Below are 56,743 nucleotides of genomic sequence, written 5' to 3'. Positions count from 1 at the left end.
AGAGGATCAGCGGCCAGCAGCATGACGGCCACAGCCACGACGACGGCGATCACCATCACCGGAAGGTGATCGGTCATGCCGACAGCGGTGAGGATGGAGTCGATTGAGAAGACCATGTCCAACAGCAATATCTGAAAAATCACCGACCCGAAGCTGATTGCGGCATGGCCCTTTTTGTCGAGCAGGTTTCCGGAAGCCTCGACATCCATATTGTGATGAATTTCCTTCGTCGCTTTCCACAGCAGGAAGAGTCCACCCGCGATCAAGATTAGATCGCGCGCCGAAAAGGCGGTTTCATAGACCGGATGCCCCGTCAGCTTGTCGATGGGCCCGGAAAGGCCGAGGTCGAAGATCGGTGCCGTCAGACCCACGAGCCAGGCAATGCCCGACAACAACGCCAGCCGCAGCACCAGCGCGAGGGCAATCCCCACCCGCCGCGCCTTGCTTTGCTGGTGCGCGGGCAGTTTGTTCGACAAGATGGAAATGAAGATCAGATTGTCGATGCCAAGCACGACTTCCATGACGACAAGGGCTGTCAGGGCGGCCCAGACGGCCGGGTCCGCGAAAATACCAAATATTTCGATCATGGAATTGCATTGCCCAAAGCGCAGGCCGTCCGCAAGTTCCAAATCGCTGCAAGATCAGACCAATGGCGCTCCTGGGCGATCGGCCCTGCGGCCGAATAAAGCCGATTCTGTGATATTCGAGCCACGCTGAAGTAAAATAAGTCGCGCCAATGGTAAAAATCCGCTATACCGAATCCTATGCCGCTTGCTTTTGCGGCGGGTATTGTGTGACTTTCGTCCGTCATACATATCCTAATTTTGGTTTGGACGAAGCGAAAGTGACTAACAGGGCATGAGTTTTGACAGAGGACGCCGCGGCGGTCGCGGCAAGGACAAGCGGGACGGTTTCGGCGACGAAAATTACGGCGGGTATTCGGATCAGGGCGGCGGCGGCCGTTATGGCGGAGGCTTCGGCGGTGATCGTGGCGGTTTTGGCGGTGGCGGTTTCGGTGATCGCGGCGGCTTCGGCGGCGACCGGGGCGGTTTCGGCGGCGGCGATCGAGGCGGTTTCGGCGGGCCTCGAGGCGGTGCTGGTGGTGGCGGTCGCGGAATGCCAGCTCAAGTTGTGGGCGAAGGCAAAGGCGTCGTAAAATTCTTCAACGGCCAGAAAGGTTTTGGGTTCATCGTCCGGGACGATGGCGGCGAGGACGTATTCGTTCACATCAGCGCTGTCGAACAGGCGGGGCTTGCGGGCCTTGCGGAAGGTCAGCCCCTGGAATTCACTCTGGTTGACAGGGGCGGCAAGGTTTCTGCCACCGACCTGAAGATCGAGGGCGAGCCACTGCCGGTGGAAGAGCGCGCTGCTCCAGCCCCGCGAGAACGTGGCGGTTTCGGTGGCCCCGGTGGGGGCGATCGCGGTCCGCAGCGCCAATTGACTGGTGAAAAGGCAAGCGGAACGGTCAAATTCTTCAATGCAATGAAGGGTTTCGGTTTCATTCAGCGCGACGATGGGCAGCCAGATGCATTCGTCCATATCAGCGCTGTGGAACGCGCCGGCATGAGCGCTCTTAATGAAGGTGATCGGCTTGACTTCGAGTTGGAAGTAGATCGGCGCGGCAAATATGCCGCCGTGAATCTGCAGCCAAAGCAGGATTAAGCGCCAAATAAGACGCTTCACCTCGTAAGTGAGATGATAAAGCCGGATCTTATTGATCCGGCTTTATTATTTCCTGGCAAATTTCTCGGCTTTAATAAATATTTACCACGCTTCCCTTATTATGCCGGCCGGTAAGGAGAAGATGGAATGAATGCACCGGGCGTTCTCAAGGTTAATCCCGCCAGAAGTCACCTGCAGAAATTGTCCGGCGAAGCCCTGGACATGCGCGCCAGGCTGTACAATGAAAATGGGGAATTCGAACGCGGCATTCACCTTCTTTGGTCGGAATGTTCCGAAATCATTATGGATTCTGCCAGAGAAATCTGGGCCAAAGAATTTCAAAGCCCCGATCGCATGAACATACCGGCCGAACATTGGCAGATCTGGATCGAAAAAACTTTAGAGACGACTCGCATCAAATTCACCACGCCCATCGACCGCGAATGGGTGAGACAGGTGGGCCGCCCTGCACGGCATTTCTTCAACTTCGGTGTTGCGAGTCCTCTCATTGTGTCGACACTGGCCGATCTGGCGGAACGGATCGGATCGAAGATCCAGCAGAAATATGAAAGCGAACCACAAAAGCGAAACTCGTTAATTCCCGTATTATATCGCCTCACCACCTGCGAGTTGGAAATCATACTGGCCGAACTCACCCAACTCGAAAAGCAGCAGGCCGCAGAAGATCGAGGCAAGGCAGGCGAAATCTTCCGGCGTGACGTTGCCAAGCAACTGGACGTGGCGCTGGACGAATCCGAGAGGCTTCGTCGGGAAACCGCGGCAACCAGCGACGCTGCGCGGGTAACTCTGTCACGCGCGTCTGAAGTGGCGATGGCGGCTCAGCAGTCCTCCCAATCGATGTTGGAAGCTGCAAGGACGGCGGCCCGGATGGCACAATCGATCGCCGATGTTGAGCGCGAGGTTGAAAAGACCAACATCATCTTTGCCGAAGCGGCAACCCAATCGGCACAGGCGGCGCAAAACACCCGGCAACTTTCGGGAGAGGTCCAGTCAATCGAATCGATCCTGGGTTTCATCCGCGATATTGCCGGCCAGACCAATTTGCTGGCCTTGAATGCAACAATCGAAGCCGCCCGTGCGGGCGACGCGGGCAGGGGCTTTGCCGTGGTCGCACAGGAGGTTAAATCGCTGGCCGCTCAAACAGCACGCGCCACGGATGACATTGCAAGCAAGATCATGGCCATCCAGTCGGCCACCCATCAGGCCGTCAGCACGAACGATTCCGTCTGCCAAACTATTCAGGCTGTGGAACAATCGGCACAGAATATTCGCCAATCGATGGAAAAGCAGAACAATACGGTCACCCTAATCGCAGCGTCGGTAGATGAAACAGCGCGGACCGCAGATGGAATTTCCGGCACCATTGCCGCGATCCGGACGGATACCGAGAAAATGACCGAAAGAGTCACCCGCCTGGAAGAAGGCTTTGGTTCGGTGGATCAGCACCTTTCCGAAATGAAGCTCCAAACAGAGCATTTCGTAACCAATCTGGTTGTAGAACAATAAAATTGCATTCAATTTAGCCATTAGCGCTTGATCCCCAAGGATGGGGCACATGGGCCATTTGTATTGGGCACATTACTAGCTATTGCGCTCGTCAGTCCTTGGACCTACCTAGGGAGGGTCTGTTTAGATCAGGAGATGGCGATCGGAAATGCTGCTGACGCGCAACTTCCAGCCATCGGCGGCACTTTCCCCTTTTATTTCGCGCTACAACATATTCTCGTCAGACACCCCTGGTTTCGAACTGAGCGACTTTTCACTGGCGGATTCGGCCGCTCTTTGCCTCACCTGGGGCGATTGGTGGATAGAGGCATCCCCCGGTACATGGCGTAGGTTGCCAGGTATTACCTTCGCGGGTCCGGCTAGCCGGGCTATCCGCATCCACATGAAATCCCCATGCCAGTTGATCGCCATTTCCTTTCGTCCAAGTGGGTGGAAGGCCTTGTTTCAGCGACCCGCCAATGAGTTTGCGGATTCCGTCATGCCATTTGCCGACCTTTGGCCCAAAAGCGCGTCATGTCTGGATGAGGCGATGTTGAATGACAGCGAACCGCGCAAGATCATTCAAACGGTAGAGGACGAGATCATACGCCATCTAAGTGGTATTGGAAGTTGGGAAGCGGACGAGGCCATGCTGATGTTTGAGCACATCGCTCAGATTGACAGCACACGACAGGTCAAGGATGTGGCCGCTCAACTGGGACTGTCGCCTCGACAATTCGAACGTCATTGCCTGGCCCATTTTGGCCACAGCCCGAAATTGGTGCTCCGCCGGAGCCGCTTTCTGGATATGGCGTCGGTGCTGAGGGGTCTGGGCAGCGCGAGCAATGAACAACTGGCGGAATTACGCTATTTTGACCAGTCGCATCGGAACCGTGAATTCAAAAAGTTCATTGGTATGACGCCTCAGCAATTCGTTCAGGCGCCTACTCCATTGTTCACCCCGGCATTGCGAATGCGGCTCCTGCCAAATGCTGAGGCAGAGCGCGTCCGAGGATGAAATGACAGAAGGAGGGTTTCATGTTCGTTGCGGTCTATTGGTGGCGTGTACATCCGGGTAAAGAGGACCAGTTTCGCGCCGCTTGGCGACGCGGAACCGAGGCAATCACCCGTATATACGGCTCTTATGGATCGCGCCTGCATCAGGATACCGATGGCCGCTTCATAGGCTATGCAGAATGGCCGGACGAGGAGACGTGGCAGGCCGCATTTGCGCAGAAGATGGTCTATGACGATGCCGAAGCCAGAGCAATGTTCATCGACGCGGTTTCCGACGCTCCCCCTGATCATGCCCCCATGCTCACTATGACGGTAACCGATGACCTTCTGCTCCGAAATGGAAACAAAGCGCTTGAGCTGTGACTGACAAATCTTACGATTTTTGGTTCGGATATGGATCGCCGCGGATGGGAGCCACCAACCGATGACGTGCGCCCCGCAACGATTGTCAAGCCAGCTTCAGTCATCTGGACAAAGATGAAATAGCCATGTTGAGGGAGCTCCAAACGGTCTGCATTCCACCACGCGAAGTCCTCCACCTTCAAAAGCGCGGCGATAGGAGGCGAGATCGTAGAGGGGAGTATCCATCAGCGAATGGACCAATTCGAACTGCAGCGAGAAGATGGGTAAATCCGCCTTATGCTCACTCCAGGGCTGGACCACGGTGTCGGCGATGAGAAAATGCCGGGCATCGGGAAAAGCTGTCCGAAGCGTCCGTACCACAAGTGATTTATCTTCTGATGTTGCAAACAGATCGTGCATCATAAGGAAGCAGCACACAAGGTCGACCTGCGGGAAAGATCGATCGCTCAGGGCATCGACGATATTTTCGCAATGGATGCTCAGCCGTTCCTCAAGACCAGCTTCGCGAACTCTCTGAACCGCAAGATCGCAAGCTCCCTGGTTGATATCGATCCCGATACCGGTAGCGTTCTCTCGGGAATTGATCAGCCGGATGAGACGCGTGCCATCGCCGCATCCGATATCGGCGGCCTTGGAAAACGCAATTCCCGATATAACCTCCTGTTCAATGGGAAGCATGAGCCCAGTCCCCACCTGCCCGGCTCCCTTTGCGATAAGCGCTCCATTCCTTGGCATGTCCCCTAAGCGATCAGAATGGCCGTTGAGGTCCGCCGAGAACGCATGCAGCAAGGGGCCATAGCCTCCCACGCCCCATATGAAAAAACCAATGTCCTTTACCAACGACTCCCCCGCGTCCGTCAGCTTGGCAACCTGGGCGTCCCAGTTGACATACCCCAGCAAGGCAGCGCTTCGTAAAAGAGCATTCAACTCCCGTTTGGATGTCCCCCGGCGCGCAGCCAAGTCATCCAGACTTTGAGGGGCCTGCTGTAACGCGGACCAGACATCAAGCCTTTCCAATGCCTGGACTATATAAGCACCTGCAAATCCGTTAAAAATCGTCGCGGAGTTCATTGCCGGAAGTGTTGGTACGGGCGTTTCCCAATGTGGTTTATAAGCGTGTTCATCTTGCTCATGGGATTTATGCATTGCTGAAAATCTCCTCATCAAGAGCTTCGCAAAGGCGTTTCATATCGTCTGGAGTTCCAATGGAAATCCGGACATGACCAGGAATTCCAAATGGAGCCAGGTCCCTAATCATGACTCCATGACGTTCGATCAACCGTTTTGCTAAATAGGTGCTGTCGCGATCAACATGAACCATGACAAAGTTGGTGACAGATGGAATATAGTTTAGGTTTCTGCTATCCAAATACGAGTATAATGCCTCTTTAGTGATCCTTATTACGTTTCTGGTAGAATGGAGATATTCGTCATTATCAAGCGCTACAGGAATTAATTTTTGGGCAAACCGGTTAACATTGAATGGTATCGTCCGGCGAAACTCCCATATTCGGCCAATGGCTTTAGGCGAACCGATCACATATCCGGCACGGATCGAGGCAAGTCCCCACGCTTTTGAGAAGGTGCGCATGACCAGAATGTTGCGACCGGTCTGAACATGGCGAAGGGCAGACGACCTCTGATCGTCGGCATAATCCATATAAGCTTCATCAAAGATAGGGATGATTCCTGCGGCCTCCGCGGCGTCCACCATTCTATCGACGTCACCAGAAGAAAGAATGGTGCCGGTAGGATTGTGAGGATTGCATATGAACGCGATATTGGCATTGCTTTTAAACGCTCGGATAATGTCGTTCGCGACCAATCCATGATCCTTGACGGCAACAACTTCTGTTGCAGCGCCAACTACTGCGGCCGAAGACGCATAACCGGGAAAGGTGGACTCAGTCAGTATTACTTTACCCTTTGCTCCGCTGAGACTGAGCGTTGTCAACAAGATCAACTCGTCAATGCCATTCCCAATCGCGACCATTTCCGGCGAAACTCCGACATATTCTGCCAGACGAGTTCTCAGCGCACTACAATCGCTGTCAGGATAGAGCGAAAGATGTCGTTCAAGCTTGCATTCCAGCGCTTGGGATACGGCGGGAGGCAGTGCGAAGGGCGACTCGTTCAGATGCAGCCGGACTATATCGCCGTCCGATAGAGCATTGACGTCATATGAAGTGATCGTTGAATTCCTCATTACGAAGATCGATCCTTATCGAACAAAAACAAACCGAAACAAAAACTCCCGGCCTCCGCTTTCTTCGTAATAAAACGGTGAACTTTTCCTGCCGGAACATAAAGTGCTCCGGGTGACTTCAGGATGACCGTTTCGTCCTCGACCTCCACGGCGATCACCGCTCCGCCAGGACGTGGAGAGAATAGGAGATAAATTTCTGGGACGTCATGAACATGTGCAGCGGCAACCGGGCATTCTATGAGATTACTTATCTCTGCACCGGCGAGTTCCACGGATATGCCACCGAACATTTCCCTTGTAAGAATGAACGGTACAGACTGATGATGTCCAGCCACCACCTTCATGACCGGTAGATCCTGATGGTATTGCACCTTTTCCTTCATAGTCTTTCTCCGCTGTCGAAGATTGGCATCGGATGCAAAAAGTGATCTAGTCAGTTGCGTTGACGAGGCTGGGAATGACTTTAGAACCAAAAAGTTGGTAGGACTGTTCGATGGATCGCCGATCCCGCAGATTTCCGGCAAAGAAACCGACGAAGTTCGTTGCGCCCACTTCGCGCGCCTGAGCCACAATCTGGTCCGCGACATCCGAGGGAGTCCCGGCAATGATATCGTCCGCCACGATGGCCGGCATTTGTTCGCGTGCGGCATACATATGCTCGGTCGCTTCGGTCGCACTCGGCGCAACAAAGACGCAACGGCGAAAGGCTAGCCGCTCCGCATCATAGGGTTGTTCTGCCGCCGCAGCCGCAACACGATAGTTATCGAAAAGCCGCTTTATTTGCGTCGTTGGCAGGAACCCCGTACACAATTTGTAGCCTCGCCGCGCCGCCGCAGTCGCAGATGCTGCACTACGCGCTGTCGCCCAAATAGGAGGAGCCGGCATCTGGATCGGTCTGGGTATGATCGCTACCGGACCAAATGACCAATGCCGCCCCTCATGTAACAAGGTGACGGAACGCCATCCTTTATCCAGGATGTCGAGCGCTTCCTCAAACATAGCGGGGACATCATCTTCAGCGATTCCGATCGCCTTTGCTTCCTTCACATGTGATCCGCGCGCAACACCAACTTCCACACGGCCCTGACTGAGGTGATCCAGCACCGCGATCTCTTCCAGGAGGCGCCACGGTTGCGACATTGGCAGAACCCAGCCAAGCACCCCCACGCGCAATGTCGTTGTCCGGCTTGCCACCGCTGCGGCCAGGAGACTGGGTGAGGGGCAGGCGCGCACGCCAGCAAAATGGTGTTCGCTAAAGAATATTCCGTAGAAGCCCAAAGCTTCGGCTCGGGTACCCAGATCGATCCGCCATGCATATTCTTTTCTGCAAACATCTATGTCGAACGACGAAGGATCTTCATCAGTAGAAATATTCATCTGTTCGAAGACCCACGCTTTTATCATTGTAATTCAGCTATCCGCCAATTGCGATTCTAATGACAAGTGAGATTATTTTTCAAAATAAATATATTTCTGCACTATAATAATGTTAAATTAGTTTATTAATACCATCGACCTAACCGATTTGGATTATTATTGGGAGTGGGTGGGATTGACAAAATACCATTGAATTGGCGTGCCTAGATGTTCAGATTCTCTTGCGATGGGGTCGCGGTGGCCCACTTTCCTGGGCAGTGTGAATCAATCAGCGAGCCGGCTGTGGACACTCGGATCAGCAAAAAATTCTGCATTTAACAGGCTCTAAAGCGCCTGAGCGAAGGGACAGACCGGTTCACCGTTCCCAACTGGACGCCGTAATGAACATATTGTTGCTGCAAAAAGCTGCGCCTACCTATCCGATCGGGTAGACTGGCTACTTAACCTGGCAAAAAAGGGGCTATTCACATGACCGGCAAGACCCGGACGGGAACTAGGTGCTACGAACTTCGTTGGAACGGCGTTTTCTCAGGGGGTCGCTTCCAATGCGCTTAACTATGATTGGTTCGGGCTATGTTGGCCTGGTTTCTGGAGCCTGCTTTGCCGATTTTGGCCATGATATCGTGTGTGTCGACAAGGACGAGGCAAAGATTGCCGCGCTTCTTGACGGACGCATGCCGATCTATGAGCCGGGGCTTGACCATTTGGTGGCCACCAATGTCGCGGCAGGACGGTTGCGCTTCACCACCGACCTTGCTGAAGGCGTCAAGGATGCCGATGCGGTGTTCATCGCGGTGGGAACCCCTTCGCGGCGGGGCGATGGCCATGCTGACCTTAGCTATGTTCATGCCGCGGCCGAAGAAATTGCTCGCGCCGTGACGGGCTTTACCGTCATCGTCACTAAATCCACCGTGCCGGTAGGGACGGGCGACGATGTCGAACGGATCGTGCGTGAGGCGAACCCTTCTGCCGATGTCGCGGTGGTTTCGAATCCCGAATTCCTGCGCGAAGGTGCGGCGATCGACGATTTCAAGCGGCCTGATCGCATAGTGATCGGATCGGGCGATGAACGTGCAACTGAGGTGATGCGGGCGATCTACCGACCCTTATATCTCAACAAGTCCCCGCTGATGGTCATGACCCGTCGCGGCGCAGAGTTGACAAAATATGCGGCTAATGCGTTCCTTGCGACGAAAATCACTTTCATCAATGAGATCGCGGACCTGTGTGAGAAGGTAGGCGCGGACGTTCAGGACGTAGCCCGCGGCATCGGCCTCGACAATCGGATCGGGTCCAAATTCCTGCATGCAGGGCCGGGCTATGGCGGATCCTGCTTCCCTAAGGATACCCTTGCGCTTCTGAAGACCAGCCAGGACTTCGACGCGCCGCAGCGGATCGTCGAAGCTGTCGTCGCCGTCAACGACAATCGCAAACGCGCCATGGGGCGCAAGGTGATTGCCGCCATGGGCGGGGATGTGCGCGGCAAGACTATTGCATTGCTCGGCCTTACCTTCAAACCCAATACCGACGACATGCGGGATTCCCCGGCTATTGCGGTAGTCCGTACGCTTCAGGACGCCGGCGCCAAGGTCCGGGCCTTCGATCCGGAAGGGATGGACCAGGCCAGGCTGGTGCTTGAAAACGTCACCTATTGCAATGGTCCCTATGAGGCGATGGAAGGGGCCGACGGCCTGGCCATCGCCACGGAATGGGACGCGTTTCGCGCGCTCGATCTCACTCGCGTCAAGTCGCTGCTGGGCCAGCCTGTACTGGTAGACTTGCGCAATATCTATCCACGAGCCGACGTTGAAAAGGCTGGGCTCACTTATCACGGCGTGGGTAGATGATGGAGACTTCGGCCCTTTCCCTCCCCAGCAGGACCTGTCGGTCAAGCCAGGAGTGCGAGGGCCGAAAGCATGATCGCGCCACCCGCGGTCAACGCGGTCCCCATGGCGAGCAGCAACGCTCCGCGGTCATGCCAGCGTGGGGTGCGGCGGTGATAGAAGCTGGCGAACGGATCTACCGATGCCGAATGCCCCGACAAGTTAAAAGATACATCCATGACGATCTCCTGCCCATGAACTGGGCCTGCCGACGCCATGGCCTATGATGCAGGCGACCGGCCGATCCCGTATAAGGGAAGCGAGGTTGTGAATTGATTAAGAGTGGGCGTGCCCAATGGACTCGGGACGTGTGCCGGCCGGAAAGACGCGGCTTTGGCACGCCCCGACGAAGCGGGCTTGTTGCAGCGCACCAGAAGCGGGCAGGTTGGCGACTCGAGGACGAGATACGCCGCCGCGCCGTCATATGGGCATTCGAGTACCGTTGATGCGTGGGGCTGAAAACATGAATCCGTTTTGCATGACCAATATCAAGGAGGGCCTCATCCCATGGGCTTTGACTGGAATGGGAGGGCCAGAATGATGGACGCACGCACACATGGTCCGATCGACCGGCCTGCCCGGCCCCCAAGCCCGGTGGACGAAGGCGCGCTCATCGACCTGCACCATATAGCCGGAATTATCCGGCGGAGGATCTGGGTCATCCTGAGCGTCAGCGCGATAATGTTGATCGCCACGGCCGCCGCCTACCTGCTTGCAGAGCCCCGCTATCTGGCAACTGGCAGAGTGGCGCTTGAGCGTTCACGCGAACAGGTCCTTCAGGTGCAGCAGGTGGTGCCGGACGTACCGCCGGATTCTGCGGCCGTGGATACGGAGGTGCAGATCCTTAAGTCACCGCAACTTGCGGCACGGGTGGTGGATAAGCTGAAGCTGATCGACGATCCTGAATTCAATCCCGCCCTGAAGGAAGGCTTCACCATAGAGGCTGATGAGGCGCGAAAAACGGCGGTAACCATACTCCTTTCCCGGCTGGAAGTGGTAAGGGAGGGCTTTTCTTACGCCATAACAATCAATTTTGAGTCCATCTCACCGACGACCGCGGCTCGCGTGGTGAATGCGCTGTCGGAAATTTATGTCTCGGCGCAGGTCGAAGAGAAATCGGGCGCAACCGACCGAGCCACGAAGTTCCTGGAGGCGCAGCTTAGTCAACTCCGTGCGCAGGTACAGACGGCGGAGGCAACCGTGGCGCAATATCGTGCGGCCAATGGCCTGTTCGATGCATCAGCCGGCAGCAGTGTCACTCAGGAAGAGTTGTCGGGTCTTAATAGCCAAGTAGCCCAGGCCCGCGCGTCCCAAGCGGAGGCGGAAGCAAGGCTGTCGACCGCCAGGGCGCAGCTTGCCCAAGGCAGCACTGGAGAAGAATTAGGCGAAGCCCTGGATTCTCCCGTGGTGAGCGCCCTCCGGTCTCAACGGGCGCAAGTGAGCGCCAAAGTAGCCTCGCTGCGTCAGCGCTATGGCCCCGGCTATCCCGAACTGCGCAACGCCCAGGAAGAGCTTCGCGATCTTGACGATCAGATCAACAGCGAGGTGAAGCGCATCATTTCCAATGTCAGTATTCAGGCCAATGCAGCCCGCCAGCGTACATCGTCTCTGGCCGGATCGCTGGCGGCTACTGAGGGCACTCTTGCCGCCAACAACAAGGCGTCAGTGCGGCTGGCGGAATTGGAACGCAACGCTGAATCCGCGCGTGTGCTTTATCTGGCGTTCCTCGACCGCTACAAACAGACACGCGCCCAAAAGGGCCTGGAACGCAGTAATTCCTACATCATCGCGCGTGCCGGTGTTCCGACATTCCCGACCACGCCCAACCTGATGATCTTCATCGCAGCGGGCATCGTTTCCGCCCTCGCGGCATCGTCGATTGCCGTCGCTATCCTCCAGTTGCTGGAACGCGGTATCGAGACAAGTGACGGCATTGAAAAGATGCTGGGCGTGGCATCGCTGGGATCCGTCCCGGATACGGCGCGGCTACCCGAACTCAGCAAGGAAGAAGCAGGGATCCCGGCGACCCAGATCATCGTGGACAAGCCGCAGTCCGCATTTGCGGAGGCGTTCCGGCGATTGCGCACGTCGATCCACTTCGCTTTGCCTGAGGCAAGATCGGCTGTCGTGGCGGTCACCTCTTCCCTGCCCGGAGAAGGCAAAACCACGACCGCAATCTGCCTCGCCCGATCGGCTGCTCTGGCCGGTGTAAAGGTCGTGCTTGTCGATTGCGACATACGGCGCCGTTCCTCCAGCCTTCAGTTCAGCCCGCTGCGGTCGATAGGGCTAGCCAAGCTGCTGGCCGGAAAGGGTACATTGGACGAAGCGCTGTTCGTGGACGAAGCCACTGGCGCTTATGTTCTGGCGCAACGTCCGGATGACAGCACCAATATCTCGCTTTCGGACAGCCCCGCCTTCGCTGCGTTGCTTGCTGAATTGCGCGTGCGCTTCGACCTTGTCGTGCTGGATACTCCGCCCGTGCTGCCGGTCGACGACAGCCGCGTCGTTTCCGCCATGGCCGACGGCGTCGTCATGCTCGTCCGCTGGCGCAAGACGCCGGGCAAGGCCGCCGAGCTTGCCTTGCGCCAGCTTGACGAAGTAGGCGCCCATGTCATCGGCGCCAGCCTTACGCTGGTCGACATGGTTCAACAGACCCGCGTCGGCTATGGCGACGTCGGCTATTATTACAGCGCCTACAAAAGCTATTATGCCTGACGGAGCACTTGCCGAATGAACGGAGGCGTCGCTTCTCAGATCCCGTCTTTCGGGCTGCATATCTTGGCGCCGGTGACGCTGGTGCTGCTGATTGCGACGATCTTCGCTGCCAGAAAGATGCACAGCTGGCCTGGGCGGTTCGTGCTCTTTGCGTTATGGGCGCGTTATCTCTTCGGCGCTTATCATGTGTTTATGTTCAAGCCGTTGGCGGCCGGCCTGTCAGGCAACGCATTCGCATCAATTACCTTTGCGGGTCTCGGCCTGTTGGTCATAAGATTGCGGCATTTAATGCTGACCGCGCTATTGCCTATTTATTTGCTCATATCGCTGGTTCTGCTGAGCGGCATTTTGAACAATGACATGACCGGGGCGTTCGGTGTTGCCATTAAATATGCCTATCTGACGGTAGTCATCGTCGCCACCTTCGAGGCATTGAGACAGGATGAAGAGGGTAAGGTGATGCCTTGGCTCCTTTGGGCCTTCGCACCACTGCTGTTGTTCCAATGGCTATCCCTCGCGATGAACATGCCGAAGGGTTCGGAGGAAGGAACCGGTCTTGTGTGGATCGGCGGCTTTAACCATGAGGCTGCATTCTCCCTCGCCCTTGCCACCGCTTTCATGGCGGGATGCCTGGCGAGAAAGCTTCATCCGGGCCTTCGCATCGGCTTCATGATCGCGACGCTCGTCGGCATTTTCCTGGCAGGCTATCGCACGGCGATCTTCGCCGTTGGGCCACTCGCCTTTATGGCGGCCTGGGGGGTGCTCACAGACTATGTCAAGCCGGAGCAGCGCCGTGCGGTCGGGACTGTCGCATTGGTGGTGGTGATGGCCGCAGCGGCCGCCGTCGCCGTTGCTTATCACGAAAAGTTCGTCGATCTCGCGACTTTCCTTTCCGATCCTGGCTCGCTCATCAAGCAACCACGCGAATTCACCCAATTAGACCGGCAGATCATGTCGGGCCGGCCGCTGATCTGGAGTCAGTATCTATACGCCTATGCCGACGGTACGCCCGTCCAACATCTGTTCGGTTTCGGAGCGGAATCCTGGACCGACACATTCAACGTCTATCCCCACAATACGTTGGTCGGCACATTATACGAGCTGGGGATGTTCGGCGTGGGCGCAATGCTGATCCTGTGGTTCAGCATGTTGCTGCTGGCCGTTGGCGTACGCCGCACGGAACGGATGACGCTTATTGCCGCGCATCTAAGCTTCATCATCATGAATTTCGCCACCATGCCCTTCTGGCAGGTGGAGGGATTGGCCTTTTACGGATTGCTTTGCGGCTATACGCTCTTCAGCGCTCGGGCCGCGGCACTCAGCCGAGGCGCCGCAAGATCGGGTTCAAGCCGGGCTCCATATGGAAATCGGCGTGTCCGGCCAGGAATTCGTCAACCGCAGTCCGACATCCCGCATAGTCGTTATAGTCATCAATAACGATGACGCCGCCGGGTGTAAGACGGCAGGCGGTTTCCTCCAGGCAGTAGCGCACGGGATCATACCAATCGCAGTCGACATGGGCGAATGCGATCTGATCTAAAGCCAGTGTCGGAAGCGTCTCTTCGAACAACCCCTTCACAAGGTTGATGCGCTCACCGTCCACCGGCCTGCCAAAGCGGGCGAGCTGTGCCGCGACATGTTCATACAGGTCATTGCGATAGCCATAATAGGCATCGTCGCCAAAGCCGGTCGCCTGCCCCGAAGCTATGGTTTCGTAGCGTTCTTTTGATTTGGCGTCGTCCTTTTCGGATGTGGGCGGCGGGATCATGGCGAAGACATCCAAGCCGAAAAAGCGCCTGCCCTGCCCTGCCGCCTGTGCAAGCAATATGGCCGATCCGCCCAGCGCCACGCCAAATTCCACAATATCACCGGCCACATTGTTCTTCTGTATTTCGGAGAGCGCCGCTTCAATGCGCACCAGCTTGCGTACCGGCAAATAGGTGAGCCGCTCCGCCTTGATCCGCCGCGCGGTCTCACTAAGCCGCATTTGATCGATCCAGTGGCTGGTGCGGCGTTTCAACGTGGTGAGCATGTCATCTCCGTCCAATGATCTGCAAAGCTAGAGCGAATGCGTCGGCGCGGGAGGTGGCGAGATGAAAACCTTCATATCCGCGCGTCCATTCGGCGGCGAAACCGCTTACCTTGCCATAATTATTGTCCAGCACGACCTGGGGAATGTCGAGAAGCAGCGACAAGATGTGAGCATGCAACCGGTCGGTAACCACGACCCGCCCCTGCGACAGCATGGCCAGGCCACGCCGAAGCCGCCAGGTCGCGAGCATGCGGTATCGCCGCAACCGCTTGCCCTGTGTCGTAGCCGCCATGAGAGAATCGATCTTGATCCTGGCGCGCATCAGGTTCCGTTCGCCCGCGCTTTCCTCCAGCCAGTCGTCAACGATGGTGTCAGGCGGGGGGATCGCGCTGTCCGCCACTCGCTCATGATCGGTCCGGAGCAGCGCCAATATATCGGCCTTAGGAAAGGCTTTCTGAAAGCGGCCAAGATAGAGCGCCGCGTCCGGGCAAAGGTGAATGTCGCACTCAAAATGGTTCCGCGCGAATTCCAACGAGCGCTCATCCCGGACGAGCAGAGTGAACGCGCCATGCGTGCGGATCGCATCCGCCATTTCCCGCGCGCTGGCTTCATCCTCATAATGAATGGACTGGGGGAGCTGTATGACCGGCCGCCCGCGAAATTGGCGTAGCAAGTGCAGCCGCAGCGCTTCATGCTTGGGCCAGATGGTGCCGAAATTGCCGCCGCCGTGGATCAGAATCGGCCCTTCAGGTACATGTTGGACCAGCTCTCCGGCCGCAAAATTGTTGAGCGCCGCCGAATAGACAGGCGTGCGGCCCATATCGTCCAGCCAAGCCATTTCGCCCAGCCAGATGGCAGAATCTCCGACATTGGAGTGATCGGGGAAATCCACGAGGGCAACCGGTCCTGAGGGAATGGTTCGCGCGAATAGGTCACCGACCTTGGCTTGAAGCTCGCCCACCAGCTGGTTGGCCGAAATACGTTCTTCGATGAGCAGCGCCGTCATCGCCGCACCTGCTTCAGGGTCCGGAAGAAAAGCGCGCGCCACAGCGGAGATATGGCCATTAAAGTCAAACCGTACACCAGCGTTCCTGCCACGACGACCAGCAACAGCCGGGCCCATGGATTAGGGATCAAAATGCCCATTTCAGGCAGCGAAACATAGAGCGCCACCGCCATGACGGTCGATGCCGCCAGCGGTTGCCAGATCGCTGCCCAGCTATGACCGAGGCCGATGCCCGAAGCTCTTTTCAGCGCAATGATCTGCAGCGGCAACGTCAAATATGCGCGCGCAACATAGGCCCACGCAACCGCGAACAGGCCAAAGGGTGCCGCGAAAGAGGTAAAGAGCGCAGTGAGGCCAAGCTGGGCAATGGCGATAAGAAGCAAGCTGCGGCTTGCCCCCACTGCGCCTAGTGAGGGCGAGGCAAACTGGTTGAGAGTGAAGGGCAGAACCATGAATGCGAATATCTGCGCCAACTCCCCCGCTTGCCCCCATTTAGGGCCGAAGACCGTTGGAACAGCCAGGGGAGCTACGACCGCAAAACCCACGAGCGCCGGAAAGGAGATAACCGCAGCCTTGGAGATCATCCATTCATAGGCGCGGCCAAGTTCGGCCTTGTCATCCTTCACTCGTGCCAGCGTCTGCATCGCCACCGTCGTGAATGGGCGGATAGCGCCGTTGGAAATCAGCTCCACCGTTCGCCAGGCGGTGCGATAAACGCCCACGGCCACCATCCCGATGACATTGCCGATCACTAGTTCCTGCAGTCGCAGGGTGAAGATAAAGACCAGCTGCGTGGCGGTGAGGCTGCCGTTCAAACCAAGTTTATGCCGGAAGATCGTCCAGCGGAACTTCCAACCGGGCTTCCATCTATAGGAGGCACGGGAAAGAATGACGCTGATCAATTCCGTCACCAGCCGCTGAATGACCAGGGCCCAAAGGCCAAATCCCGCGAAAGCGGCGGCCACCGCCGCGCCGCCTCCCACTACCCCGCTCACCACGGACCGAAGCGCCGTCGTTTTGTGACCGAATTGACGCAGCCGCAACGCCATGTGGGTTTGACCCAGCGCAGATATCGGCAGGACCATGCTCAACACCTGCAGGGGAGCGGCGATCTGCGGCGCATCCATGAAATCGGCGAAAGGATAAGCGAAAAGAACGATGACGGCGCAGGCAATAAGGCTGAAACCCAGATTGCCGCGATAAACCGTATCGGTGAATTCCTCAGTGAGGTTCGGCTCCCGCGCGACGATCTGGACCAAGCCGGCGGTGCTGACGGTTCGGAAAATTTCCGAGACAATGGCGATAATGGCGAAGGCGCCGATGTCGGCACGGGTCAGCAGGCGCGCGAGTAGAACGAATACGACAAATGAAAAAAACTGGTCCGACATGAATCGGACCACTGTCCACCCTATCGAATGCTTGCTTTGCCGCCGCAGGTCCTTGTCAAATCGCGCGCCCACCGTGGACGCATAAGGGTCAGCCGCCACTCAGCATGCTCAATTTCATCGCGCGGATTTTTTGCCGATCGATCCAGCGGGAGATGCGCTGGCGTGGGGAATAGAAAGCGGGGCTCCGGTAGGATTGAAAGCGGGAAGCGCCGATGCCGGATTCAACGAACTCTTCAATGACGGGCGCTGGAAAGACGGCGAGATTGCGTATGCCATGCTCCCAACTGCGATCCATCTGATCGTCAATAGGGCGCTGGATGATGGCGCAGGCCTCAATAAACGCCTTTGCCCCGCTTTGGGTTATGGCATAGGCCTGCGTCCCGTAAGCATGACCGACATATTCCACTACGCTGCGGGAATGCTGAATGAAATCGCGCTCGACGGTTCGGCAAAAGGCGGGCTGCTTCGCGTAAAGGCGGAGATATGGCATGTCCAACGCCGCAAGGTCGGTCGCCGCTAACGCGGAAAGAAAGGCCCAGTCCACGATCGTGTCATCCTCCAGCACGATGCATTGAGGAATAGCCCGCAACACCATTTCCTGCCAGACCGAATAGTGACTGGAATAGCAGCCTATCTCGCCTGATGTAAGCTGCCGGCCCTTGTTCCGCTCCGCAGACTCCCCGTCGTAAACAAGACCATCAGCAAGGTCGGTACAGGCGTTGAAAAAGCGCCAAGGCACCCTCGCCCGCTGCGCACGGGCGGCGAAAGCTTTACGGCGTGTCGTCGCATTGGCCATGGACACCACGACCACCGGACAAGAGGAATCTACGTCTGCCATATGCCTACGCCGATGCTGCTAACCCTTTATCGTTATACCACGACCGTATGCACCGATTGCGACCCGTGCGATCCAAGTGATAGAAAAGAAACCGGATTTTGCAGCGCAGCGCAAGCGCAAAGCCGATATGGGTAAGCTTAATGCGGTATGATGAGAGATTAAGGCGATGGGTGAAGTGCCTCGCGGGCATCTGTAACGACTTGACCAATCCGGCCACCGGCTCGTCCGGACCGGTAGGGGTGGCTGCTTGACGGGCGGAGGGAGCTGCGCGAGCCTTACTGCAACGCAACAATGCGCTGGGTGAATAGTTATAGGCTTCATATGCTCGACCCGATTATCAGTGTTATCATTCCGGTTTGGAACAGCCCCGGCCTCCTCCGTCGCTGCCTGGATGCTTTGGAGGGACAAAATCTGGGGCGCGATACCTTCGAAATCATCGTCGTGGACAATGGTTCCACCGACAATACGGCGGAGGTAGCGCGGTCGGTTCCTGGAGTTATCCTCCTGAAGGAAACGCGGCCGGGCTCCTACGCTGCCCGTAACCGTGGATTGCAGCATGCCCGCGGCGTGTATGTCGCCTTCACCGATGCCGATTGCCTGCCAGCGCCGGATTGGCTGGAAAAGGCGCTTGACGCCGCCGGTCGCCACCCGGACGCCGGGGTGCTGGCAGGGCGGATCGAGCTATTTGAGGAAGGAGAGACGGAAGGCCCTGTCTTCACCGACTATGAGCGGCTTTTCAGCTTTCCCCAATCGCATGCCGCGCGTGGCAATTGCGCAACGGCAAACTGGTTCAGTCGAAAGACAGTCTTCGAGGAACTGGGCGGGTTTGACGAGCGATTGAAATCGGGCGGGGATCGGCAGATGGCCCTCCGCATCAGGGAAGCGGGCCTGCCCCTGATCCATGCGCCCGAAATGCTAGTGCTTCATCCGGTTCGCGCGTCCCGGGGCAGCCTTGTCCAGAAGCGCCGACGGTTGAGCGGCGGTCGCTGGGATAGGACCGGCACGCCAGGACGTCTTCTGCGCGTCATGCTGGTCACGCTTTATGATACCGGCCGCCGGCTCCGCAGGGCGGCGCTGGCTCCCGGCCTTTCCTTAGGGCGGCGGCTGGCCGTCATGCGATTGACGCTGGAACTTTCCATCGTTGCAACACTCGAATTTTGGCGCCTCTTTCGCGGGCAGGCGGCAATAAGGGACTAGGATATCTATACATGAAGCCGCCGCAGTTTTCGGTCATAATGCCGCTCTATAACAAGGCGCCGCATGTCGCCGAATCGATAGCATCGGTTCTTGGCCAGACGCTTTCGCCAAAGGAACTCGTCATCATTGACGACTGCTCCACCGATGGCGGGCGAGAGATTGTTGCGGCCATTGACGATCCCCGCGTGCGGCTGCTCGACCGGCACGTGCCAGGGCCCGGCGGATATGCGGCGCGCAATCTGGGCATAAGGGAAGCCCGGGGCGATTGGATCGCATTTCTAGATGCCGATGATTTGTGGAGCGCCAACCATCTGGAGGTACTGGCGCAAGCCATAGCCGACGCGCCCAATGCAGGAGCGGCCGCCACCCGCTTTGACCATATTTTTGAGAACCGGCGTCAGCCGCAACGCATTGCGCGGCGGCTCGAACAAGGCGGCGTGCTGAATTTCCGGCAATTTCTTGAAGCCTGGCTGGAGGTACGGGAATGCCCCCTCTGGACAGGCGCAATAGCCTTCCGCCAGGAGCTGCTGATTGAAGCAGGCCTCTTCCCCGATGGCCGGGCCGTCCGCGGTGGCGACAAGGACCTTTGGCTACGCACCATGCGCCTCACCCGGCTGGCTTATACCCCAGTAAAAACCGCTGAATTCAGTCGCGAGTCGGTCAACAAGGTCAGCAACGCCACCAAAACGCTTTCACCGCCTTGCCTGGTGGACTCTGCCCATGCCCTGATGAAGGACGCCTCGGCTGAGGAGCGAAAATTGCTGAGACGGCTGATTAATCAGGAAATCAGTCATTATGCCCGCTATTCGATGAAGGGCACCGAGCGGATCAATATCCCGTTGCGGCAAGTCGCCATGCCCGAGGGCATCGGAACCCTCGCGCTGCTGATGGCCGCAAAATGGCTACCCGCCACCTTTCGACAGGCAGGTCACGGCTTCACACGGAAACATATGCGCCGGCAGGTGGCCACGCCATAAGGAAGGGCTTTCAGACCGCCGGGGATATCGGCAATGGGGGCACGCCGTCAAAAGCGCCTGCACAACGCTTCATCAGATCATTGGGCACCAGCCGATTGATATAACCGTCCGAACCCGCGTTCGACAGAAGCTTCGCGGGGATTCCCCCTACCACGCCCATTTCGGGGACATCCTTGGTGACCACTGCATTCGCCCCCACCGCGCAATCATTGCCAAGGTGAATTCGACCGATCACCTTGCAACCCGATGCAAGGAATACCCTGTCTCCCAATATGGGCGATCCGGCCCGTTCTCCCCGGTTGGACTGACCCAACATGATCCCGTGGGTAAGGTTGGCGTTCGCCCCGATCACCGCATCCCCATTGATGTAGATGCCGCCGAAGCGATTGATGAACAGGCCCGCTCCAATCACCGTATATTCCGGAATGGCAAAGCCGAATTTGTAACGCAGTCGCAGCAGCCAGAGCTTGAACAGGGGATAAAGGCCAAAAGCCTGGAATCGGCGCGTGCGCAAATATCCGCAAGTCCGCATCACAACGGTATATTTATAGCCGGGGGTGAAAAGAAAATGCCGCCAGAAGGAGGCAAAACTGATCCGTCCTTCATAGCGATAGAGATCGGCCTGAAGCAGCGCCACGAGACCTCGCAGGGTACGAGCGCAGCCGCGGCTATGCGGCTTTCCCATTTCCTGGACAATAGGTGTCATCTTGTTCAGAAACGTTGCTCCCTGATTTTATGTTTGGCCGCCGGCGGGGCCACTGATCGCGGCTCGGTTTCAACCGGGGGAAGCGCCGCTTCGATAGTTTTCCAATAGCGTTCGGCGGTGCGTTCAACGCTGAACTGTCGCGATAGTTCTAGCGCCGCCGCTCCCCGTCCATTGCGACCGCCGGGCTGAAATACGGTTTTCAACGCCTCGGCGAACGCATCTGGATCGTTCTGCGGCACCACCGCCCCAGCTGGCCCATGAACGATGCCGTCGACCTCCTCACGTGCCTTGCCCAACAAGATCTCCGATGGGCCGGAAGCACAATTGGCCGCGACTATGGGCAGGCCGCATGCCATGGCTTCGACCATGCCATTGGGGAACCCTTCCGCGTTGGAGGGCAGAGCGAACAAGGAAGCCCTCCGCAAGACGGCAAATGGATTCTCCAGAAAGCCGGGCATCAGCACCCGGCCCGCCAGCCCCAATTCCTCCACCTGCTGTTCTAGAGCGCCCCGAAGCGGCCCCTCGCCCAGAATAACGAGGGATGCAGGCAGTTGTGCGCGCGCAAAAGCGTCAATCAACATTGAAAAATTCTTGTTGGGAACCAGCCGCCCAGCAGCGGCAATATATTCGCCCTCCAGGGCAACTCCGGAGGGAGCTTCCGACATGGTAGCGATGCGGTCATGATGTACCGGATTGGCGATGACCGAAATCCGATCCGCCCTAACGTGGAAATTCTGTTCCAGATCGGAAGCCACACCCTGCGACACCGCAATGACGCGATCAGCACGAGGATAGGTCAGACGCACCAACGTCCGGGCCGCCAGTCCTCCAAGTCCGTGGTTCAAATGGGCCGAGGCGTTCACGCGCTCGCTAATGAGGCAAGCGGTAGGATAGCCCGCCGTTGCCAGGATATTCGCTGCATTCGATCGGGTCAAAAAACTGATCGTCACGTCCGGCTGCAAGCGGGATACCAGTTGCCGCGCCGCCCAGAGGCTCGCCAGAAATCGTCCGCCGCAATCCAGCCGGTAGGTCTTTATCCATGATGGCGGATTATAGGCCGCCTCTTCACGGTCAAGCAGCGCAAGACCGATATCGAACCGGTCCCGCCAGGGTGACGACCCTTCAAGCAGGGTTGTCATCACTCGTTCCGCCCCGCCACCTGCGAGCGAATTGATGATGAACAGGGCTTTCCTTCGCACGCCGGCTGTCACTCGCCTATTCTACCAGCCCGGTGCCTATCCGTTTATGGCGCACGGCTACGGGCGATGCCGGCCGGAAGCTATGGTACAACTTGGCGGTCGTATCCGCCGACTTGTCCCAATCGAACTTGCGCTGGACCATCTGCGCCTCGGCCTCGAAAGGATCATACCCCTTCTCAAGCATATGGGCGAGCCTGGCCTTATCACCTACGGGGAAATACCGCTCGGCACTGAGACCAAGGTCAAGATTGGCCGGGATATCGCTGAGGATCATGGGCGCCACGCATGACGCTGCCTCAAGCGCCGCAATCGGCAACCCTTCATGATAAGACGGCATGGCGAACAAAGTGCAATTATCGTACAGGCATTTGAGCACCGCACGTGGCTGACGCCCGACAAATATCACGCGGTCGCATGCCTTGGCCCTCAGGGCGCGGACATAGTCCGTCTCGTGGTCCGCACCGCCCGCTATCACCAGCTTGCGTCCCTCAGGTTGGTTGCTGGCGCGGAAGGCTTCGATCAGATCGTCAAACCCCTTTTCGGGGACCAGTCTGCCCACAGCCAGGACATAGTCTTTCGGCTTAAGGCCCAGTTCCTTCAAAATATTGATGGGATCGCTCTCGCCGCGAGGCAGTCTCGGCGTTCCGTTTGGAATATAGACCACCTTGTAAGCCTGGGAAGGAAAGACCGCCTTCAGGCTGTTCGCCAGCGATGGCGAAACGGCAATGACGCGGTGAGCCCAGATGAGAGCCGATCGTTCCCCGAGTCGCAAAGCCAATTTGGCAAAGCGGCCCCATTTGGCCCGCTCATAATCGGCGCCATGGTGGGTAACGACCACATGCAAACCTAGCAATCGAGCGAGCGGGGCCATCAGCCCCGGTCCGATGGCATGAATATGCACGACATCAGCCCGCCGGAACCAGGCATAGATAATGGCGATGAAGGTCGCAACGATAGCCTCGAGCGACTTTGATCGGGGTGAGGGCAATGGTTCCAGAACCAGCCCGCGATAATTGCGCACGCCCTCTCCTACATAAGGCGCGCGGCATAAAATAGTGATATCCAGATCGGCATTACGGGCCTTGATGCGGGGAAGCAGTTCCTCGCAATGGCTTTCGACGCCGCCCATCACGCCGGGAATACCGCGGAGTCCCGTGACATGAATCTTCATGGCGTACGATTCCCTTATGCTATATTTTTTCAGAACCGGCGCAGGACACAAAAAGTAATGCGCCGCCAACCGGAACCGGCCTTCAGGACATCCCAAATTTTTTTGCGACCTTCGAACGGGCCACCGCGATCATAACGCGGCTATGCCAGGACTTGAACTTTCGATGTAAGCCGCTTTCGTCCCCTCATCGGATTTTCGGCTCCGCATATCGCGCTGCCTCCCATCCGCCCTCTCGCTTTGGCTTTTCTTAACGAATTCAACATTAGTGGAAGCACTTAGTTGAGAGCCAGTGGGAAAACGGCTATGAGTCTTTTGGGGGATTGAGGGGAACTTGTGATAAGCCGCCTGGGCGCGGCCGAGAAGCATCTCTGAATTCAACGTCTTGTGGGGAATATTAGATTTTGGTTCGTGCTGTAACGGGCATGAAGCTGATGGTTTCTAAACTACTGTGCACTCGGGGGAGAGCAGAAGCGACATGATTGCGAAGGATTCAGGCTCCGTTGCGCAAACTCGCCAGGCGGCAGGAACTGCCAAGGCAGGCATTGCAGTTGAGGCCGTGCACCTTGCTGGTTCTGCTCTCGTGACCGGTGGTCTGGCGGTGGTGCTGACGGCAATCGCCGTTCCGGTTTCGGTGGGCATGGGCGTGACATGGGGTGTCCGGACGCTCGCCAAGAAGCTCCGGGGCAACGATCAATAACCCATTGGTATTATTACCGATCGTACGCACCCGCCTTTACTCGACAAGCCTCTATCCCGCGCTCGCGACCCCTTCCACATCGATTTGATCTTCTGCAGCCATCACGCCGACGATCCGGACCTGCTTTGCTACATGATCGATTGGGACCCTATGGAGGTTCAGCCTCCAATTGACCCCATGATGGCATTTCAGAAGGAACCCCGCGCCGTCGCGCAGAAGCGTTCCGCTTGCTTCAATCCTTTCGCCAATGTGGGGCATTCATATCTTCCTGATGCTCAGGCAAGCGCCTCTGCCTGCGCCACATAACGATGACCAAGCTCACGCGCTACGGGTTCGCAGGTTATCTTGCCATCCCATATGTTGAGGCCGTTCAGAAGGTGCCTGTCCTGCCGCATTGCTTCTTTCCACCCTAGATCGGCAATTCGCAGCGCATGAGGCAGCGTGACATTGTTGAGCGCATAGGTACTCGTCCGCGCCACGGCGCCGGGCATGTTGGCCACGCAATAATGAACGATGCCATCGACGATATAGGTGGGGTCATCATGGGTGGTCGGCACCGATGTTTCAAAGCAGCCGCCCTGATCTATGGCCACATCCACCAGAACCGCGCCCCGCCGCAACGTCTTCAGCATGGCGCGGGAAACCAGCTTGGGCGCGGCCGCGCCGGGGATCAGCACGGCGCCGATGATCAGATCGGCCTGCTCCAGGCTGTCGGCAATATTGGCCCGGTTCGAAAATCGAGTCTTCGCCCGCGCCTCAAAATAGGTTCCCAGCCGTTCCAGCACCTCCGGATTGCGATCCAATATGGTAACGTCCGCGCCCAGTCCGGCGGCCATTTGGGCAGCATTGAATCCCACCACACCGCCGCCGATCACCACCACCTTGGCTGGCATCACCCCCGGCACTCCGCCGAGCAAGACGCCACGCCCGCCATGCACTTTTTCCAGCGCCGTCGCGCCGGCCTGAATGGACATTCGGCCCGCAACTTGGCTCATCGGCTTTAAAAGCGGCAGGCCGCCATTGGCATCTGTCACCGTTTCATAAGCGACGGCGACCACGCCGGATGCAAGAAGATCTCTCGTCTGTTCGGGATCCGGGGCGAGATGAAGATAAGTGAACAGGACCTGCCCTTCCCGCAAAAGCGCTCGCTCTCCCTCCTGCGGTTCCTTTACCTTGACGATCAACTCTGCCTGGTCGAAGACAGCGGCCGCTTCCTCCACTATCTCCGCACCCGCCTTGCGATACTCATGGTTACTGGCGCCTATCCCCAGCCCCGCCCCGGTTTCCACCAGCACCTGATGGCCATGAGCTGTAAGTTCGTGAACGCTTTCCGGCGTTAGCCCCACACGATATTCATTGTTCTTGATCTCGCGGACCGTGCCGACAATCATCGAACTCCTCCTGTACGCCAGAGCTGGCTCTTGGGTTTCAGGAATATAGGATCGGCAGCCTTTGCTTGCCAGCATTGCCCAATTGCGCAGCGGACACGCCTTTTATGAACTGCCTGCTTGCGAAAAGCCGGGAGGCGCGATAGTGAGCCGCCTTCCAGAGCATGCGGAGCGGTGGCCGAGTGGTCGAAGGCGCTCGCCTGGAAAGTGAGTATACGTCAAAAGCGTATCGAGGGTTCGAATCCCTCCCGCTCCGCCATTATTCCTTGATTTTATTGATATTTTTCCAAATAAAGGGCGATGTTCCCATAACCGATAGTGCGTTTGCTTCAAGCCGGACGCCACTGGACAAATCGGGTTCCAAAGCAGCGGGCATGTGCGCCAACCGCTCACAAATCCGGATCGAATGACTGCGCAATTCCCGCGATCCAGTTCGGGCCGCATTCCCGGTCCGACCCCACACCCTACGCGACAAATCGCAGCCCCAAAGCCAGCAAATCCGCGTGTTTCGGCAAATGGCAGCTTCTCCGTCAAATCTGACTTGGGGAGGCTGCACCAAAGCCATTTGCGAGTCAGAGCGGATAAAAGCATTGATTCGGTTCACAAAATTTCCCGCCGCTGAGCCGTTGAATGGCATCAACGATTTGCGCGCTCGTACTTGTCGGCACTCCGGCACTGGCGGCTGAATATGTGCTGGACGTGACTGCGAAGGCTGAGCAAACCTCGCGTTTTGAAGATGGCCGCGAAGCCATAGATGACGCGTCGCCAGCAAGTTCAGTGCGTATCTTGGAGCCTCGGCAACAGACTCCCAAGCAAGGTGGCTTCAGGATTTATGTCCTGAACAACAGCGAAAAGCCTTTCAATTTTGGACCTGAATGCATCACGGTCAAAATGCCGGACGGCACGTCCGTTGCGATGCTTACCTATCAGGACCTACTCAAACAAGAAAGGCGGCGGGCGGCATGGCAGGCGCTTGCGGTCGGACTGGCCGCCGCTGGGCGGAACATGCAGGCCAGCCAAGCAGGCAATAGCTACGGCACGGCGACGTACTCCGGCAATTCCTACGGGACTATTGGTTCAACGCCATACACGGCGAACAGCTTCGGAACCGCTACCTATTCGGGCTATAACGCTGGCGCTGCATTTGCCGCGCAAGCTATCGCTAACGAGCAAAACAAGCGCGACATGCAAGCGATGCAATTGAACCAAGCCGCGAAAAGAGAGGATTTGGCTCAACTCATGAAAACAACCACCGTTGATCCTGGGCAGGCATTCGGCGGTATCGTCCAGTATATGATCCCATCGGCGGTGCGATCCAGCAAGACACCCATTCCGATCACAATCGAGGTGCGGACAGGTGACGAGGTGCACACCTTCCAAGCGACATTGGCCAAATACAAAGGCTAAGCATCCGGCAACGTCTACGCCGTCGATAATCTTCCTTACAAGGGAGCGACTACTCAGAAAATCGCATCGGACCTGTCGTGTCCGATGGATATTCAGCATCAAACTTGATCGGAACGCCCCCGGTTTCGGAATAGGTGCCTACCTCGCACCAAAAGCCCACATTGGAAAATGGCTGCCTCCCTTCGGCTTTGGCCGATGCTTCCAGATTAGCATTGAGAATCCTGGCCGCCATCTGACAATTGCCAAGGTTGTAGTCCGCTCCGTCCGCTGCGTTGAAAGTTGCCCAATGAACGCGGACCTCGTTCGATAGCGGAGAGTTGCGATAAAATCGAGACGCGATCCAGGCGTCAGAAAGGGGCTTTGCCGCCGAGCTGGACGAAGTCAGGCAGCCCATGCTGCTTTGCTTTGTCGCGTTCGCACCAATCAACGCCGGCTATTCTTTATCGACGAGCCCCAATTCTGCCATCATCGTTTGTCGTATCTCGAACTTCTGGACTTTTCCGGTCACGGTCATGGGAAATGAGCTCACGAACCGGAGATGGCGCGGCACTTTGTAATGTGCGAGTTTCTCCCTGCAATACAGCTCGATCTCCTCTAGCGTAGCTGATAGACCCGCGCGGATCTTGATCCAAGCACAGATCTCTTCCCCCAGCCTGGCGTCGGGAACGCCGACGACGTGCACATCTTCTACCTTTGAGTGACGGCCGATGACTTCTTCTATTTCTCTGGGGTAGATATTCTCGCCCCCCCGGATCACCATGTCCTTTATGCGACCGACGATCCTTGCATATCCGTCCTCGTCGATGACTGCGAGATCACCCGTGTGCATCCAACCTTCATGGATCGCTTCAGCCGTCTTGGCAGGATCTTCCCAATAGCCAAGCATGACCGAATAGCCTCTGGTGCATAATTCCCCCACCTCTCCCCGTTGCACCGTTTCGCCGGTGGCGGTGTCGATGATCTTGACCTCCAGATGGGGCTGAACGCGCCCGAGCGTCGAGACGCGGCGTTCGATGGTGTCGTCTATGGCGGTTTGGAAGCTGACGGGACTGGTTTCCGTTATGCCGTAGGCGATCCCGACATCGGACATATTCATCCGGTCCATCACCTTGCCCATGATCTCAATGGAACAGGGTGCGCCCCCCATCAGACCACCGCGCAGGGAGGAAAGGTCGAACTGCCCGAAGTCAGGATGTTCGAGCATGTCGATGAACATTGTCGGCACCCCATGTATCATGGTGCACCGCTCGGTTTCGATCGCCCGGAGGGCCGTCGTTCGATCGAACGCTGGCGACGGATAGATCATCGTCGCGCCATGGACGAGACAGGCCAGGTTGCCCACGACCATGCCAAAACAGTGATAAAGCGGAAGCGGGATGCAGAGGCGGTCGCCATGCTTCAATCCCGCAGCGCCACCTGACAAGTAACCATTGTTCAGGATATTATGGTGCGACAAGGTTGCCGCCTTCGGCAATCCGGTGGTGCCACTTGTGAATTGTATGTTAATCGGATCGTCACCATCCAGGGAGGCAGCGATAGGCGCAATTCTTTGGCGCTCTTCCTCGGATGCGAGGTCGCTGACGGCGGCAAAGTCCAGCCAAGCTGACCGTGCAGGTCCGCCGATCTTGATCAGATACCGCAGCATCGGCAGCGTCGCCGATGCCATCGGGCTGCTGCCGAGGTCGTCTTCCGACAACAGCGATTCGGTCATTGCGAGATAATCGCTCGTCTTGAAGCGGTCTGCGCAGATCAGGGCCTTTACCCCTACGCTGCGCAGCGTGTGCTGCAGCTCGTTGACCCGATAGGCCGGATTTATGTTGACCTGGATGATGCCGATCCGCGCGGTAGCGAACTGGACAATAGTCCATTCGACGCAGTTCGATGCCCAAAGCCCAACACGATCGCCCGGTTGCAGACCGAGCGCCAGCAATCCGGCGGCGAAACGGTCCACTTTTTCGGCCAAGTCAGCCCAGGTGAGCCGTACCCCTTGATGGACGGAAACCAGCGCTTCGTCGCCGCCCCATTTCTCCACCGCCAGTTCCAGTGCCCGACCGATGGTGTGTTTCAAAAGCGGTGGATGGCCCGCTCCTATAACGTGGCTAAGATGTTCCATCGATCACATACTCTCCGCGTGCGCGGCCTGGGCCGTTTAGCCAAAGCCACTGCCGCATCTTGGAACATTCCCGGACGCATGCTATTTGAACAACTGCGCCCGGGAGCAATGCTCGTTAGAATGACTTGGATACAGCGAAAGTGACAGCACGTGGCGGTGAAAAAATACGCAAACCTAAACCTTGGAAACTAATATGGTGGACCGAATATTTTTCATTAAGCAAATTGGTCCCGGTCAAGGATAATTTCAGGCCGTTCGACGATTCCCAGGCCGCAAATGCTCCAAGAACGCCGTAGCTCTTCTGAAGACTTGCAGCATCGTTCGCAGGATTATAGTAAAAGGCATCCTGAAAGTCATAGTTTGCACGAACAGTAGCGGTTCCAGATCCGACAGGCTGGGATAGTTCTACAAATGTACTCCACTTTATCTTCGGCGCTCGCGACAATCTATTTCCATCATAAGGCAGTGTCGCGCCCGAAAAGAACGGGTTCGACGTGAACTTCGCGTCCTGATAGCTGAAATTGAAACCAGAGTTGAAGTTGCGTGTTGGCGCAATGACCGCCTGAACCTCTACCCCCTTTACCGTCGCGTCGGCGTTGGCGAGGACGAAATTGAGCGTCTGGCCAAACTCGAAGACCTGAAGATCCTGATACTTCAGGTAGAATGCATCGGCATTCAGCCGCAAACTGTTGTCCAGCCACTGCGTTTTAAAGCCGAGATCGAAGCTGTCCAGCTTCTCCGGCTTGACGAGAAAACCCGCCTGCACCGCATTCTGCGCCTGGCTCGTAAATGTCCCGGACTTGTATCCCCGGTCATAGCTCAGATAAATATGTTTGCCAGGAGCCGGTTCAGCCGCAAGGGTGACGCGCCAGGTAGGCTTCGTGAAGCTGGCCTTCGCGGGAACGGCATAAGGAGACCCCGGGAAAAAGGGGAAACCGACACCGCTACCCGCCGGGCCGTTATGTACGAGCGTCTGGAAAACTTCCTTCTTGTCGTGCGTCAAACGCCCGCCCAGGGTCAGTTCGAATATCTCCGCAAAAGGCAAGGTCGCCTGGGCGAAGGCGGCATAGCTGGTAGTCTGGGCAGCCTGGCTGCCCGTATTGTCCCCGCCAAGCACTGCAGGTATTGGCGCGTTTGCCGTCACGACAAACTGTTCCACGCGATCGACGTCATCCTTATAATAGAAAAGGCCAGCCACCCACTGGATCTTCGAAGTCGAAGGCGAGTTAAGCCTCAATTCCTGCGTCACCTGGTGAGACGATTCCTGGATGCGATCGTCGACGCGCAGAGGAAACGCATCCCGGAGACCCGAATAGTCGGCTCGCAGGGAATATTCGTTATTCCGGTAGGCCGAGACCGAAGTTATGGTCGACCATCCCGCATCATATTCGATCCGGCCGACAATTCCATAATTGCGCCGCTTCTGGAACGTGCCGGGAAAACCGGAACTCTTCCACACGTCTCCGGCATAAGGTGCCTGAATCGCGTTAGCCACCGCAAGCAGGCCGGGAGACGATTCAGACGATCCAACGACATAGCGCGAGTCTCCGGTCAGATCGTCCTTCGAATAATCGCCGCTGATCAAGAATACCCAGGCCCCGGTTTCCGCCTGCAGTTGCAAGCGGCCCGCGTAGCGCTCCCCTCCTTGCAGGCGCTCGCCGGTTGCGATGTTCTTGGCATAACCGTCGCTGTGCGAATATTGGCCCGCAGCGCGCAAGGCAAAGCCTTCCGCTACCGGCGTGTTTATGATCGCCTTGGCCCCATAGGTATCGAAACTACCATAGGAACCTTCCACATAGCCGCTAAAGCTGTCCTCCGGGCGATTGGCATAGAAGCTTATCGTGCCGGCCGATGCATTGCGGCCGTACAACGTTCCCTGCGGCCCACGAAGCACCTCAATCCGGCTGACATCGAGAAAGGCGACTGACGGCGCACCACCTCTTCCAATCGGCACATCGTCCACGGATACTGTGACAGAGGATTCCGAGGCGGCCGAATCCGTTTGAGAGCCGACGCCGCGAACGTAAGTTTGGGGCTCACCGACATTGAACTGCGTCATCGTCACATTCGGCGTAACCTTCGCAATGTCGAGCACCGAGGTAATTCCGCCTTTTTCGAGCGCTGCCCCACCAAGCGCCGTCACGGCGATCGGCACATCCTGCAGGTTTTCTGCGCGACGCCGGGCAGTTACGACTATGTCGACCATGCCGCTTAGCGCTTCGTCCGTCGTCGTCACTGGCGCAACTTCCTCCTGCGCAAAGGCAGACCCTCCGGCCAGCAGTGCAACGGACGCAGCCGAAAGGTAGAACACGGATTTAAGCTGGTTTTTCGAAATCGTCATACAATCCTCTCCTGATCTCATACCGCAAGCATTGCAGCTCTTGTCAGCCGAGCCTTCTCGAAGCACCCACACCGATATTAGTTCGACATCGGCTACCTGACGGCTGTTACCCATCTCTTATCTAATTAGGCGTATACGCACTCATATCCGCTGTCAACGACGTTCAACTGGTAAAACGCTGTATCTCTGGGGATCAATGCAGGTCAGACGGACACGAATAGACCTTCGCGCTTGCCAAGGCCACGCTTCATTGCTCTTCAGCGACCGATCAAAGTTCGGTTACACTCCCCGATGGTGACCAGCTCGCCTGAGCCGCCGCCGCCCAATCCGTTGGACGCCCATCGAGGCGCTGCATACGGTGGCCTTCCCGCGCTTCGACCAATCCCGGATCGAGAGGCGTGGTGAAGACGTTGTCGATCAGTGTATATTCGGCAGCCAAGCGTCCGACAGGCCCAAGCGCTGCCGTGTCAATCCGCCCACCTCCCAGGTACAGATCGTCTCGGATGTGGTACCTGACGATGCGGCCCCAGACGACATGATCGTTATAATCACCGACGGTGAATTCGCGTTCAAGAATACATTCCATCGCGATCGGCGCCAACGCCACCCGCGGCGCGCGGACCATCACGCTGGGGGCTTTGGCGAGGCCGGTTGCCTCGAACTCGTCGGTCCCCGATGGGAATTCGAAAGCCGAGTTGTGCAGCTCGGATGCGAGAGCCAAGGTTGCGATGTTGGCGACGAACTCTTTGGTGTCACAGATATTTACGTAAGTGTCCTTGTCCGTCACCCCGTCCGATTTGCGCTGGATGCTGATGGAAAGAACCGGCGGTTTGCGCCCGACGACCGTGAAGAACGAGAATGGGGCCAGATTGGCAACCCCTTCTTTGGTAACCGTGCTGATCCAGCCAATGGGCCGCGGTACGATAGTTCCGATAAGCAATTTGTACGTCTGCGTTGCGTCGAGGTCGTCAGCGTTGATAATCATGGAATGAGCTCCAGTGTCTTGGGCAAGTCCGATTGAGCCATAAAATAGCTCAAAAAGTCGTCCTGCTGCTTCAGACTCTCGCCAAGGGTGGCAGAGAACTTCATTGCCGCGGCCAAAGGGCGATGATGGATCGCCACCTGGGCGATTTGACCCGCTTCATTCCTGCTTATGATCGTGATACCGCTGATCGATATCCCGCCAAATGCTTTTGCCCGCCATTGCAGATATTGGTTGCGGCCCTCTGACGCTTGATCCGTGAATTCCAGGAACTCATATATCTTGCTGGCCGCCTCCATCACCTGCTGGACCCTTTCGCGACCACGGACCGGCCGATACAAAGCCACCGCCTCAAGCACGACATCATCCGCCAGCGCCATTCCGAAAGCCTGCGCCGAACGCTCGGAAAAGGCGGCCTTCCAGTCGCTCCCGGCGGCCGGCCGTTGTAACAATTCCATAATAGTCCGGGCGACCAGCTCCGGCTGTTCCACATGCAGCCAATGTCCACCGGAATCGACCACAATATTCTCCACGTTCGAGAAGCGGTCGGAGATCTGCTGCGCCATCTGTTCCGTGACGAACGGGTCGAGCGAGCCACGGAGGATGGCGACTGGCTTTGCAAACGCACTGGCGTCCACGCCGGCCGGATGCCCTTGATTCCAGATATCGACCAGCCTGGGGACGTTGCCGGGCTTGACTGGAGCACCGAATCGATCCAGCCGGTCAAGTTCAGGCGCAGACAGAGCCGGTGACAGCGAAGTCCTCGCCTTGCGCTGCGCAGCCGGATCGCCACCAAGAGCCTTGAACGATGCCACCGCCTCTTCGGGAGCATGCACGCCAGCCAGAGGAACAGGCGTGATGAGCACCAATCCGGCAATGGCATCGGGGTTTGCCAGCGCTGCCAGTTCCACGACCTGTGCGCCCATGCTCTGACCCACGAGTATCACCGGCCCTGCCGCGCGACGAACCACCGCAGAAACAATATCCGCATAACGATCCAGGCTGAGGACGCCGTCATCGTCGCTGGCAGCGCCCATTCCCGGCAGATCGACCGAAATCTTGTTGAGATCGTCAGGAACATGTTCGACGACACCATTCCAGACATCTGCGGCATCCAGAAATCCGTGGACAAAAACGATGGTCCCACGAACTTGGACTGAATCGGCCGGAGCGCCGCTCCCATCAGTTGCTATCACCAGGCTCTCCTCTCGGCGTCCTTCTCACGCACCATTTTTGTCCATGCCATATTATTGAGCGCCTACATATAAACGCGCATATACACATAAATGCAAGCGAAAGTTATGCGGCAGGAAGTACAAGCTAAGGCTTGTGGGGATTCATCGCGAGTTGATGACGGCGGCGGCGAGATAGATCATTGCCTCGAAGCTCTGATCGGTTTTGCAGGCAGGAAGACGGACTGACGCGAAATGCGCTCGACGGTGGTGCTGAAACGGGAGGTAATGAGACTAGGTCTAGAAGCCCTTCACAGCACGGGCAGATCCCCAGAGGGCCCCTGGATTCACTCGATTGGGATAAAGGGCAAGCATCGCCCGGTAGAGTTCGGATGTTGACGCCGTCTCATCGACCAGACGGTCGAAATCACGCAGATACTGTCGCGTTTCTTCGATAGTCTCCGGTCCGTCGCCATTCTCTGGCCGCTTGTGCCCTGCGATCACGACCTTCGGCTTCAGTGCATCGATAGTGTCAAGCGCCGCGATCCACTCCAGGCGCTTTTCGCGGGTCGTCGACTCGCTCAGATATTGGTGAACGTCGTTGTAGACGACATCTCCAGCTACGACGAGGTCGAGCGAGGGGACGTACAGACAGGTCGTGTCGTCGGTATCCGAATGGCCGGTTGGCACCACCCGTAGCTCGTGCCCTTCAAGAAAAAAGCTGGTCTCGGCGAGCGGATCGGCGATCACGATATTATCGGGGATCAGGCCGGGAAAGCGCTTGTTCCACATCCCCTCCATCATAGCAGGCGCGATCTGATCGCGCATGCGGTCGACGACGTCGGAGGCCGCGATCGCACGTGCATCGGGAAAGCGCTCCTGAACCGTCCCCGTCCCGAAGAAATGGTCGCCATGGCCATGAGTGATATAGATCGTGGTCAGATTCTTGCCGCTGGCCACTACCCAGTCTGTGACAGCCGTCGCCTGCGCAACAGTTGTCGGCGTGTCGATCAGGACTGCGTCCTTGTCACCGTAGATCAGAATCGAGGTGATCGGCGACCACCAGCGAGCCGTCTCGCCCGGAGGGATGTCGTCGGACACTGTCGGCACACCCGGCGTGACAAAGGTCTGCCAGCCGAGCTTGGTCGTGGGTGCATGGGCCGCAGCCGGGGTGGTCGTGTTTGAGTCCTGCATGTCAAATCGCTCCATGGAGAAGGGCTGATCGGTCGTGCTGAACGGCGCCGATTAGTTCAGACCGATCGACCCGCCAACCACGAGATGCCGCGTGAACCAGTCGCGGGCCTCGTTGCTCGTCAGGGCGAATTCCGGCCCATAAGGATCGAAATGATTGCCAGGAAGCAGCACCAGCTTCTTGGGCTCGAGCGCGGTTGCATATGCGGCGAGTGCAAGATCCGGCGGTGCCAGTTCGTCGTTCAGTGCAACGATCATCAGCAACGGCGTCGGCGAGATATGCGGCAGGAACTTGGCATTATCGACTACTCGGTAAAGGTCGAGCGACCGCAGCGTCATCTCATTGCGCCAGCGCGGCGCGATCTGCCCCTGCTCCGAGAAATAGTCGAACGAGGCCCGGCCCGCCATCGCGCATGGTTCCGTCGGATCGTCTGACACCGCCTTGATCATAGCGGGCGGATTGCCGAGGTAGCGCTGTTTGCGATCCTCATCCTGAGCAGCAAGAATGGCCGGCCGCATGTCCGCGCGGATCGCACGTTTGAAGGCTTCCTGGCCACTCATCGCCGGAATCTGCGAGACGACGCACTTCACGCGGCGATCGTGCGCCGCAACCTCGAGGACATGACCACCTGCATAGCTGGTGCCGAAAATGCCCAGACGGGTTTCATCCACGTCGTCACGCAGGCTGACGAAAGTGAGCGCGTCGCGGTAGCCGCGCCGCTGCAACACCGGATCGACTTCCTGACGCGGTTCGCCGCCGGACTCGCCGAAATAGATATTGTCGTAGGCAAGAACAGCAAAACCCCCACTCGCGAAGTAGGAGGCATATTGCATGATCGAGCCTTCCTTCACTCCCGACATACCCGGCGCCATGACGATCGTCGGAAACGGACCGCTTCCGCCCTTGGGCGTCAGGAACAAGCCTCGTAAAGTCTCGCCGCACGACGAGAATGAAACTTCGATCTGGTTGAATGGATCGTTACGATCATTGTGAACGATATTGCCTGTGCGAATCGCTTTGTTTCTTTCGGTCATTCTTTTCCTCGTTAAGCAATTGGGGCATTTGTGAAGGTCTGGAATCCGATGAATCATTGACAAACAGCTACGCTGTTGCAACATAGGTGTGTAGTCACTCTTTTCATCGATCCGGACAGTCTCCTATGACAAACAAGCCCAGGACCACGCCCGCTGAGATGGTATGTAATTTTTCGACGATCCGGCACGCGTCGCGTCACATGACGCGCTACTTCGATGCCTGCATCGCTCACCTGGGCCTCAAAACGAACCAGTACGCCATCCTGCGCTTGATCTATCGTAACGCGGACATCAGCATCAATGCGCTTGCCGCTCTCACTGTCATGGATCGCACGACGGTCGGGCGTGCGATTCGGCCGCTGGAACGCGATGGGCTGCTCACCGTTACCGTAGATCCCACCGACAAGCGCTCCCGCCTGCTGAACCTCACGAAGGCCGGAATCGACGTCGTCGAAAAGGGACATCTGGTCTGGATCGAGGCGCAGCGCGTATTCGAGGCGAAATTTGGCGTCGGCGAAGCGAAAGCCATGCGCTCGGCGATGCAGCAGGTCGTCGCTACCGAACTCGCCTGACGTCCAGCCCTTCGCCCGATATTTGCCGCAGGGCCGTGCGTGCCTCACCTGCTTGTTGTTGTCACGACCTCTGATCGGGCGATACAGGACAACGGCCTCGAGCTGCACATTCTCGGTAAAGGGGTCAGCGAAAACGCTCGCAGACCACTTTTTGAACACCTCCTGCCCGTCGGCGTCGCCGGAGTAGGCGGCAATAGCCTTGATCGCGTCGGCGAACGGGGGGATCTGCGGCAGGTCGAGACTTGTCGAGCTTATGGTGGATTGTTCGAGCAATGCGATTACGTCATCCCAGATCGCTCCTGAATCCGGACACCCATGAACGAAGATGGCGGAATCAGCGGCAGCTGTACCGTTAGTACCCATCGTCACTTCAAGAGTCCTCCAACAGATCCGATTTTCTGGCCCGATTCGATCGGCTCGGCATCGGGTTCTCATATAAAAGGGCATATGCACTTAATTGCAAGAGGAATATCGCAGACTTGGGAAAGCCTGTGCAGACTTCATCAAAGCGAGGGCCGCAGATTTCATCCGGTCCAAGCACATGTGCGACACCGCCAATTCACTGGGAATCGGGCTCGGCCTCCAAGCGTCGGCACATCCCATTGGTCAATGTTCGCTTTTTGCCAGTTGCGCTGGTCGACTTTCGCTTATAAAAGCGCATATGCACATAGTTAGCCGTGCTAGCGAACACACCAGCTATGTGCGGCATCAACAGAAATGGAGTTCGGACGTTGTCGCAAGCGGCGTTAAACATTCAGAATCAGATAGCGGTCATGACCCTTAACAACGGTCCGCAGAACCGGCTTTCAATCGAAATGCTCTTGGAAATGGAAATCCTTCTCGGCGAGGTCCAGAACAGCGATGCCCGTGTCCTGGTCGTGCGGGCAGATGGCTCTGACTTCTGTTTCGGAGGCGATATCGTCCCTTGGGTCGACATGGCCCCCAATGAATTGAGAGGGCTTTTCGAGCGCTACATGCGCACCTTCAATCAGTTCGAGCAGCTTTCGATTCCAACGATCGTCGCAGCCCAAGGCAAGTGCTTTGGTGGGGGCTTTGAACTCGCGTTGCGTGCCGATGTGATTTTCGCGGGCCAGTCGGCGATTTTTGGTCATCCAGAGCAATCGCTGGCGATCGTGACAGTGCTCGGCGGCGTATATCGTGCGGCCGAGCGCGCCGGCCGGGCGAAGGCAATCGAGTGGGCGATGACATCCGACCCTATTTCGGCAGAAGAAATGGCGCAGCGCGGAGTCGTGAACCGCGTTATGTCTGATGAAACATTGTGGTCCGATACGTTGGCGTTCGCGGAAAAGCTGGCGAAGGGTCCGACTCGGGCCCACGCGGCGCATAAGGCGCTGTTGCGCATATGGGCGACAAGCGGCGTTGCAGCCGCCGATCAGGCGATGTTCGACATCGCGATGCCGCTGTTTGAAACGAACGACGTAAAGATGGCGCTTCCAGCCTCGGCCAAGGCGTTCATCGAACAGAAGCCCCGGCCGGATTTTCCCTTCACAGGCAGTTGAGGGGATACGGCGACTCCGCTGAACCAGGAGTCGCGTCAAAAATGAACGGGAGAGCGATGAGTGGATACAGCATTGTGGGACTTGGATGGCCGAACAGCGCTAGTGACAGGCGCGTCGAGCGGGCTCGGTGCGCATTTCGCAAAGGTGCTCGCATCCTCCGGCGCACACGTCATCATGGCTGCGCGACGGCCAGCGGAACTCAATGCGCAGGCAGACGAGGTTCGCGACGCTGGCGGCAAATGTTCCACTCTCAGACTGGACGTATCGGATAGTTCCAGCATCGCGGCCGCTGGCGAGTTGCTGTCCAGTGTCGACATCCTCGTTAACAACGCCGGCCTGGTTCGCGAGGGCGGGGCGCTTGATCAGTCCGAGCCGGATTGGGATCTCGTTCTCGATACGAACCTCAAGGGCGCATTCCTGCTATCGCAGGCGGTTGCCCAAGCGATGCTTGCGAGAGGGGCCAGCGGCTCGATCATCAACATCGCCTCGATCCTCGGACTTCGCCAGAGCGCGGGCGTTCTACCCTACGCGGTCTCGAAATCGGGCGTGATCCAGTTGACGAAGACGATGGCTTTGGAACTAGCGCGCTTTGGCGTGCGCGTGAACGCCCTGGCACCTGGATATTTCGCGACAGAACTCAACGAGGATTTCTGGAAGAGCCCGCCTGGCGAAGCGATGATCAGGCGCATGCCGTTGAGGCGTCTTGGCCAACTCGAAGAACTGAACGGACCTCTTCTTCTTCTGGCGTCCGATGCTTCGCGCTTCATGACCGGCTCGGTGGTCACGGTCGATGGCGGACACATGGTTTCCGGACTTTAGGACCGACAATGAAAAGCAAGCTTTTCGCTAGCGCGCCCGAAGCCCTGGCCGAACTCCTCCATGACGGGATGACGATCGCATCCGGCGGTTTCGGTCTTTGCGGAATTCCCGAGACCTTGAACAATGCGATTTGCACGAACGGCGTGCGTGACCTCACGATCATCTCCAACAATGCCGGCGTTGACGACTTCGGGCTGGGACGATTGCTGCGTGAAATCGCGCCCGGCGTCGGCGGCGCGCAGGTTCGCGACCTGACCGAGGCCCACTACGAGGAGTGACCAAGATGCAAGCTGCCCATGCGAGCGATCGCGCCACGGCGATGGCGGCCAAGGTCGAGGCCTTTGTGCGCAGTGTAGTCGTGCCCTATGAACGCGATCCGCGCTGCGGCCCGCATGGCCCCTCAGAGGATCTCGTCCTCGAGTTGCGCGCAAAGGCCCGAGAAGCCGGAGTGCTGACGCCGCATATCCCAACCGATGGGACGCATATGAGCCAGCGCGAGACCGCCGTCGTGCTCAAGCCTTCTGGCCTGTCGCCACTCGGCCCGGTCGCCGTTAACACCATGGCTCCGGACGAGGGCAATATGTACCTGCTCGGCCGGGTCGGCACCGACGAACAGAAATCTCGGTTTCTTACGCCGCTGATCGCGGGCCAAGCCCGGTCCGCTTTTTTCATGACCGAGCCCGCCGAAGATGGTGGGGCAGGTTCGGATCCATCGATGATGCAGACCACAGCGGTGCTCGACGGCAATCATTGGGTGATCAACGGCCGCAAAGCCTTCATTACCGGTGCGCAAGGCGCGAGCGTGGGCATCATCATGGCAAAGTCGGGCGACGGCGCCTGCATGTTCCTCGTCGACCTTCCCGACCCGGCAATCCGGATCGATCGAATCCTCGACACGATCGACAGTTCGATGCCCGGCGGGCATTCGATCGTGACCATCGACAATCTGCGCGTGCCGGCCGACCAGATGCTGGGGCAGAGCGGCGAGGGCTTCAAATATGCCCAGGTCCGCCTCAGTCCGGCCCGCCTGTCGCATTGCATGCGCTGGTTCGGCAGCGCGACCCGCGCGCAGGAGATCGCATCGGACTATGCGTGCCGCCGCCATGCTTTCGGCAAGCCGCTCGTCGACCATGAGGGCGTTGGCTTCATGCTCGCCGAGAATATGATCGATCTAAAGCAATCCGAACTCATGATCGACTGGTGCGCCGATGTGCTCGACAGCGGATCGCTTGGCACGGTCGAAAGCTCAATGACGAAGGTCGCGGTCTCTGAGGCGCTGATGCGGGTCGCTGATCGCTGCGTGCAGGTAATGGGGGGCACGGGTGTCTCGGGCGACACCATCGTCGAACAGGTGTTCCGCGAGATCCGCGCCTTCCGCATTTACGACGGCCCGACCGAGGTCCACAAATGGTCGCTCGCCAAGAAGATCAAGCGCGACCATGGCAAGGCTCAAACGGCATGAGTGCGGTCGTCGATGCCAATGTCGGCACCACCGCCGTGCGTGAGGAGTTACGTTTCGACGAAGCCGCCCTCGACGCCTGGATGGTCGCCAATGTGAATGGTTATGCCGGACCGCTGACTATTGAGCAGTTTAAGGGCGGCCAATCCAACCCGACCTACAAACTCGTCACGCCGGGCATGAGCTATGTGCTGCGCCGCAAGCCGCCAGGGGAACTCCTAAAAGGCGCGCACGCGATCGAACGCGAAGCCAGGGTCCTCTCGGCGCTGGCGACTGTCGGCTTTCCGGTCGCGCGCATCTATGGCTTATGCACCGACGATTCCGTGATCGGAACCTGGTTCTATGTGATGGAAATGGTCGAGGGGCGCATCTTCTGGAATGCGACCTTGCCCGAGATCGATCTGGCGGACCGCCCGGCTTATTTCGACGCGATGAACGCGACGATCGCGCAGTTGCACCGCGTTGATCATGAGGCGATCGGCCTTGGCGACTATGGCCGTTCCGGCAATTACTTTGAGCGGCAGATAGCGCGATGGTCGCAGCAATACCGCGATGATCACGAGGCGGGCCGCGACCCTAACATGGACAAGGTCATCGAATGGCTTAGTAGCCATATCCCCGCGGGCGAAGATGTCTCGATCGTCCATGGCGATTTCCGCATCGACAATATGATTTTCCATCCGACCGAGCCGCGTGTGCTCGCCGTGTTGGACTGGGAACTGTCCACGCTCGGTCATCCGCTGGCGGACTTCGCCTATCACGCAATGATGTATCACATGCCGCCGCGTATCGTTGCGGGATTGGCGGGCGCCGATCTGGCCGCGCTGAATATCCCTCGGGAAGACGCCTATGTCGGTGCCTATTGTCAGCGGGTCGGTCGCGGCGGAATATCGGACTATTCCTTCTATCTCGCCTTCAACTTCTTCAGACTCGCGGCGATATTCCACGGGATCAAGGGCCGCGTTTTACGGGGAACAGCGTCATCAGCCCAGGCCGCGGAACGGGCCGAGGCCTTTCCCGAATTGGCGCGGATCGCATTGAAGCTGACTGGAATTAGACCTGAGTTTCCCTGATGAAGTGATAGGCATTGCCGCCTGTGATCGCACCAACACCCGCGCTGAGCTCGCCGCTGCAGGAGCAGTTTGGTGGCTGCAAACACTCGTGGTCAACGATCCTGACTGATTCGGACCGCCCAGTGGTGTCCGGTCTTGGAACGGGAAGTCTGAAAGGTTTGCCGAAGCGGGGCGTCGTCTGCCGACGCGTTGACAGTCCATCGATGCGGCGGATGAGGGCGCTCAAGCCACTGCCAAAGAAGGGACGTCAGCCCGCGATCACGAAGCTGGCTGCCGGCAACGGCGTCGCCTCTCTGGCGCATTCTGGCGGCGCGGATGAAGCTGATCCTTGATCGCAAGGACGAGGAAGCATTCGAGCATCTGGTGCCGCTCTCGCGTCAGGCCATCGCGGTCTTGCGGGCGATGCGCAGACTGCCGTAGCCGACGACCAGCCCGTCATTGCTGGTCACATTGTGTTTTGCGGCATCGACCGCGACAATCCGGCGGCCCAGTAGCATAACAATCCCCCGTTCATCCCAGAACGAAGGCGGTCGGATGAGGATGCGCTCAAACGTCTTTTGGCAAGTCGAGATAGTCCTTTGAGAGCGGCGGACGCTCATAGGGGAGTTCCGGCTCGTCGCCGATCATTGCGATCGTGCCAGCGAACCCGTTTTGCCGGAGCGCGATCGCCGCCTGCGCACCGCCCTGCCCAGCTCCAACGATCACGACGTCGTATCTGTGTACCATGCTACTCTCCGTCCCCGCCCGTCTCTACCTCGTCGGCTGAAGCGCGTGCCGGTTATGCTGACATGTCATCTGTCTGTCGGCGGGAGCGGGTGCCTGATCTCTGGGAAGCGAAGTCATCCCGTCGCTTCGCAGCGCTGTTGATCTTTCAACCATTCGCCTTCCTTCGGAACGTCTCGGAGATGTAGCCCGCCAGATCAGCCTTGATAAGCAAAGCGAGGCGTTGCGAACCAGGCCGCATCTGATTTATGCCGCCGCCATTGAACCACAAACCACGTTGCCCGGTCTGTCCCCACATGCTCGCCCATTCCCCTTCGGGATCGAGCCGCGCGATTTCCCCGACACGATCGCCTATGTCCTGACCGAACACACTCGCCACTTCCGACTTGCGGCTTTGATAGCCGGTGGCGAGGACGATGATGTCGCCCTGGACGATGGAGCCGTCATCGAGCTCCACGCCTGCGGGTACGAACTCGACAATCCGCTTGAACTGCTCGATTTTGATCTTCCCTGCGGCAATGAGCTCCGAGGTGCCTGTGTTCAGGTAATAGCCGCCACCCGTCCGTAAGAAGAGATCCAGCCAGCCCTGGCCATCAACGCCATCACCCAACTCGAGTCCGGCAGCCTTCAGCCCATCAAGCAACTCGCGATCAATATCTTGCGCCATTGTGTGATAGGCCCGACTGGCGCTTTCGCGGAGCGGATTGATGAGGCCGATGCCGTAGCGAAGATCGACAAGCTCCGTCGGGATCGCCGGGTCTAGATATCCGGCATAGGCGAGATTGGCCGTATCAACATTGTTCACGACGACAGGGCCGCGCTGGAACATTGTGACCTCGACGCCGCCGTCATGCAGGTTACGGGCGATATCGTGTGCGCTCGTAGCCACGCCGATGATGATCGCCTTCTTGATCCCGTAGTCCGCCGCGCCGGTGTATTGAGACGAGTGCATAACCTTCCCGGCGAACGCCTCGATACCGTCCCAGGTCGGAACGAATGGCTTGCCGCCGATGCCACCGGTCGCCCAGACGATGTGGCGGGGATGCAACTCGCGTTCCGTTCCGTCGGACGACCGCACCACCGCATCCCAGCGGTCTGCACTCGCGTCGTACGTGGCGCTTACAAATTCTGTCCCGGTCCACACGGTCAGGTCCATGTAGCGGGCGTAGATGTCGAGCCAATCCCCGATCAGGTCTTTCGGCAAATACTGGGGATAGTGTGGCGGGAAGGGCAGGAACGGAAAGCCGTTCATCTCGATGGGATTGTGCAGGTAAAGAGCATCGTAGCGCTTGTTCCAACTGTCGCCCACATGATCGTACCGGTCGATATTGAGTACGTCCACGCCTAGCCGCCGCAAGCACGCTGCGGTAGTCAGCCCCGCCTGTCCGGCGCCGACGACGACGACCTCCGGTTCCCTGTCCAGATATTGCCGGGCGGCGTCACGGTGCTGCTTCCAGGTCTGGCCTGGATGCGCGGATACATAGCCACGTCCAGCGGGATGACGCGCCAGGGGCTCCGTACCATGAAGATCTTCCAAACGCGTGAAGATCGCGCGGGCTCTCAATCTTGAAGACGCACCGTCGCGAACCGCATTCAGCACCAGAACGCCCTTGCCGAATTTTGTGTCGAAGTCGAAGAAGGCTTCAAAAATCTCGTTGCCTCCGTGGTCCTGCAGGTTGGGCGCGGGCCAATCGCTCGAGATACGGAAGCGATGCGGCTGAATCTCGCCAGCCAGACCGACCAAGGTCGAGACGACGACATCTCGCCCATGGAACTGCCGATAATCCCAGGTTAGAGCGCCATTGTCCCGGAAATAGGCGGGGTCGCTGAACAGATCCTTCAACTTGGCAGCATCTCGTGAACCGATTGCGTCATCGAATGCCGAAACCCACTCGACCGCTTCGGTCTCGACTTGAAGATCATTCATGAACGCATCCTATTCCTGACTCGACACCGGGGCGCTTCGGACATGATGAGGCCAAGCGGCCTCCAGGGGAGGCCCGGCCGCAGGCTCAGCGCGACGTGCTTTGTTGCGGCGTAAATGCTGCTTATTGCCTTCGCAATCACGAATGATTGGATCGTTCGCTGCGTGAACATTACTGGTCAGCCACTGCGACCTACAGCAAACGCCGCCACTTTTGGTGCCATTGAGTTCGCCAGGCAAATCGTTGATCGGACAGCTTGCGCAAACTGGCAACGGCAGTTCGCCCGGAGAACAGATTAGGAATACTCGTTGCCCTGTGCACGACGGCGCCTGTAATAGCTGCGCTATGTGCCAGCGGGACTGCGCCCATTGGCCTGGGACAAATCCATCGCACGAGCCGCGACGAATGAGGGAAAAAGACTCCATGGACAATATCACGTACCCAAGCCTTCGCGGAAAAGTCGGTTGGGTTTCGGGCGGCTCAAGCGGCATCGGACGGGCGATCGCCCTGTCGCTTGCTGCCAGCGGCGTGAAAGTGCTGATTGCCGATGTCGATGAGGACGCAGCGGCTCAGGCTATCGCGAATATAAAGAGTTGCGACGGCGAGGCCGCGTTTTGCCGGGTCGACGTGTTAGACGACCTGTCTGCGAGGTCGAGCCTGGGTGCTGCGGTCGATCGATTTGGCAGGCTCGACATCGTCGTGAACTCCGCGGGAAAGACCTCCACGGATGAATATGACGATTTCGAACGTAACGTCGATATGTTCCTGCTCGGCACCTGGCGCGTGATGCGGGCCGCGCTGCCTCTATTGCAGAAATTTGGCGGCGGATCGTTGATCAATATCGCGTCGATCGCGGGCGTAACCGGATCGATCGGCCCCGCCGGCTATGGTCCGGCAAAGCACGGCGTCGTCGGCGCGACGAAGGACGCTGCGCTCAAGCACGCGAAGGACGGAATTCGGGTCAACGTGGTATGTCCTGGATACATCGAAACGCCAATGACCGCGAAATTCGCGCCGACACCGGCCGAAAGTGACGCGCTCATCAACGGTACACTGCGCGTCCCGATGGGTCGTTGGGGCCGTCCGGAAGAAATCGCCGCGGTCGTCGCTTTCCTTGCGTCCGAACAGGCTTCCTTTATCACCGGGCAGGCCATCATTGTGGATGGAGGGCTCACCGCACGCTGATGTCGGGGAGCGACTGCTAATTTCATTTCTGCATTTGATCCATCGAGGTGTTGCCAGCTACGATGCGCTCTTCCTCTCCGCGAAGTCTTGCAGCGACTGTTCAATCTTCGAAACGCATTCTTGTAGCTTAGGCAGGTAGCGCTGTGCCGCCTGTTCGGTGGTCATCACACTGCGGAAGAAGATGATGTTGACAGCACCGGCGACACGGCCGTGAGGCGCCATCACGGGAAGTGCGATCGCGCTGATCTTGCTTTCCGTCTGTCCCGCCGAGCTTGCATAGCCGCGCGCGCGTACCGCTTCACTCAGACGCCGGACAGTTTCGCGATCTCGCACGTCGTCCGCCGCCGGTCCGCCCAGCGCCTCAATGATTGCAAGGGAAGCTTCGAACTCCTCTTGGGTCATAGCGGCCAGGATTGCCAATCCTAGTGCCGAGCGGGTCAAATGACGCTCTTTGCCGACCATTGCGCGGTGGATCGACATCGGGCTGATCTTGTGGGTCGAGATGCGGATCAGGACCTTACCGCTTTCAAAGCTGGCGAAATCGCACGGCCACAGGATGTCCTTGCTCAGGTCGAAAAGTGGCGGCCAGGCGAACTGTGTGACGACGTCGTCGTCCTTCAGGGCATCAGCAAGATACGCAAACTTTGGAGTGAGCCCGATCGCGCCGTCATCATCGCGGCGCGACACATAACCGAGTTGAGACAGCGTCTTGACCAGCCGATACGCTGAAGAGCGTTCGATGCCGGCCCTTTCGCTTAGTTCGCCCATCTTGATCGGACCGAGCTCGCTGAGCACCTCTATGATCTGCAGGCCTCGTACAAGCGATCGTACATCCTTGTAGGGGCTTCGCTCCACTTCACTCATCGGGACCCTCTGTTCACTTGGGGAACAGTTCTGGAAATGATGTTGCAAGCCGTCAAGCGTTTATCGATGGTTTCCTCCAACAACCGCACGGATCAGGCACACGGTGCGGAAAGGCTAAAGGACAATTGCATGATCGTCGGCGCCATGTGCCTTTCGCACAGTCCGTTGAAAGACCAAAATCGGCCGGATACTGCAGTTGAGGCCAAATTTGATGCCGCGGTATCGAAAGCTGCGAAACTGGTCGCCGAGCAGCAGCCCGACATTACCGTCATATTCTATCCCGATCATATAAATGGCTTTTTCTATGGTCTTCTCCCGTCTTTCTGCATTGCGATGGAGGCTACGTCGATCGGAGACTATGGCACCGCGGCCGGCAAGCTGAATGTCCCCGAAGCGCGAGCAGCCGATCTCGCGCGCTCGGCGCTCAATTCCGGAGTTGATGCCGCGATCTCTTACAACATGCAGGTGGACCACGGCGCCATGCAGCCCATCGAGTGGCTGTCAGCTCATTATCCGCTGTCCCGCGTCATACCGATCTTTGTCAACTGCGCCGCCCCGCCCCTGCCTACGTTCGACCGTGCACGTGCTCTGGGAAGGACGGTGGGCACTTGGGCGCGCGCCGTACCCGAGCGTGTGCTGATCGTCGGCTCGGGCGGACTATCGCACGACCCACCGATGGCCGATCTCGCAACAGCGCCCCCTGAGATGCGTCACCGTCTAATATCGGGCGCGCCGCTCGATCATTCCGCGCGGTTTGCGCGCCAAAGCCGTGCCCGGAGTGAGGGCAATAGCATGGCCGCCGGGATATCGACGCTGTTACGCGCGAACCCCGAGTGGGACAGAATGCTGCTCAACGCGTTCGCGTCGGGCGACTTGTCCGTGCTCGACGATTGGTCCGATGTCGCGATCAGCCAGACCGGTGGGCGCGGCGGACATGAGGCGCGCACTTGGATCGCCGCCCTGTCTGCTCTCGGCAACAGCTATTTCTCGACCGAACTATATTATGCGGCGATCGACGAATGGATCACCGGAATGGGCATTCTCTGGAGTACTCCGACCCAAATGCCTGAGTAAACCGCACCCACTGACATCATTTTGAGAGAGGCATATGTCTGAGTTTTACAATTCAATTTGGTCAGACCTGAGCAAGGCTTCCTTCGCGCAAGGCTATATCGACGCCGACGGGATCAGAACGCGGTTCATATCGTCCGGTTCGACTGAGAAGCCGCTCCTCATCCTGCTTCATGGCACCGGCGGACACGCAGAAGCTTACAGCCGAAACTTCGCGGCACATGGCGAATTTTTCTGGACGGTCGCGATTGATCTGATTGGGCATGGCTGGACCGACAAGCCCGAGAGCGGATATGAGATCCCAGACTATGGCAGACACGCGCTGGCGGTGCTGAAGGCGCTCGGCCGCGACAAGGCGCATTTCTCAGGAGAATCGCTTGGCGGTTGGGTCGCGGCCTGGATCGCCTTGCATCATCCTGAAAAAGTCGATCGGCTGGTGCTGAACACTTCAGGGGGATGGACTGCGCATCCCGAAGTGATGGAGCGCATCAAGCGCCTGTCGATGGAGGCCACCCGAGATCCGACGCCTGAGCGTATCCGTAGTCGGCTTGAGTTCTTGATGCATGACACATCCAAGGTGAACGACGACCTCGTCGAGACCAGGCGCGCGATCTACGCCCAGCCCGGCTTCCCTGAAGTGATGGAGAAGGTGTTGTGCATGCAGGAGATGGATATCCGGCGGCGCAACATGTTCTCGGATGACGAGACGAGGCGAATCGCATCCCCTACCCTCGTTCTGTGGACGTCGCACGACCCAACGGCGTCTCCCGAGGAGGGCAAGCGGATTGCGGACCTATTGCCTGACTCTCGCTACGAGGTAATGAACGGGTGCGGTCACTGGCCGCAATTCGAGGATGCCGATCGGTTCAATGCCATTCACATCGACTTCCTTCTTGGCAGGTGACGGAATTGAGCGTCCGCGATCATTTTCGTTCTGCAAAACCGCCCGTGTCGCATTCAAGTGGAGCCGGGAGCCCTTGTGTGTGTCATATCCGCTCCAGGTTGATGCTCTCCTCGACGGTAAGCCCTAGGAAATAAAAGATGATGTCAGGAGATCACGAGGGCCCCATAGACGTCGATGTCGCAATTGTCGGCGCTGGACCGGTCGGCCTCACCATCGCGAACTATCTCGGGAGCATGGGGGTCAAGACCCTGATCCTCGAACAGCGCGAAAAATTGATCGACTATCCGCGCGGCGTCGGAATGGACGACGAGTGTTTGCGCAGCTTCCAGTCGATCGGACTTGGCGACGCGGTCGCGGCGCACACGACCCCGGGCCAGAAAATGCGGTTCCTCACTGCGACTGGCAAGACGTTCGCGCTGATCGCGGCACCGGTACAGCCTCTTGAGCTAATGCTGGCGCGGCAAGTGCTATGCCCAACGAAACGAGCGATCCCCCAAGGTACCGCGATTTGTTCAGTTCGATCATTTTTCCTCCCCAGGAATTAAGGATGCGTCTGTGTTCAGACCGCGATTGTATTTAGAGAGAGGCGTGTGGCGTGATACTCATCGATCGCGGAACACGCCTCGGCGGAAAGGCGGCGTACAAAGTCTTGACGCCTTCGCATTCTCTCCGCGTAGATATCGCGTGCCCGTGTCGCAACTGAAATGATAGATTTGTTCTCAGTACGAACACTTTCGCGCGAGGCTTCGAGTTTTGGAGAGCAGCCCAGCCCCCGCCCCCCCCCCCCGCGCGTTATCCCGGAATATATCCATCGAGCAGCGCGTTGGTGCGGGTCTCTATCCCCTCCCGGGGCGCGGGATGGGTCATGCAGTAAAGGCGGTTGGCTTTGATCGCAGCAACAACCATCGGGCCGACTTCGGATGGCTCGATACCCCGCGTCACGTCACCTGCCCCGATCAGATTGACTGCACCGCCAGCCGACGACGAGGGATCACCTTTCGGCGCTTCGCCACGTTCCTCGGCGTAACTTACGTACGAGCGAAGTTCGGCGTCGCGTGCCTGTTCCTCGGCGGAGCGCAACCGGCCGCTCTTCGATACGTTGGTGAGGATATGGCCTGGATACAGGATCGTGACTCCAATGTTGTCGGCCTCGAGTTCCTCGCGAATGATCTCCGACAACCCGTCGACCGCGAATTTCGTCATCGTGTACGTCGCGTTGCCGGGGACCTTCAATAGTGTGGAGATCGACGATGTATTGACGATGTGTTTTTCGCCGGGGATAGCCCGCATGCGCGGCACGAAGACTTCGATCCCATGGATTACGCCCCAGATGTTGACGCCGACCATCCACTCGAAGTCGGCATGGCTCGTGTCCCAAATGGCTCGGAATGGGCGGAATGCCACGCCGGCATTGTTCACCAGAATGTGAATGTCGCCGAAGGCCTGGTAGGCAGCATCGGCAAGCGCCTCGACGTCGGCCAGTTTGGCAACGTCCGTTCGAACTCCGATCGCTCGGCCCCCCGCCGCAATGATTTCCGCTGCCACGGCCTCGGCGTTATGCAACTCGATATCCGCGACCGCCACGGCGACGCCGGCGCTCGCGAGTGAATGAGCGATCGCCCTGCCGATACCGCTTCCCGCTCCGGTGACGACTGCGGCCTTTCCGTTAAGCTCTTTCATTTCTACGTTTCCAATCTTCTGTCGCCTGAAGCCAGTCGTGCGCCGCCGACCCCCAAACCCGAGGATCGACGATCCGAGCGCGCAGCGTTTTACAATGCCTTCGCCTCGGCCGTTTGCGGGGTAAACAGTACGGGCATGTATTTGAGCCCACTGCCGTTGGTGGACCCAAGCCAACTTCCCGGGCCATCGAGGTCGATATCCGGAAGGCGGGTAAGAATTTCGTCAAGCAGCAGCTTCATTTCCAACCGAGCCAAATTGCGGCCCAGGCAGAAATGGTCGCCCTTCGAAGTACCGAAGGTAAGATGGGGGTTGGGGGCCCGCTTGATGTCGAAGCTTTGCGGGTTCTCGAATACCGTCTCGTCACGATTGGCCGATACGAGCCATGCGACCACCCAATCACCCTCCTTCAGCTGCTTCCCTCCGAACTCGATGTCTTTCGCGACAACGCGGAACCGATGCTTCGCAGGGCAACCATAGCGCAAACCCTCCTCGACGGCCTTGTCGAGAAGCGAGCGATCGGCGAGAAGCAACTCGAATTGCTCGCGATTCTCCAATAGTGCCTGCATGGTAAGAGAGAAGCCATTCCGCGTGGTATCCAGCCCGGCCGCCACCATCGTCCAGCACCACCAGCCGACATCGCGATCGTCCCATGGCGTCCCGTCGGTCGCCATGTTCGCGATCAGCGTGGTCAAATCGTCCTTCGGATCCGACCGGCGCTGTAGGGCGAGATCGAGAAGATAGTCGAACATCTCCTTTTGCGCATGAAGCCGGCTTTCGCTCGCCGTCATCCCCTTCACGCGGTGATCGGGATCCTGCGACCCGAGGAAGACGGAGGTATATCGACGCATCCGGCCCATGTCCTCGGGAGGCACGCCCATGAGCTTGCAGACGAAGCGAGAAGGAAGCTCGGCCGACACATCCTCCACTAGGTCGCATTTTCCGCGTGGCAGAACCTCGTCGATAATTTCGCGGCAAAGCTCACGGACCCCTGTCGTCAGCTTGGCGACGACCGGCGTGGTGAAGTGACGGTTGAACGGCCGCCGATACTGCATATGCCGGGGTGCATCCGTATAGGTCGGAAGGGAATTGTAGCCAGCGGCGTACTGATCAACCTTAAAAACTTCCTCGGGATCAGGGGGCAGATGGCCGCCGAGACGCGAGCTGAACGTATCAACGTCGTGTAGAACCTGCGTTACATCGGCATGGCGGGTGATCGACCAGAATGGCCTGCCGTAAACGCCGTCTGTCCAATGGACAGGATCTTCCTTGCGCAAAATCTCGAAGTCTGCATGGAAATCGCGGCCCGCGAAATAGGCGGACGTCGTGATATTGCGGTCGATTTCTTTGTAATCAGTCATGCGCGCGCCATGCGCCTCCCTTTGAATGCCTCTCCCTTCAATTAGACATATCCGTGACCGATACGCTCACGGAGACTGTCGAAAACATCAGATTTTTGTCGAAATCTCCCCTGGCACACCGGTCATCGACCCTCGAGGAGCAGGTCGAGAGCAGTTTTGGCATTATATCCAACGGGCGCTTCCGTAAGCAGCCGAGACGCGAGCGCAAGCCGATACGGGAATGAGTGGTCGGCGAGTTCGTGACCTATGAATGCGCCGGTCACCTTGATTGCCGATGCCTGCCAGCACCGAGAACGCGGATAGTGGAAGCGGGAGAGAGCCATGAGCCGAATTTCCAGGATAGATTTCGCTGGGTGGGATCCTCATCTGCGTTGCATGATCTAGACCGACCGGATGCCTGAGATCGCCCGTGGGTTGCTTGACGTGTGCCGGGCGCAGCACGCCCGATCCCGGCAAAGCTTGCTCGCGAGATGAAAAACTCAGCAGCGAAGGTTTGGCACGTCCGTGATGCGTCGCGTGCAAGAACCCATTGGCGCCGCGCTGTCCCGCCACCACAGCTATGTCGCCGATTTCAGAGGTTCGACTGAGGTATACCAATGACGATGCCGTCCAATGGCAGATCAATCATGATTTGGCAGCTCAGGCGGCTGTTGGGCCGAAACTCCTCGACCATTTGCAGTAGTTCGCTCTCAGCGAAATCAGGCGGCGCGAGCCTGTCGGTCCAGCCATCCTCGACATGGACATGACAGGTCGCACAGGTCAACGCACCGCCGCATTCAGCCTCTATGCCCGCCAGTCCGTTCTCGACGGCAGCACGCATCACGCTGTTGCCGGCGGAGGCATCGACTGTCCGCACTTCACCGTTCGGATAACGAAATTTCACTTGCGGCACTTCACGCCTCTTTCAAAATTCAAGCCGCCAGCGAGCGCTTCTGGGTAAAGCGTACGGGCAACTTCGTGAGTGAGCTAGTGTTGTCGGATACCAGCCAGGAAACTTCGCCCGCCAGTTCCAGATCGGGCATGTGCTGGACGACCGCCGATAGCATGAGCTGCATCTCCATGCGAGTGAGATGACGACCGAGACAATTATGGGTGCCGATGCTGAAGCCCAGATGGGGGTTGGGAGAACGCGTGATGTCCAGCTTGTTCGGGTTCTCGAAAATGGTTTCGTCGCGATTGGCCGAAGCCAGCCACGGCACCACCCAGTCCCCCTTGCGAATCAGCTTGCCGTGCAACTCATAGTCTCGGGTGGCGACCCTGAACTTATGCTTCGACGGACTTACCCAGCGCACGACTTCTTCCGCTGCTTGCGGGGCAAGCGAGGATTCCGAGCGTAGCAGGGCGGCTTGCTCGGGATTCTCGATGAGCCCAAGGAAGCCCACGGACAAAGCACCGCGCGTGGTTTCCAAACCGGCCACAACCAGCGAAAAACACCACCAGCCGACGTCGCGTTCGCTCATGCGTTCGCCATTGGCCAACACCATATTGCTGACCAGGCTGGTAAAATCGTCAGTGGGCTTGGCGCGCCGCTGCATGGCAAGATCGAACATATAGTCGAACAGCGCCTTGATCATCGTGCGCTGAGTTTTCACCCTGTCTCCGTCGATCTGGTTCTCCGGATCCTGCGCGCCCATAAAGGCGGTGCAATAATAGCGTACCTTGTCCCAGTCTTCGCGTGGGATACCCATCATCTCACACACGACTAGCGCTGGCAGCGGGCCGGCAATGTCGTCAACCAAGTCGCACTCTCCCCTCGGCAATACGTCCGAGAGGAGCTGGTCGACAATGCTCTGCACTGCATTGCGCAAGCGTGCGATGGCCGGCACCGAGAAATGCTTGTTGAAGGGTTGCCGCAGTGGCAGGTGGCGCGGCGGATCGAGGAAGGTCGCCATGCTATCGAAACCCAGCGCCTCGCGCTGCTCCGGCGTCGGCTCTTCGGCCGTCAGCGGCATGATGCCGCCATATTCGGAACTGAAGGCGTGGGGATCTTCGAGCACCGTTACGCAATCGGCGTAGCGGGTGATCGACCAGAAGGGCTTAACCCCGTTGCAGCCGTTCGTCCAGTGAACCGGGTCCTCGCTCCGCAGGCGGCGGAAGTCTTCGTAGAACTTGCCCGTCGTGAAATATGCAGAGGTTGTCAGGTTATCGTCGAGCTCTTGCCACTGCGCCATCGCGCACTCTCCTCTTATCGGGTCTCGCGGGTTCACACACCTGCCACCCTGTGAGTAATGCCAAACATGCCTATCAGTGTCAAGTTGACATCACATGCCAAATTCCTGTGGTTTGCGTCTCGGAAGGGCATCCAATCGACGCCTGAGTCAGCCTTGGAACCAAGGTCAGGCATGAAACCGATGGTTCAGAGAAACCCTCGGTCTTGTGATACTTCCCTGCCGCGACCAGTGCTTATAATCGTAGCGCTGCTTGTGACCGGAGGTAGACACTGCCACCAATGTGAAGGGGCATCCACTCGAACAGCGCCATGAACTTCTTCATCGCTCGTCTCCTATCGACTGGTCGGCAGCGCATACGCCATGACATAATCGCCGGTCTTGCTGCGCAGAGTGTCGTTTCCGCCGGCCGCAATCACGACGAACTGGCGGCCGCTCCCGGAGAGGTAGGTCATCGGCGTCGCCTGGCCACCGGCGGGTAGCCGCCTCTGCCACAATAAGCGGCCGGTTCGTGTCTCCAACGCGCGTAGATAGCGGTCCTGCGTCGCGCCGATGATCGTCAGTCCGCTACGCGTGATGAGCGAGCCGCCGGTATTCGGGACACCCATGGTGAAGGGCAGATGTGATTCGAGGCCAAGCGGTCCGCTATCATGTGCAGAGCCAAACGGATGACTCCACAACAGCTTGCGCGTTTTCATGTCGATGCCCGAAATCATCCCATAGGGTGGTTGATTGCACGGCACGTTGAGCGGCGACATGAAGGGCACGATGCGGACCGCGAAGGGGGTGCCGGCTTGTGCGGACGTACCGCCCACGTCGCCGTGGACGTTAGTCGCGATAGGCTTGATACCCAGCGCGTCGGCCTCCACGCGAGGGATCAGGGTAGCGCGCATAGCGACGCGGTTGGAATTGCCGATCAGGATATCGCGATCCTTGTCGATCGAGATGCCGCCCCAGTCGCTACCGCCGACATAGCCGGGGAAGATAATGGTTGGCCTGCTCACGGTCGCTGGGGTCATGGTGCCGTTGTAGTTCGACCTGCGGAATGCCAGCCGGCACCACGCCTGGTCGATCGGCGTCAGACCCCACATCATTGCTTCGGTCAGCGTCGGGCCGCCGAAGCTGGGCATACCGATCGAGAAGGGCTGAGTGGGAGCCGCGCGCTCGCCCGGCACGTCCGAGCGCGGCACCTGACGCTCCTGGACCGGCGTCAGAGGTTTGCCGGTGCGACGGTCGAGCACGAAAATCTCGCCACGCTTGGTCGGCTGGATCAGAGCTGGCACCCGGCCGCTGCCGACCGGCAGGTCGTAGAGCGTCGGCTGCGAAGCGACGTCGTAATCCCACAGATCGTGATGCGTGGTCTGGAACGACCAGCGCACCGCCCCGGTCTCAGCGTCAAGCGCGACCACCGAACTCGAATATTTGTCGTCAAACGGCCGCCGCTTGCCGCCGTACCAGTCGGGCACGGCGTTGCCCATCGGGAGAAATACGAGACCCAGCCCCTCGTCTGCGCTGATCGGCGCCCAACTGTTGGGCGTATCGGCCGTGTAGCTCGTACCAGGCTCAGGTCGGCCATGCTGGTCCGGCCGGCCGACGTCGAACGCCCAGGCGAACTGGCCGGTGACTGCGTCATACGCGCGTATCACACCCGAGGGCTCGCCGAGATGCTGGTTGTCGGATACCCAGCCGCCGAAAACGATCTTGCCGCGGATGATCTGCGGCGCGGAAGTGACGTAGTAATAACCTTTGTCGACTCTGCCCATGCCGTCGCGCAAATCGACCGCGCCGGACTGACCAAAGGCCGGGCAGGAACGCCCTGTCTGTGCGTCGATGGCGAGCAATCGCGCGTCGATCGTCGCAGTATAGATGCGTTCGGCACAAACGCCGGCGACCGCGTTGGGCACGCGGTAGTAGGCGACACCGCGGCACGCCGAGAAGCCGACGCGCTTCTCGTCGCTGCGGGCCTGGAAGCGCCAGCGGACCTTGCCAGTCTCCGCCTCGAGCGCGACCACGTCGTTGGCGGGCGTGCAGAGGAAGAGGAGATCGCCGATCTTGAGCGGAGTCGCCTCGAACGGTGCAGGCCGACCCTTCTGCTTGAACCCGGTTCGATAGGTCCAGGCAACCTCCAATCTACCGACGTTGCCCGGTGTGATCTGGGTCAGCGGCGAAAAGCGCGTCCCCGCTGCATCACGTCCCCAAACCGGCCAATCGCCGTCCTCGGCAGAGCCGCTCGCCGGGAAAGCCGCAGCCGGAGTCGCCGAGACGCGGCCGTAGGAAAAGGCAAGCCCCGCCGCCAACGGCAGTGCGACTAGGACGACGACGGCGGCGCCCATCGCCGCACGGCCGATCCGCCGATCCGGCGAGCGTGGCAAGCGAGTGTAGGCGAAAGGAGTGAGGAGCCATAATGCCAGCACGCTTGGCCCGATCAGCCGCGGTGCCAGCGCCCAGCCATCGAATCCCGCCTCCCAAAGCGCCCAGCCGTAGGTGCCCGCGAGCATCAGCCAATACAGCCATGCCCCCCGCCGATCGTCGCGCCACAGCAGCACTCCAGCGGCGAACGTCAATGCGCCTGCTATGATGTAGTAGGGTGAGCCGCCGACGGCGAGTAGCCGTCCGCCCAGCCATACTAGCATCGCGCCGACCACCACCAGCAGCAATGCGTAGGCGCGTTGTGCAATCACCGTGCCTCGCCCGGATTCTCGAAGTGCCATCACGCCTCCTCCAGCCTCGGAACGAGAGCTGCGTCTTGTCCAGCCCGTCACTGCCGCGTGCGAAAACGGAAGCCGCTGGGAGTTTCGCCTTGAAGCTTGCGAAATGCGGAGGAGAAGGTGCTGGATACAGCGAAGCCCAGCCGGAAGCTGATTTCCTTCAGCGGAAGATCGGTCTCGGACAACAGCGCCTTGGCTTTGGTGAGCCGAACCCTTTCGACATAGTCGTGGATGGTGTGACCGGTCGAATTCTTAAACGCTCGACGCAGGTGAGCGGGGCTAACATCGCAGCTCGCGGCGATCTCCTCGATCGTCGGGCAGCGCTGAATAGTCGCTTCGATGAATTCCATCACGCGGTTCAGGTGCGACGGCTGAAGCTTGCCATCGCGGGTGCGTACTCGCAGTTGCTCGTCCGGCTGGCTGAAATGGCGCGCGATCTCGACCGCTACCGCCGAGGCAAGCGATTCGATCAGCAGCGTGCTTGCTAGCCCAGGCGCCGCCACCTCGTTGCCCATCCATTGAATAGCCTGGTCGATACGGCTGTTCCGGACGTCGCAGCAGCGTGTGAGGTTGCCACTATCCCACTCACCGGGAATGTTCGCCATGGCGGAAAACCAGTCGCGGTCGAAGCGACATGTGATCGTCTGGACATACTCGTCGTTCGCGGCCGCGTTCGTGCAGAAGGGCACATGCGCGGGAAAGAACATCAGTCGGCCGAAAGGCTGTTCCGAATTGTCCACCATAGCAGACACGCCGAGCTGCGTTGGGTTGCTTCGGCGGCGCAGCAGATGATGCGGCTCCTCCTCCACAATCTCCGCGCCCCGATGCCAACGATAATCGATCATCTGGACGCAGACGCCGGGAAGGTCGATCCGGGAATTAATTTTGCCTTGCAACGACATGCCACCCCCTCCGACCGGCCCACATACTGGGCACTGGCTCATCGACAGCACTTGGCGTCGATACGCGGAAGGGACGTCTGCCGCGCCCTGCCCGCCCTAGAGTGGTGCACTGCGTTAGATTTGGCGCGTCATGTCCACCACTGCGCCTTTAGAGCAACGAGCCATTAATCTGCAACATACCCAGCGTGTTTGAGATAATTCCAGCATTCGTCTGAGGAGTAGAGTTCGCAGATTGAGCCGACA

The 56,743-nt window shown here is 58.4% G+C and carries 50 protein-coding genes, 1 tRNA gene and 2 pseudogenes (1 of these 53 cut by a window edge); 22 read left to right on the top strand and 31 right to left on the bottom strand.

Annotated features, from left to right (window positions below; genetic code table 11):
• Positions 1–587: the 5' portion of a TerC family protein gene (locus tag HNQ99_RS02500; protein ID WP_184474084.1), read on the bottom strand. Its footprint begins 223 nt before the window's first position; 587 of the gene's 810 nt are visible here — the first part of the coding sequence; it begins with the start codon at positions 585–587; its stop codon lies beyond the left edge, outside the window.
• Between the two features lie 271 nt (positions 588–858).
• Here HNQ99_RS02500 and HNQ99_RS16745 point away from each other — a divergent pair, with 271 nt between their 5' ends.
• The 4 genes from HNQ99_RS16745 (at position 859) to HNQ99_RS02480 (ending at position 4,548) form a co-directional block, all read left to right on the top strand.
• Positions 859–1,662: a cold-shock protein gene (locus tag HNQ99_RS16745; protein WP_184474083.1), complete on the top strand. Its 804-nt coding sequence runs from the start codon at positions 859–861 to the stop codon at positions 1,660–1,662.
• A 147-nt stretch (positions 1,663–1,809) separates the two neighbouring features.
• Complete coding sequence (locus tag HNQ99_RS02490) at positions 1,810–3,189, top strand: methyl-accepting chemotaxis protein (RefSeq protein ID WP_184474082.1); 1,380 nt, start codon at positions 1,810–1,812, stop codon at positions 3,187–3,189.
• A 148-nt stretch (positions 3,190–3,337) separates the two neighbouring features.
• Positions 3,338–4,186: a helix-turn-helix domain-containing protein gene (locus tag HNQ99_RS02485; protein WP_184474081.1), complete on the top strand. Its 849-nt coding sequence runs from the start codon at positions 3,338–3,340 to the stop codon at positions 4,184–4,186.
• A gap of 20 nt (positions 4,187–4,206) precedes the next feature.
• Positions 4,207–4,548 (top strand): antibiotic biosynthesis monooxygenase family protein, encoded by a 342-nt coding sequence (locus tag HNQ99_RS02480; RefSeq protein ID WP_184474080.1) that lies wholly within the window; start codon positions 4,207–4,209, stop codon positions 4,546–4,548.
• A gap of 96 nt (positions 4,549–4,644) precedes the next feature.
• On the opposite strand, the gene HNQ99_RS02475 is transcribed toward HNQ99_RS02480, so the two are convergent.
• From HNQ99_RS02475 to HNQ99_RS02460, 4 genes are read right to left on the bottom strand one after another with little or no spacing between them, the layout of a single operon-like run.
• Positions 4,645–5,712 (bottom strand): class I SAM-dependent methyltransferase, encoded by a 1,068-nt coding sequence (locus HNQ99_RS02475; RefSeq protein ID WP_246414438.1) that lies wholly within the window; start codon positions 5,710–5,712, stop codon positions 4,645–4,647.
• Positions 5,687–6,754 (bottom strand): pyridoxal phosphate-dependent aminotransferase, encoded by a 1,068-nt coding sequence (locus tag HNQ99_RS02470; RefSeq protein ID WP_184474078.1) that lies wholly within the window; start codon positions 6,752–6,754, stop codon positions 5,687–5,689. Before HNQ99_RS02470 ends, HNQ99_RS02475 begins: the two co-directional genes overlap by 26 nt.
• Positions 6,754–7,137: a cupin domain-containing protein gene (locus tag HNQ99_RS02465; protein WP_184474077.1), complete on the bottom strand. Its 384-nt coding sequence runs from the start codon at positions 7,135–7,137 to the stop codon at positions 6,754–6,756. Before HNQ99_RS02465 ends, HNQ99_RS02470 begins: the two co-directional genes overlap by 1 nt.
• 46 nt (positions 7,138–7,183) lie before the next feature.
• Positions 7,184–8,158, bottom strand: a complete 975-nt coding sequence (locus HNQ99_RS02460; protein ID WP_184474076.1) for an LLM class flavin-dependent oxidoreductase — start codon at positions 8,156–8,158, stop codon at positions 7,184–7,186.
• Between the two features lie 518 nt (positions 8,159–8,676).
• On the opposite strand from HNQ99_RS02460, the gene HNQ99_RS02455 reads away from it, so the two are divergent.
• Positions 8,677–9,978 carry a UDP-glucose dehydrogenase family protein gene (locus tag HNQ99_RS02455; RefSeq protein WP_184474075.1) on the top strand — a complete coding sequence of 434 codons (1,302 nt, stop codon included), beginning with the start codon at positions 8,677–8,679 and terminating at the stop codon, positions 9,976–9,978.
• 41 nt (positions 9,979–10,019) lie between these two features.
• Here HNQ99_RS02455 and HNQ99_RS02450 read toward each other — a convergent pair whose 3' ends face one another.
• Positions 10,020–10,193: a hypothetical protein gene (locus HNQ99_RS02450; RefSeq protein WP_184474074.1), complete on the bottom strand. Its 174-nt coding sequence runs from the start codon at positions 10,191–10,193 to the stop codon at positions 10,020–10,022.
• A gap of 358 nt (positions 10,194–10,551) precedes the next feature.
• Here HNQ99_RS02450 and HNQ99_RS02445 point away from each other — a divergent pair, with 358 nt between their 5' ends.
• Both HNQ99_RS02445 and HNQ99_RS02440 read left to right on the top strand, forming a co-directional pair.
• On the top strand, positions 10,552–12,729 hold the full coding sequence (locus HNQ99_RS02445) for a GumC family protein (RefSeq protein WP_246414373.1): 2,178 nt from the start codon (positions 10,552–10,554) through the stop codon (positions 12,727–12,729).
• 15 nt (positions 12,730–12,744) lie between these two features.
• Positions 12,745–14,166, top strand: coding sequence for a hypothetical protein (locus HNQ99_RS02440; protein WP_184474073.1), 1,422 nt, complete (start codon positions 12,745–12,747; stop codon positions 14,164–14,166).
• Here HNQ99_RS02440 and HNQ99_RS02435 read toward each other — a convergent pair.
• The 4 genes from HNQ99_RS02435 to HNQ99_RS02420 are packed head-to-tail and all read right to left on the bottom strand — an operon-like array spanning position 14,048 to position 17,993.
• Positions 14,048–14,761, bottom strand: a complete 714-nt coding sequence (locus HNQ99_RS02435) for a TylF/MycF/NovP-related O-methyltransferase (protein WP_184474072.1) — start codon at positions 14,759–14,761, stop codon at positions 14,048–14,050. The two genes, HNQ99_RS02440 and HNQ99_RS02435, sit on opposite strands and share 119 nt — an antisense overlap.
• A 1-nt stretch (position 14,762) precedes the next feature.
• Positions 14,763–15,767 carry a polysaccharide pyruvyl transferase family protein gene (locus HNQ99_RS02430; protein WP_184474071.1) on the bottom strand — a complete coding sequence of 335 codons (1,005 nt, stop codon included), beginning with the start codon at positions 15,765–15,767 and terminating at the stop codon, positions 14,763–14,765.
• A complete protein-coding gene (locus HNQ99_RS02425; protein WP_322790300.1) occupies positions 15,764–17,254 on the bottom strand; it encodes a lipopolysaccharide biosynthesis protein in 1,491 nt (496 codons plus the stop codon). The genes HNQ99_RS02430 and HNQ99_RS02425 overlap by 4 nt, the downstream gene beginning before the upstream one ends.
• Positions 17,244–17,993: a glycosyltransferase family 25 protein gene (locus HNQ99_RS02420; protein ID WP_246414372.1), complete on the bottom strand. Its 750-nt coding sequence runs from the start codon at positions 17,991–17,993 to the stop codon at positions 17,244–17,246. The genes HNQ99_RS02425 and HNQ99_RS02420 overlap by 11 nt, the downstream gene beginning before the upstream one ends.
• Before the next feature lie 321 nt (positions 17,994–18,314).
• Between HNQ99_RS02420 and HNQ99_RS02415 the strand changes: the two genes are divergently transcribed.
• Together HNQ99_RS02415 and HNQ99_RS02410 are read left to right on the top strand one after the other, a co-directional pair.
• Positions 18,315–19,190 (top strand): glycosyltransferase, encoded by an 876-nt coding sequence (locus HNQ99_RS02415; RefSeq protein WP_184474070.1) that lies wholly within the window; start codon positions 18,315–18,317, stop codon positions 19,188–19,190.
• Between the two features lie 11 nt (positions 19,191–19,201).
• Entirely contained in the window at positions 19,202–20,167 is a 966-nt protein-coding gene (locus HNQ99_RS02410) for a glycosyltransferase family 2 protein (protein WP_184474069.1), read from the top strand.
• Between the two features lie 10 nt (positions 20,168–20,177).
• Here HNQ99_RS02410 and HNQ99_RS02405 read toward each other — a convergent pair whose 3' ends face one another.
• The 3 genes from HNQ99_RS02405 to HNQ99_RS02395 are packed head-to-tail and all read right to left on the bottom strand — an operon-like array spanning position 20,178 to position 23,243.
• Positions 20,178–20,852: a serine O-acetyltransferase gene (locus tag HNQ99_RS02405; protein ID WP_246414371.1), complete on the bottom strand. Its 675-nt coding sequence runs from the start codon at positions 20,850–20,852 to the stop codon at positions 20,178–20,180.
• Positions 20,853–20,878: 26 nt separating this feature from the next.
• On the bottom strand, positions 20,879–22,072 hold the full coding sequence (locus tag HNQ99_RS02400; RefSeq protein ID WP_322790299.1) for a glycosyltransferase: 1,194 nt from the start codon (positions 22,070–22,072) through the stop codon (positions 20,879–20,881).
• A gap of 16 nt (positions 22,073–22,088) precedes the next feature.
• Entirely contained in the window at positions 22,089–23,243 is a 1,155-nt protein-coding gene (locus tag HNQ99_RS02395; RefSeq protein WP_184474067.1) for a glycosyltransferase family 4 protein, read from the bottom strand.
• 475 nt (positions 23,244–23,718) lie between these two features.
• On the opposite strand from HNQ99_RS02395, the gene HNQ99_RS02390 reads away from it, so the two are divergent.
• On the top strand, positions 23,719–23,940 hold the full coding sequence (locus tag HNQ99_RS02390) for a hypothetical protein (protein ID WP_184474066.1): 222 nt from the start codon (positions 23,719–23,721) through the stop codon (positions 23,938–23,940).
• Between the two features lie 51 nt (positions 23,941–23,991).
• Here the strand turns inward: HNQ99_RS02390 and HNQ99_RS02385 are convergent, their stop codons facing one another.
• Positions 23,992–24,198 carry a DUF5818 domain-containing protein gene (locus HNQ99_RS02385; RefSeq protein WP_184474065.1) on the bottom strand — a complete coding sequence of 69 codons (207 nt, stop codon included), beginning with the start codon at positions 24,196–24,198 and terminating at the stop codon, positions 23,992–23,994.
• Between the two features lie 17 nt (positions 24,199–24,215).
• Positions 24,216–25,331, bottom strand: a complete 1,116-nt coding sequence (gene ald, locus HNQ99_RS02380) for an alanine dehydrogenase (RefSeq protein ID WP_184474064.1) — start codon at positions 25,329–25,331, stop codon at positions 24,216–24,218.
• Between the two features lie 165 nt (positions 25,332–25,496).
• Between ald and HNQ99_RS02375 the strand changes: the two genes are divergently transcribed.
• Together HNQ99_RS02375 and HNQ99_RS02370 are read left to right on the top strand one after the other, a co-directional pair.
• Positions 25,497–25,587 (top strand) — tRNA-Ser (locus HNQ99_RS02375).
• A gap of 371 nt (positions 25,588–25,958) precedes the next feature.
• Positions 25,959–26,735 carry a hypothetical protein gene (locus tag HNQ99_RS02370; protein WP_184474063.1) on the top strand — a complete coding sequence of 259 codons (777 nt, stop codon included), beginning with the start codon at positions 25,959–25,961 and terminating at the stop codon, positions 26,733–26,735.
• 49 nt (positions 26,736–26,784) lie between these two features.
• On the opposite strand, the gene HNQ99_RS02365 is transcribed toward HNQ99_RS02370, so the two are convergent.
• The 7 genes from HNQ99_RS02365 to HNQ99_RS02335 all read right to left on the bottom strand — a co-directional run bounded on the left by HNQ99_RS02365 (position 26,785) and on the right by HNQ99_RS02335 (position 35,569).
• Entirely contained in the window at positions 26,785–27,129 is a 345-nt protein-coding gene (locus HNQ99_RS02365; protein ID WP_184474062.1) for a hypothetical protein, read from the bottom strand.
• A gap of 39 nt (positions 27,130–27,168) precedes the next feature.
• Positions 27,169–28,848, bottom strand: a complete 1,680-nt coding sequence (locus HNQ99_RS02360) for an AMP-binding protein (RefSeq protein ID WP_184474061.1) — start codon at positions 28,846–28,848, stop codon at positions 27,169–27,171.
• A gap of 115 nt (positions 28,849–28,963) precedes the next feature.
• A complete protein-coding gene (locus tag HNQ99_RS02355) occupies positions 28,964–31,189 on the bottom strand; it encodes a TonB-dependent receptor (protein ID WP_184474060.1) in 2,226 nt (741 codons plus the stop codon).
• Between the two features lie 268 nt (positions 31,190–31,457).
• Positions 31,458–32,174, bottom strand: coding sequence for a flavin reductase family protein (locus tag HNQ99_RS02350; RefSeq protein ID WP_184474059.1), 717 nt, complete (start codon positions 32,172–32,174; stop codon positions 31,458–31,460).
• Positions 32,171–33,367, bottom strand: a complete 1,197-nt coding sequence (locus HNQ99_RS02345) for an alpha/beta fold hydrolase (protein ID WP_184474058.1) — start codon at positions 33,365–33,367, stop codon at positions 32,171–32,173. Before HNQ99_RS02345 ends, HNQ99_RS02350 begins: the two co-directional genes overlap by 4 nt.
• Before the next feature lie 276 nt (positions 33,368–33,643).
• Positions 33,644–34,537, bottom strand: a complete 894-nt coding sequence (locus HNQ99_RS02340; protein ID WP_184474057.1) for an MBL fold metallo-hydrolase — start codon at positions 34,535–34,537, stop codon at positions 33,644–33,646.
• 51 nt (positions 34,538–34,588) lie between these two features.
• Complete coding sequence (locus HNQ99_RS02335) at positions 34,589–35,569, bottom strand: alpha/beta hydrolase (RefSeq protein ID WP_184474056.1); 981 nt, start codon at positions 35,567–35,569, stop codon at positions 34,589–34,591.
• A gap of 200 nt (positions 35,570–35,769) precedes the next feature.
• Between HNQ99_RS02335 and HNQ99_RS02330 the strand changes: the two genes are divergently transcribed.
• From HNQ99_RS02330 to HNQ99_RS02305, 6 genes and pseudogenes are all read left to right on the top strand, one after another.
• Complete coding sequence (locus tag HNQ99_RS02330) at positions 35,770–36,141, top strand: MarR family winged helix-turn-helix transcriptional regulator (RefSeq protein ID WP_184474055.1); 372 nt, start codon at positions 35,770–35,772, stop codon at positions 36,139–36,141.
• 698 nt (positions 36,142–36,839) lie between these two features.
• Positions 36,840–37,661 carry an enoyl-CoA hydratase/isomerase family protein gene (locus HNQ99_RS02325; RefSeq protein ID WP_184474054.1) on the top strand — a complete coding sequence of 274 codons (822 nt, stop codon included), beginning with the start codon at positions 36,840–36,842 and terminating at the stop codon, positions 37,659–37,661.
• Positions 37,662–37,721: 60 nt separating this feature from the next.
• Positions 37,722–38,480 (top strand): SDR family NAD(P)-dependent oxidoreductase, encoded by a 759-nt coding sequence (locus tag HNQ99_RS02320; protein WP_322790298.1) that lies wholly within the window; start codon positions 37,722–37,724, stop codon positions 38,478–38,480.
• 8 nt (positions 38,481–38,488) lie between these two features.
• Positions 38,489–38,692 (top strand): annotated as a pseudogene (locus tag HNQ99_RS02315) (CoA-transferase); the annotation flags it as partial.
• A gap of 71 nt (positions 38,693–38,763) precedes the next feature.
• The gene (locus tag HNQ99_RS02310; protein WP_184474052.1) at positions 38,764–39,942 is read left to right on the top strand and encodes an acyl-CoA dehydrogenase family protein; all 1,179 of its coding nucleotides are present in this window, start codon (positions 38,764–38,766) and stop codon (positions 39,940–39,942) included.
• Positions 39,939–41,012: a phosphotransferase gene (locus HNQ99_RS02305; RefSeq protein ID WP_184474051.1), complete on the top strand. Its 1,074-nt coding sequence runs from the start codon at positions 39,939–39,941 to the stop codon at positions 41,010–41,012. The genes HNQ99_RS02310 and HNQ99_RS02305 overlap by 4 nt, the downstream gene beginning before the upstream one ends.
• Before the next feature lie 407 nt (positions 41,013–41,419).
• Here HNQ99_RS02305 and HNQ99_RS16740 read toward each other — a convergent pair.
• Positions 41,420–41,738: pseudogene (locus HNQ99_RS16740) on the bottom strand (FAD-dependent oxidoreductase); the annotation flags it as partial.
• Positions 41,739–41,883: 145 nt separating this feature from the next.
• The gene (locus HNQ99_RS02290; protein ID WP_184474049.1) at positions 41,884–43,662 is read right to left on the bottom strand and encodes a flavin-containing monooxygenase; all 1,779 of its coding nucleotides are present in this window, start codon (positions 43,660–43,662) and stop codon (positions 41,884–41,886) included.
• Between the two features lie 421 nt (positions 43,663–44,083).
• On the opposite strand from HNQ99_RS02290, the gene HNQ99_RS02285 reads away from it, so the two are divergent.
• Positions 44,084–44,845 carry an SDR family NAD(P)-dependent oxidoreductase gene (locus HNQ99_RS02285; protein ID WP_184474048.1) on the top strand — a complete coding sequence of 254 codons (762 nt, stop codon included), beginning with the start codon at positions 44,084–44,086 and terminating at the stop codon, positions 44,843–44,845.
• A 57-nt stretch (positions 44,846–44,902) separates the two neighbouring features.
• Here HNQ99_RS02285 and HNQ99_RS02280 read toward each other — a convergent pair whose 3' ends face one another.
• Positions 44,903–45,709: an IclR family transcriptional regulator domain-containing protein gene (locus tag HNQ99_RS02280; RefSeq protein WP_184474047.1), complete on the bottom strand. Its 807-nt coding sequence runs from the start codon at positions 45,707–45,709 to the stop codon at positions 44,903–44,905.
• 36 nt (positions 45,710–45,745) lie between these two features.
• On the opposite strand from HNQ99_RS02280, the gene HNQ99_RS02275 reads away from it, so the two are divergent.
• From HNQ99_RS02275 to HNQ99_RS02265, 3 genes are all read left to right on the top strand, one after another.
• Positions 45,746–46,783, top strand: a complete 1,038-nt coding sequence (locus tag HNQ99_RS02275; protein ID WP_184474046.1) for a 3-carboxyethylcatechol 2,3-dioxygenase — start codon at positions 45,746–45,748, stop codon at positions 46,781–46,783.
• 34 nt (positions 46,784–46,817) lie between these two features.
• Positions 46,818–47,684: an alpha/beta fold hydrolase gene (locus tag HNQ99_RS02270; protein WP_184474045.1), complete on the top strand. Its 867-nt coding sequence runs from the start codon at positions 46,818–46,820 to the stop codon at positions 47,682–47,684.
• A gap of 137 nt (positions 47,685–47,821) precedes the next feature.
• Positions 47,822–48,229, top strand: a complete 408-nt coding sequence (locus tag HNQ99_RS02265; protein ID WP_246414370.1) for an FAD-dependent monooxygenase — start codon at positions 47,822–47,824, stop codon at positions 48,227–48,229.
• Positions 48,230–48,476: 247 nt separating this feature from the next.
• Here the strand turns inward: HNQ99_RS02265 and HNQ99_RS02260 are convergent, their stop codons facing one another.
• From HNQ99_RS02260 to HNQ99_RS02235, 6 genes are all read right to left on the bottom strand, one after another.
• The gene (locus tag HNQ99_RS02260) at positions 48,477–49,364 is read right to left on the bottom strand and encodes an SDR family NAD(P)-dependent oxidoreductase (RefSeq protein ID WP_184474044.1); all 888 of its coding nucleotides are present in this window, start codon (positions 49,362–49,364) and stop codon (positions 48,477–48,479) included.
• An 89-nt stretch (positions 49,365–49,453) separates the two neighbouring features.
• Positions 49,454–50,722 (bottom strand): cytochrome P450, encoded by a 1,269-nt coding sequence (locus HNQ99_RS02255; protein ID WP_184474043.1) that lies wholly within the window; start codon positions 50,720–50,722, stop codon positions 49,454–49,456.
• Between the two features lie 571 nt (positions 50,723–51,293).
• Positions 51,294–51,614, bottom strand: a complete 321-nt coding sequence (locus HNQ99_RS02250) for a 2Fe-2S iron-sulfur cluster-binding protein (protein WP_184474042.1) — start codon at positions 51,612–51,614, stop codon at positions 51,294–51,296.
• 19 nt (positions 51,615–51,633) lie between these two features.
• A complete protein-coding gene (locus HNQ99_RS02245) occupies positions 51,634–52,893 on the bottom strand; it encodes a cytochrome P450 (RefSeq protein ID WP_184474041.1) in 1,260 nt (419 codons plus the stop codon).
• Between the two features lie 332 nt (positions 52,894–53,225).
• Positions 53,226–55,601: a membrane-bound PQQ-dependent dehydrogenase, glucose/quinate/shikimate family gene (locus tag HNQ99_RS02240; RefSeq protein WP_184474040.1), complete on the bottom strand. Its 2,376-nt coding sequence runs from the start codon at positions 55,599–55,601 to the stop codon at positions 53,226–53,228.
• Between the two features lie 47 nt (positions 55,602–55,648).
• Positions 55,649–56,500 carry a helix-turn-helix transcriptional regulator gene (locus tag HNQ99_RS02235; protein WP_184474039.1) on the bottom strand — a complete coding sequence of 284 codons (852 nt, stop codon included), beginning with the start codon at positions 56,498–56,500 and terminating at the stop codon, positions 55,649–55,651.
• Positions 56,501–56,743 lie beyond the last annotated feature (243 nt).

Origin of the sequence: Rhizorhapis suberifaciens (assembly GCF_014200045.1) — a bacterium.
GTDB classification, from domain to species: Bacteria; Pseudomonadota; Alphaproteobacteria; order Sphingomonadales; family Sphingomonadaceae; genus Rhizorhapis; species Rhizorhapis suberifaciens.
Note: the sequence above shows the minus strand (reverse complement) of the source record. Positions and strands in the feature narration are given on the sequence as shown.

Bases quoted from the DNA above. Each gene is read 5' to 3' on its own strand.
- HNQ99_RS16745 (WP_184474083.1), top strand. From the start codon at position 859: ATGAGTTTTGACAGAGGACGCCGCGGCGGTCGCGGCAAGGACAAGCGG.
- HNQ99_RS02330 (WP_184474055.1), top strand. From the start codon at position 35,770: ATGACGCGCTACTTCGATGCCTGCATCGCTCACCTGGGCCTCAAAACG.
- HNQ99_RS02385 (WP_184474065.1), bottom strand. From the start codon at position 24,198: ATGCCCCACATTGGCGAAAGGATTGAAGCAAGCGGAACGCTTCTGCGC.
- HNQ99_RS02410 (WP_184474069.1), top strand. From the start codon at position 19,202: ATGAAGCCGCCGCAGTTTTCGGTCATAATGCCGCTCTATAACAAGGCG.
- HNQ99_RS02355 (WP_184474060.1), bottom strand. From the start codon at position 31,189: ATGACGATTTCGAAAAACCAGCTTAAATCCGTGTTCTACCTTTCGGCT.
- HNQ99_RS02340 (WP_184474057.1), bottom strand. From the start codon at position 34,537: ATGCAGGACTCAAACACGACCACCCCGGCTGCGGCCCATGCACCCACG.
- HNQ99_RS02365 (WP_184474062.1), bottom strand. From the start codon at position 27,129: ATGGGCTGCCTGACTTCGTCCAGCTCGGCGGCAAAGCCCCTTTCTGAC.
- HNQ99_RS02265 (WP_246414370.1), top strand. From the start codon at position 47,822: ATGATGTCAGGAGATCACGAGGGCCCCATAGACGTCGATGTCGCAATT.
- HNQ99_RS02285 (WP_184474048.1), top strand. From the start codon at position 44,084: ATGGACAATATCACGTACCCAAGCCTTCGCGGAAAAGTCGGTTGGGTT.
- HNQ99_RS02240 (WP_184474040.1), bottom strand. From the start codon at position 55,601: ATGGCACTTCGAGAATCCGGGCGAGGCACGGTGATTGCACAACGCGCC.
- HNQ99_RS02455 (WP_184474075.1), top strand. From the start codon at position 8,677: ATGCGCTTAACTATGATTGGTTCGGGCTATGTTGGCCTGGTTTCTGGA.
- HNQ99_RS02255 (WP_184474043.1), bottom strand. From the start codon at position 50,722: ATGACTGATTACAAAGAAATCGACCGCAATATCACGACGTCCGCCTAT.
- HNQ99_RS02310 (WP_184474052.1), top strand. From the start codon at position 38,764: ATGCAAGCTGCCCATGCGAGCGATCGCGCCACGGCGATGGCGGCCAAG.
- ald (WP_184474064.1), bottom strand. From the start codon at position 25,331: ATGATTGTCGGCACGGTCCGCGAGATCAAGAACAATGAATATCGTGTG.
- HNQ99_RS02420 (WP_246414372.1), bottom strand. From the start codon at position 17,993: ATGGCAGACGTAGATTCCTCTTGTCCGGTGGTCGTGGTGTCCATGGCC.
- HNQ99_RS02275 (WP_184474046.1), top strand. From the start codon at position 45,746: ATGATGTTGCAAGCCGTCAAGCGTTTATCGATGGTTTCCTCCAACAAC.
- HNQ99_RS02490 (WP_184474082.1), top strand. From the start codon at position 1,810: ATGAATGCACCGGGCGTTCTCAAGGTTAATCCCGCCAGAAGTCACCTG.
- HNQ99_RS02470 (WP_184474078.1), bottom strand. From the start codon at position 6,754: ATGAGGAATTCAACGATCACTTCATATGACGTCAATGCTCTATCGGAC.
- HNQ99_RS02405 (WP_246414371.1), bottom strand. From the start codon at position 20,852: ATGGGAAAGCCGCATAGCCGCGGCTGCGCTCGTACCCTGCGAGGTCTC.
- HNQ99_RS02435 (WP_184474072.1), bottom strand. From the start codon at position 14,761: ATGCTCACCACGTTGAAACGCCGCACCAGCCACTGGATCGATCAAATG.
- HNQ99_RS02305 (WP_184474051.1), top strand. From the start codon at position 39,939: ATGAGTGCGGTCGTCGATGCCAATGTCGGCACCACCGCCGTGCGTGAG.
- HNQ99_RS02335 (WP_184474056.1), bottom strand. From the start codon at position 35,569: ATGACCGAAAGAAACAAAGCGATTCGCACAGGCAATATCGTTCACAAT.
- HNQ99_RS02445 (WP_246414373.1), top strand. From the start codon at position 10,552: ATGATGGACGCACGCACACATGGTCCGATCGACCGGCCTGCCCGGCCC.
- HNQ99_RS02415 (WP_184474070.1), top strand. From the start codon at position 18,315: ATGCTCGACCCGATTATCAGTGTTATCATTCCGGTTTGGAACAGCCCC.
- HNQ99_RS02480 (WP_184474080.1), top strand. From the start codon at position 4,207: ATGTTCGTTGCGGTCTATTGGTGGCGTGTACATCCGGGTAAAGAGGAC.
- HNQ99_RS02395 (WP_184474067.1), bottom strand. From the start codon at position 23,243: ATGAAGATTCATGTCACGGGACTCCGCGGTATTCCCGGCGTGATGGGC.
- HNQ99_RS02460 (WP_184474076.1), bottom strand. From the start codon at position 8,158: ATGATAAAAGCGTGGGTCTTCGAACAGATGAATATTTCTACTGATGAA.
- HNQ99_RS02350 (WP_184474059.1), bottom strand. From the start codon at position 32,174: ATGATTATCAACGCTGACGACCTCGACGCAACGCAGACGTACAAATTG.
- HNQ99_RS02280 (WP_184474047.1), bottom strand. From the start codon at position 45,709: ATGAGTGAAGTGGAGCGAAGCCCCTACAAGGATGTACGATCGCTTGTA.
- HNQ99_RS02450 (WP_184474074.1), bottom strand. From the start codon at position 10,193: ATGGATGTATCTTTTAACTTGTCGGGGCATTCGGCATCGGTAGATCCG.
- HNQ99_RS02290 (WP_184474049.1), bottom strand. From the start codon at position 43,662: ATGAATGATCTTCAAGTCGAGACCGAAGCGGTCGAGTGGGTTTCGGCA.
- HNQ99_RS02440 (WP_184474073.1), top strand. From the start codon at position 12,745: ATGAACGGAGGCGTCGCTTCTCAGATCCCGTCTTTCGGGCTGCATATC.
- HNQ99_RS02360 (WP_184474061.1), bottom strand. From the start codon at position 28,848: ATGGAACATCTTAGCCACGTTATAGGAGCGGGCCATCCACCGCTTTTG.
- HNQ99_RS02235 (WP_184474039.1), bottom strand. From the start codon at position 56,500: ATGTCGTTGCAAGGCAAAATTAATTCCCGGATCGACCTTCCCGGCGTC.
- HNQ99_RS02475 (WP_246414438.1), bottom strand. From the start codon at position 5,712: ATGAGGAGATTTTCAGCAATGCATAAATCCCATGAGCAAGATGAACAC.
- HNQ99_RS02390 (WP_184474066.1), top strand. From the start codon at position 23,719: ATGATTGCGAAGGATTCAGGCTCCGTTGCGCAAACTCGCCAGGCGGCA.
- HNQ99_RS02270 (WP_184474045.1), top strand. From the start codon at position 46,818: ATGTCTGAGTTTTACAATTCAATTTGGTCAGACCTGAGCAAGGCTTCC.
- HNQ99_RS02370 (WP_184474063.1), top strand. From the start codon at position 25,959: ATGGCATCAACGATTTGCGCGCTCGTACTTGTCGGCACTCCGGCACTG.
- HNQ99_RS02245 (WP_184474041.1), bottom strand. From the start codon at position 52,893: ATGGCGCAGTGGCAAGAGCTCGACGATAACCTGACAACCTCTGCATAT.
- HNQ99_RS02485 (WP_184474081.1), top strand. From the start codon at position 3,338: ATGCTGCTGACGCGCAACTTCCAGCCATCGGCGGCACTTTCCCCTTTT.
- HNQ99_RS02260 (WP_184474044.1), bottom strand. From the start codon at position 49,364: ATGAAAGAGCTTAACGGAAAGGCCGCAGTCGTCACCGGAGCGGGAAGC.
- HNQ99_RS02465 (WP_184474077.1), bottom strand. From the start codon at position 7,137: ATGAAGGAAAAGGTGCAATACCATCAGGATCTACCGGTCATGAAGGTG.
- HNQ99_RS02325 (WP_184474054.1), top strand. From the start codon at position 36,840: ATGTGCGGCATCAACAGAAATGGAGTTCGGACGTTGTCGCAAGCGGCG.
- HNQ99_RS02430 (WP_184474071.1), bottom strand. From the start codon at position 15,767: ATGACGGCGCTGCTCATCGAAGAACGTATTTCGGCCAACCAGCTGGTG.